This is a genomic window from Paenibacillus xylanexedens, assembly GCF_007680605.1.
Taxonomy (GTDB): Bacteria; Bacillota; Bacilli; order Paenibacillales; family Paenibacillaceae; genus Paenibacillus; species Paenibacillus xylanexedens_B.
This window is the reverse complement of the sequence record NZ_VEIO01000007.1, coordinates 115,343-173,013: the sequence shown is the minus strand read 5'-3', so window position 1 is coordinate 173,013 and position 57,671 is coordinate 115,343. Positions and strand designations below refer to the sequence as shown.

At 46.4% G+C, this 57,671-nt stretch carries 43 protein-coding genes (2 of these 43 running past the window's edge); 13 read left to right on the top strand and 30 right to left on the bottom strand.

Going from position 1 to position 57,671, the window contains the following annotated elements:
- Positions 1 to 1,704: the 5' portion of a TerD family protein gene (locus FS818_RS23345; RefSeq protein ID WP_260989954.1), read on the bottom strand. 450 nt of this gene lie to the left of the window's left edge; only the first 1,704 of its 2,154 coding nucleotides appear in the window; its start codon is at positions 1,702 to 1,704; its stop codon lies beyond the left edge, outside the window.
- Positions 1,705 to 2,129: 425 nt separating this feature from the next.
- Here FS818_RS23345 and FS818_RS23340 point away from each other — a divergent pair, with 425 nt between their 5' ends.
- On the top strand, positions 2,130 to 3,245 hold the full coding sequence (locus FS818_RS23340; protein ID WP_145414572.1) for a hypothetical protein: 1,116 nt from the start codon (positions 2,130 to 2,132) through the stop codon (positions 3,243 to 3,245).
- A 139-nt stretch (positions 3,246 to 3,384) separates the two neighbouring features.
- Here the strand turns inward: FS818_RS23340 and FS818_RS23335 are convergent, their stop codons facing one another.
- Positions 3,385 to 4,530 carry a response regulator gene (locus FS818_RS23335; RefSeq protein WP_145335159.1) on the bottom strand — a complete coding sequence of 382 codons (1,146 nt, stop codon included), beginning with the start codon at positions 4,528 to 4,530 and terminating at the stop codon, positions 3,385 to 3,387.
- Between the two features lie 153 nt (positions 4,531 to 4,683).
- Between FS818_RS23335 and FS818_RS23330 the strand changes: the two genes are divergently transcribed.
- Entirely contained in the window at positions 4,684 to 7,854 is a 3,171-nt protein-coding gene (locus tag FS818_RS23330; protein ID WP_313960483.1) for a hybrid sensor histidine kinase/response regulator, read from the top strand.
- Between the two features lie 128 nt (positions 7,855 to 7,982).
- Here the strand turns inward: FS818_RS23330 and FS818_RS23325 are convergent, their stop codons facing one another.
- The 13 genes from FS818_RS23325 to FS818_RS23265 all read right to left on the bottom strand — a co-directional run bounded on the left by FS818_RS23325 (position 7,983) and on the right by FS818_RS23265 (position 20,044).
- Positions 7,983 to 9,488 (bottom strand): malate:quinone oxidoreductase, encoded by a 1,506-nt coding sequence (locus tag FS818_RS23325; RefSeq protein ID WP_145335157.1) that lies wholly within the window; start codon positions 9,486 to 9,488, stop codon positions 7,983 to 7,985.
- A gap of 405 nt (positions 9,489 to 9,893) precedes the next feature.
- On the bottom strand, positions 9,894 to 10,676 hold the full coding sequence (locus tag FS818_RS23320) for an ABC transporter ATP-binding protein (RefSeq protein WP_145335155.1): 783 nt from the start codon (positions 10,674 to 10,676) through the stop codon (positions 9,894 to 9,896).
- Positions 10,673 to 11,473 carry an ABC transporter ATP-binding protein gene (locus FS818_RS23315; protein WP_145335153.1) on the bottom strand — a complete coding sequence of 267 codons (801 nt, stop codon included), beginning with the start codon at positions 11,471 to 11,473 and terminating at the stop codon, positions 10,673 to 10,675. The genes FS818_RS23320 and FS818_RS23315 overlap by 4 nt, the downstream gene beginning before the upstream one ends.
- On the bottom strand, positions 11,470 to 12,324 hold the full coding sequence (nikC, locus tag FS818_RS23310) for a nickel transporter permease (RefSeq protein WP_145335151.1): 855 nt from the start codon (positions 12,322 to 12,324) through the stop codon (positions 11,470 to 11,472). Before nikC ends, FS818_RS23315 begins: the two co-directional genes overlap by 4 nt.
- On the bottom strand, positions 12,321 to 13,268 hold the full coding sequence (gene nikB, locus FS818_RS23305) for a nickel ABC transporter permease (RefSeq protein WP_145335149.1): 948 nt from the start codon (positions 13,266 to 13,268) through the stop codon (positions 12,321 to 12,323). Before nikB ends, nikC begins: the two co-directional genes overlap by 4 nt.
- Entirely contained in the window at positions 13,268 to 14,839 is a 1,572-nt protein-coding gene (gene nikA / locus FS818_RS23300) for a nickel ABC transporter substrate-binding protein (protein WP_145335147.1), read from the bottom strand. Before nikA ends, nikB begins: the two co-directional genes overlap by 1 nt.
- Positions 14,840 to 15,017: 178 nt before the next feature.
- The gene (locus tag FS818_RS23295) at positions 15,018 to 15,539 is read right to left on the bottom strand and encodes an SUKH-4 family immunity protein (RefSeq protein ID WP_145335145.1); all 522 of its coding nucleotides are present in this window, start codon (positions 15,537 to 15,539) and stop codon (positions 15,018 to 15,020) included.
- 48 nt (positions 15,540 to 15,587) lie between these two features.
- Entirely contained in the window at positions 15,588 to 16,085 is a 498-nt protein-coding gene (locus FS818_RS23290) for a hypothetical protein (protein ID WP_145335143.1), read from the bottom strand.
- A gap of 69 nt (positions 16,086 to 16,154) precedes the next feature.
- Complete coding sequence (locus FS818_RS23285; protein WP_145335141.1) at positions 16,155 to 16,484, bottom strand: hypothetical protein; 330 nt, start codon at positions 16,482 to 16,484, stop codon at positions 16,155 to 16,157.
- 2 nt (positions 16,485 to 16,486) lie between these two features.
- On the bottom strand, positions 16,487 to 16,999 hold the full coding sequence (locus tag FS818_RS23280; protein WP_145335139.1) for a hypothetical protein: 513 nt from the start codon (positions 16,997 to 16,999) through the stop codon (positions 16,487 to 16,489).
- A 399-nt stretch (positions 17,000 to 17,398) separates the two neighbouring features.
- Positions 17,399 to 17,812, bottom strand: a complete 414-nt coding sequence (locus tag FS818_RS23275) for a hypothetical protein (RefSeq protein ID WP_145335137.1) — start codon at positions 17,810 to 17,812, stop codon at positions 17,399 to 17,401.
- 29 nt (positions 17,813 to 17,841) lie between these two features.
- Complete coding sequence (locus FS818_RS23270; RefSeq protein ID WP_145335135.1) at positions 17,842 to 19,047, bottom strand: WXG100 family type VII secretion target; 1,206 nt, start codon at positions 19,045 to 19,047, stop codon at positions 17,842 to 17,844.
- 193 nt (positions 19,048 to 19,240) lie between these two features.
- On the bottom strand, positions 19,241 to 20,044 hold the full coding sequence (locus FS818_RS23265; protein ID WP_145335133.1) for a DNA-binding protein: 804 nt from the start codon (positions 20,042 to 20,044) through the stop codon (positions 19,241 to 19,243).
- A 168-nt stretch (positions 20,045 to 20,212) separates the two neighbouring features.
- Between FS818_RS23265 and FS818_RS23260 the strand changes: the two genes are divergently transcribed.
- On the top strand, positions 20,213 to 20,566 hold the full coding sequence (locus tag FS818_RS23260; protein WP_145335131.1) for a helix-turn-helix domain-containing protein: 354 nt from the start codon (positions 20,213 to 20,215) through the stop codon (positions 20,564 to 20,566).
- A 73-nt stretch (positions 20,567 to 20,639) separates the two neighbouring features.
- Here the strand turns inward: FS818_RS23260 and FS818_RS23255 are convergent, their stop codons facing one another.
- From FS818_RS23255 to FS818_RS23230, 6 genes are all read right to left on the bottom strand, one after another.
- Entirely contained in the window at positions 20,640 to 22,340 is a 1,701-nt protein-coding gene (locus FS818_RS23255) for a histidine kinase N-terminal 7TM domain-containing diguanylate cyclase (RefSeq protein ID WP_145335129.1), read from the bottom strand.
- A gap of 428 nt (positions 22,341 to 22,768) precedes the next feature.
- Positions 22,769 to 22,948: a hypothetical protein gene (locus tag FS818_RS23250; RefSeq protein ID WP_145335127.1), complete on the bottom strand. Its 180-nt coding sequence runs from the start codon at positions 22,946 to 22,948 to the stop codon at positions 22,769 to 22,771.
- A gap of 48 nt (positions 22,949 to 22,996) precedes the next feature.
- Positions 22,997 to 23,767 carry an AAC(3) family N-acetyltransferase gene (locus tag FS818_RS23245; protein WP_145335125.1) on the bottom strand — a complete coding sequence of 257 codons (771 nt, stop codon included), beginning with the start codon at positions 23,765 to 23,767 and terminating at the stop codon, positions 22,997 to 22,999.
- A gap of 260 nt (positions 23,768 to 24,027) precedes the next feature.
- On the bottom strand, positions 24,028 to 25,452 hold the full coding sequence (araA, locus tag FS818_RS23240; RefSeq protein ID WP_145335123.1) for an L-arabinose isomerase: 1,425 nt from the start codon (positions 25,450 to 25,452) through the stop codon (positions 24,028 to 24,030).
- A 690-nt stretch (positions 25,453 to 26,142) separates the two neighbouring features.
- Positions 26,143 to 26,838, bottom strand: coding sequence for an L-ribulose-5-phosphate 4-epimerase (locus FS818_RS23235; RefSeq protein ID WP_090923505.1), 696 nt, complete (start codon positions 26,836 to 26,838; stop codon positions 26,143 to 26,145).
- Positions 26,839 to 26,840: 2 nt separating this feature from the next.
- Positions 26,841 to 28,460, bottom strand: a complete 1,620-nt coding sequence (locus tag FS818_RS23230) for a xylulokinase (protein WP_260989953.1) — start codon at positions 28,458 to 28,460, stop codon at positions 26,841 to 26,843.
- 515 nt (positions 28,461 to 28,975) lie between these two features.
- On the opposite strand from FS818_RS23230, the gene FS818_RS23225 reads away from it, so the two are divergent.
- The 3 genes from FS818_RS23225 to FS818_RS23215 all read left to right on the top strand — a co-directional run bounded on the left by FS818_RS23225 (position 28,976) and on the right by FS818_RS23215 (position 32,366).
- Positions 28,976 to 30,067 carry a GntR family transcriptional regulator gene (locus FS818_RS23225; RefSeq protein WP_145335119.1) on the top strand — a complete coding sequence of 364 codons (1,092 nt, stop codon included), beginning with the start codon at positions 28,976 to 28,978 and terminating at the stop codon, positions 30,065 to 30,067.
- 240 nt (positions 30,068 to 30,307) lie between these two features.
- Positions 30,308 to 31,162, top strand: coding sequence for a helix-turn-helix transcriptional regulator (locus FS818_RS23220; protein ID WP_145335117.1), 855 nt, complete (start codon positions 30,308 to 30,310; stop codon positions 31,160 to 31,162).
- A gap of 241 nt (positions 31,163 to 31,403) precedes the next feature.
- Positions 31,404 to 32,366, top strand: coding sequence for an aldo/keto reductase (locus FS818_RS23215; protein ID WP_145335263.1), 963 nt, complete (start codon positions 31,404 to 31,406; stop codon positions 32,364 to 32,366).
- A gap of 146 nt (positions 32,367 to 32,512) precedes the next feature.
- Here the strand turns inward: FS818_RS23215 and FS818_RS23210 are convergent, their stop codons facing one another.
- The gene (locus FS818_RS23210; RefSeq protein ID WP_145335115.1) at positions 32,513 to 33,727 is read right to left on the bottom strand and encodes a sensor histidine kinase; all 1,215 of its coding nucleotides are present in this window, start codon (positions 33,725 to 33,727) and stop codon (positions 32,513 to 32,515) included.
- Positions 33,728 to 33,902: 175 nt separating this feature from the next.
- Complete coding sequence (locus tag FS818_RS23205; RefSeq protein WP_145335113.1) at positions 33,903 to 34,448, bottom strand: 50S ribosomal protein L25; 546 nt, start codon at positions 34,446 to 34,448, stop codon at positions 33,903 to 33,905.
- 338 nt (positions 34,449 to 34,786) lie between these two features.
- Here FS818_RS23205 and FS818_RS23200 point away from each other — a divergent pair, with 338 nt between their 5' ends.
- Both FS818_RS23200 and FS818_RS23195 read left to right on the top strand, forming a co-directional pair.
- Positions 34,787 to 36,259 (top strand): hypothetical protein, encoded by a 1,473-nt coding sequence (locus FS818_RS23200; protein WP_145335111.1) that lies wholly within the window; start codon positions 34,787 to 34,789, stop codon positions 36,257 to 36,259.
- A 161-nt stretch (positions 36,260 to 36,420) separates the two neighbouring features.
- Positions 36,421 to 37,293: a hypothetical protein gene (locus FS818_RS23195; RefSeq protein ID WP_145335109.1), complete on the top strand. Its 873-nt coding sequence runs from the start codon at positions 36,421 to 36,423 to the stop codon at positions 37,291 to 37,293.
- A 172-nt stretch (positions 37,294 to 37,465) separates the two neighbouring features.
- Here FS818_RS23195 and FS818_RS23190 read toward each other — a convergent pair whose 3' ends face one another.
- From FS818_RS23190 to FS818_RS23175, 4 genes are all read right to left on the bottom strand, one after another.
- On the bottom strand, positions 37,466 to 39,331 hold the full coding sequence (locus FS818_RS23190; protein WP_145335107.1) for a hypothetical protein: 1,866 nt from the start codon (positions 39,329 to 39,331) through the stop codon (positions 37,466 to 37,468).
- A gap of 11 nt (positions 39,332 to 39,342) precedes the next feature.
- Positions 39,343 to 41,634: a glycosyltransferase family 2 protein gene (locus FS818_RS23185; protein WP_145335105.1), complete on the bottom strand. Its 2,292-nt coding sequence runs from the start codon at positions 41,632 to 41,634 to the stop codon at positions 39,343 to 39,345.
- Positions 41,634 to 42,728, bottom strand: coding sequence for a bifunctional glycosyltransferase family 2/GtrA family protein (locus tag FS818_RS23180; protein WP_186375574.1), 1,095 nt, complete (start codon positions 42,726 to 42,728; stop codon positions 41,634 to 41,636). Before FS818_RS23180 ends, FS818_RS23185 begins: the two co-directional genes overlap by 1 nt.
- Positions 42,729 to 43,100: 372 nt before the next feature.
- Positions 43,101 to 44,369 carry an L-lactate MFS transporter gene (locus tag FS818_RS23175; protein WP_145335101.1) on the bottom strand — a complete coding sequence of 423 codons (1,269 nt, stop codon included), beginning with the start codon at positions 44,367 to 44,369 and terminating at the stop codon, positions 43,101 to 43,103.
- 230 nt (positions 44,370 to 44,599) lie between these two features.
- Here FS818_RS23175 and FS818_RS23170 point away from each other — a divergent pair, with 230 nt between their 5' ends.
- Entirely contained in the window at positions 44,600 to 45,328 is a 729-nt protein-coding gene (locus FS818_RS23170; RefSeq protein WP_145335098.1) for a YheC/YheD family protein, read from the top strand.
- Positions 45,329 to 45,455: 127 nt separating this feature from the next.
- Positions 45,456 to 45,944, top strand: a complete 489-nt coding sequence (locus FS818_RS23165; protein ID WP_145335096.1) for a GNAT family N-acetyltransferase — start codon at positions 45,456 to 45,458, stop codon at positions 45,942 to 45,944.
- 109 nt (positions 45,945 to 46,053) lie between these two features.
- Here the strand turns inward: FS818_RS23165 and FS818_RS23160 are convergent, their stop codons facing one another.
- Positions 46,054 to 46,389: a hypothetical protein gene (locus tag FS818_RS23160; protein WP_090923530.1), complete on the bottom strand. Its 336-nt coding sequence runs from the start codon at positions 46,387 to 46,389 to the stop codon at positions 46,054 to 46,056.
- 143 nt (positions 46,390 to 46,532) lie between these two features.
- A complete protein-coding gene (locus FS818_RS23155) occupies positions 46,533 to 48,662 on the bottom strand; it encodes a 5'-nucleotidase C-terminal domain-containing protein (RefSeq protein ID WP_145335094.1) in 2,130 nt (709 codons plus the stop codon).
- A gap of 503 nt (positions 48,663 to 49,165) precedes the next feature.
- On the opposite strand from FS818_RS23155, the gene FS818_RS23150 reads away from it, so the two are divergent.
- Entirely contained in the window at positions 49,166 to 49,792 is a 627-nt protein-coding gene (locus FS818_RS23150) for a hypothetical protein (protein ID WP_145335092.1), read from the top strand.
- A 187-nt stretch (positions 49,793 to 49,979) separates the two neighbouring features.
- Here FS818_RS23150 and FS818_RS23145 read toward each other — a convergent pair whose 3' ends face one another.
- Entirely contained in the window at positions 49,980 to 56,285 is a 6,306-nt protein-coding gene (locus tag FS818_RS23145; protein ID WP_186375572.1) for an Ig-like domain-containing protein, read from the bottom strand.
- Positions 56,286 to 56,686: 401 nt separating this feature from the next.
- Here FS818_RS23145 and FS818_RS23140 point away from each other — a divergent pair, with 401 nt between their 5' ends.
- Both FS818_RS23140 and FS818_RS23135 read left to right on the top strand, forming a co-directional pair.
- Positions 56,687 to 57,235 carry a DUF6199 family natural product biosynthesis protein gene (locus tag FS818_RS23140; RefSeq protein WP_145335087.1) on the top strand — a complete coding sequence of 183 codons (549 nt, stop codon included), beginning with the start codon at positions 56,687 to 56,689 and terminating at the stop codon, positions 57,233 to 57,235.
- 389 nt (positions 57,236 to 57,624) lie between these two features.
- Positions 57,625 to 57,671: the start of a hypothetical protein gene (locus tag FS818_RS23135; RefSeq protein WP_145335085.1), read on the top strand. The gene runs 1,246 nt beyond the window's last position; 47 of the gene's 1,293 nt are visible here — the first part of the coding sequence; the start codon lies at positions 57,625 to 57,627; the stop codon falls past the right edge of the window.

The window sequence follows — 57,671 nt, the reverse complement described above, 5'->3', positions numbered from 1 at the left end:
ATACCTTCCGCCATAATTCACAATCGAAGGGATATGCAGATCAATAAACTCACTCGCCCCATAAGGTGCAGTCACAATATCCCCGCTGTGGACAGCCTTATATTTAACAGACTTCAGATTCGTATATGAGATATGTTCAACATAGTTCCAGTCCTTGTCATACATGATCGCAGACAGGTCAATATCCACACGCCCTGTAGGCGTGCCGTCGACCTCGCCCTCTTTCCACCAGCTGAAGAAACGAATCGTGTCGCCCTCCCCCATCGGAATACGGCTTCCTCTCACAATCGTACGTAAGGCTTTGCTCGCGGAACGCTGTGAAAAAGGCACCAGATAATGCTGCAGCCGCTCATCGACATACGTCTTCCCGAGCGAAGGGAACGCAGCGAATCGTGTGATCAGAGCTTGCTCGCATAATTGCACCACTTCCTGACAGACAGCTTTGTCAAGCTCCGGTAGCTCATTCGGGATGCCAACCGCCTTGGCCACATTGCCTTTCGGAAAAAAGACCCGCATTTTTGACGCTTCATTCCGCTGTGCGAAATGCTGTCTCACCTGCAATAACACCGGCGTGGACACCTGAGCAGCCACCTCTCCAAAAGCAAGCAGCACATATTCTTCATTGTCTGTGATGCGTAGCATATGATCCAGCTTCCGTGCAAATTCACCCGGACGCTGAGACAACAGGTCGATCAGGCTCCAGATATTGCGATACTGGAATGCCAGTTCAACGCTACCGTTAAAGGTTGAGAACGGCTTGTTATTTCGCAATACATCGAAGGCGGCCTGGCTACGCGGATACCGTAGCTTGTATTCGGATGGATGCAAAATTTCGCCCAGCCGAATCCAGCGATCCTTGTAGCGCAGCATATCCTCCGTGATGGAGCCGCATTGCTCCAGCAGGCTGAGGAGCAGGCGGCGCTCACGACGTTTGAATTTACGAAAAGGCGTGGCGGTTGCCAGACTGACGTCCCCCTCCGACCAGGATACTGCCAGTCGGAGCACATCGCTTGCCGTTTTAAAATAAGACCCGATACGTTCCATGCTTGCCAGTTCATATTTCAGCAACACCGCAACGACAAATCCCACATTCTCCTTAAATGGAATCTCCGCAGGCAGTATGGTCTCGACCTCACTCGGATCAGCGTATTTCAATGCTTGTTGGATATCTTTTTTGTCGGTATCCGAGATGGAACCTTTCGCTTCGATTAACTGACGGATCAGCTTCTGGAACGCTTGCTTGCTCCCCAGATCAATGATTTTCAGCTTCGTTTGCTCCACGAAAGGAGACCGCACACCAGCAGCCATAGCCGAAGGTTCGAAATCACCCAGCGTATGATGTGTCAGGTAATAAAAAACGGCGTTCAAGTACAGCTCCGCTTCGTCCGCTTCCATCACCTGCTCCGGGAATCCCGCATACATCGGTTTGTACTTCACATGGGCACCGACCATCACTTTAAGGTCTTTGACCAGCTGATCGACCAATGCTGCAAATTGTTCTTCGGACAGCGTCCGTAGTGCCTGCATCAGCTCAGTGGAGAAGGTAAACCCCAGTGATTCTATATTTTTGAGCGCAGTCGCGAGAACTTTCTTGGACAATGGATGTTGCCGCTGTTCGCTCGGTTGAATCATCAATTTGCGCGCTCTGCGCACATAGATACTATTCATTTTTATATTGCTGTAATCTACGGAATTATTATTCATGATCAAAGAGTCCAGGAGAGCCATATCCCTAATTAACATTTGGTGGTTAGCTTGAGAAGGAAGGAATATGATAGCCTGGACGCCTCCTCTCTGATTGGAAATCTTCAGGAGAGCGGCGACCCTAGAATCTCCAATGATGTGTAGAAGGAAGGATCGCCATAGCCTGAAGGCCAAGAGTTCGAAGTGCCGAAGTTCGTCACCCGAACCTTTGGTGAACTCATCATCTCAGATTTTGGCATCCATGAGCAGGGCGAAAGTATTACGACATGATTTATATGGAAGGAGTATTCAAATAGCTGTCGAATAGGGTTCAATACTTATTTTTGAAATGAGGTTATCTGAAAATGAAACTCCACACTTTATATAATGATTATATTCGTATGAAGTTCTCTCTCCCTTTGGAATCCGTAGATGGTGACATGATAATGGCATTTGGTCAATATGAGGATGACAGTGTAGCTTTATTCTTTAATGATCACCCGGAGGAAACCTTCTCAGGCTGGATCGTCCGATTACGCCCGAAAGACCCCTACTATGGATCAAAGCCGGACTGGAAGCCCGTATTAGCTGAAACGTTTGAGCAACTTAATGTATATGATGAGATGATTCTATACTACCTGTTGTTCACGATTAATAGCACACTGTCCATCAACACACACAACACCTACAGCGAGATGAATGATGTGATGAAAAAATATAGCTTCCTCCAGCTGTCCCATCTGCATGACACAACTTGTTTAAACGTTGCACAGAAGCAGTCGCTGCGCGATTTTTTCTTCTTTATCTATCTCTACGCTCATCCGGTGAATGATGAGACTTTATACGCTTGCTCATGGGATCAACAACGTTTGATTCATAGCAAAACGGGCATTCCACTCAAGGATTATTTCGCTACTTATTACGATCACTACACCACACATCGCGACGAATACGCGGATCAAATCATGATCTCAGCAGAAGAGATTCAAGCCTGCAAAGCATTAACTCTGGAACTGTTACAGGTTATCGAGGGCCGTTCCCCCAAGTTAATCATCCCTTCTGTAAAAGGTTTGGAGCCAGTCATTGAACTCATTAACGACGTGGATGGAATGCTCAAGCTGTACAAGGATGATCCTTATGCATTTTGCCAGATCATTAGAGATCTGCTCGCTGATGCCATGATGGATGTGTCGCTTGAAACCAATGCAGGTGCTGGTACTAAAGCGAATAGTGACACTGATACCGATACCGATGCCAATGCGGATACATTGGGAGTTGCCGCCGAGGGTGCTTCGGAGAACTCCAGTTCATATCGTGATTACTGTTTAACAGTGCTGCTTCAAAATTACGCTTCATATATTCTGTTTTTTGATTTTAACGAGATTCGGGTACTCATAGACGCTTTCAAGGATAACCCTAAGGAATGCAGTATTATCATCAGCAAAATGTTCACAGATACCATCTTTCTACAGAAGATCATACGCCAGCAAAATATTGATCTGAACGAGTATCCCGAGGTGACCCGATTCTTTGATGAAAAGGCTAGGGAATGGTTTCTGTAGTATCCATACAACGAGATACAATGGGTAACAAATGCTCTTGGCAGTCTTATTAGCATAAAAAAACAGCCTCATTCATGAGGCTGTCACAAGGTACCACACGTTTATTTTTCATACGCCATATATCCTAATAAGCAGATGCTCACATATTTCGAGTTTTCCATTCCTGATACCATGATTCCACTTCGGGACCAGGATCTACTCCTGCCTCTTGTTGTAATGCTGCTGCCAACTGATGATACTGAGCAACCACCGGGTCTTTATTGCCTAACCGATCATACAACTTCATCAAAGAAAGGCTGACCTCCTCCATCATCGGATCAAATTGCTGCATCTGGTGGTACAACATTAGAGCTTCATTGGGGTGTCCCGATTCAATGTAGTATTGCGCCAGCTTCAACGCATGATTCTGCCAGAGCGCATGCAATCGCTGACGTTCCAGCTCCGCCCATGCGTAATCATCCTCACCGAAATACTTGCCTTCATATTGATCCGAAACATATCGATACTCAGCAAGTGTAGAGGACGATAATGAAGGTAATCGGTTAAGACGGTTCTCCCACTCTTCCGCATCAATCCGGAGTTCACCCGTTTCCAATAGATAACCGAATTGTTGATAGCGTACCGAAATCCGGTCCTCACCCACGAATTCGTTCAGCATACCGCGTAAGCGATGAATACCGCTGTGCAGGTTCGTTATACCTCTCCTCTCATCGAGCTCCGGCCATAACAGCTCAAGCAGGGTGTCACGCTTGATCGGTTTATTGCGATGATGGAGCAAATACGCGAATAGTTCTCTGATTTTGGTCGTTCTAAACTTCAGGTGTTTGGGCGCTTCATTCGGATGCAACTGCACCTGAAGCATGCCTAAGCAGTGAATTACCATTCCTTGCTCTGCTGCGTCTTCGATCACGTCCATCTGTGCCGGTACAGCTCTGCGCTGATACATCTTCATCGTTTTATCCAAACGATTCCGTGTTACGGGTTTCATAATATAATCCAGCACTTCAAGCCCGTAAGCCGTCAGTGCATGTTCGTTATAGGCCGTTGTGAAAATAACTTCCGTTCTTGGAGATACCTCATGAATTCGCTCAGTTGCTTCGATTCCATTCATACCCGGCATCTCAATATCCATGAAAACGAGGTCAGGCAGATGTTGCTTGATTTGCTCTATCGCTTCTTCTGCTTTCAAAAAAGTACCGATGACCTCGCAATCGTCTCTCTCGACTAACAATTTATTTAACCTGCTCAGAGCGAGATTTTCATCATCTACCAAAATCACTCTCATATGCACAGCCCTCCGACTCACTTGATGATCCATTAATCAATAATTTTACCATAAACTTTGGATTGCGAACGCTATCAATTTGGTAATACGTCTAAAATTCCAAATAAAAAAAGGACTCTCATCGAACCCGACGGTGCAGGAGTTAGACGAAACGTGTCGAAATTAAAATCTGCCATGAAACCAATAACAAAGTTGAAAATACCTAGATATGTCGTGTTGTCTCTTGTCTTTTTAACCATTTTACTTAGCTTTCGCTGGATATGGTCCGCCTCTTTTGCTATACCGGATCATCCAGAACCCGTTCGAGGTGTGTTGGATCTTCGCGGTTGGGATCTTGCCAATGCTTCACCAATCTCTCTGGATGGAGAATGGAAGTTCACACCCCATGCATTGATCTCTGGCGGAGAGGATGCAAATACGGATTCAGAAACGGGTTCTGATATGGGGCCAGACACACCTTCCACCTGGGTCCAAGTGCCGGGCGACTGGCGTAATGCGTTACAATCACGCTCTACATCGTCGTTCGGATATGGAACGTACCAGCTTCGCATACTGTTAGACCCTTCGGTGAAGGATATATCCCTCTGGGCTCAGAAAATTCAAACCTCATCCATCATCGAGATCAACGGAACGATTGTTGCCAAGTTTGGTCAACCTGCTAGCAATGCCCAAAGCTACCAACCAGAAAGGACTGCATTTGTAACTTCCTATGCACTCGACAAGACAAGCGAACTTACTCTACTTGTGCAGACAGCCAATTTCGACGACCCATTCAGTGGAGGCATTACGCGTTCTCTATACTTGGGTTCTCCTGAAGCCATTGGAAGTGAACGGGGGCTATCGATTGATTTGCAGAAAATCACGTTTGCCATACTGCTTCTGCACAGCCTATATGCCTTTGTCATGTTTCTGTTTATCCGGAAGCAGCGAGCACTGCTCACGTTCTCATTGTTAATACTGGCAACAGCCTTAACGGTTGTCTCTGACCATGACAATCTGTTATTAAGCTGGCTGCCCTTAAATTTCACCTGGATGGTTAAAGCCAAAGCTATTTCATATGTTTCATTTGCGCTTTTCCTTCTTATGCTGGCCAGAAGTTTTGCGAATCCGAATCATGGGCGAAAGCTCTTTCTTGCATATGCCGGCGTTGTAGGAGGATATCTATTATTTTTGCTCATTGCTCCCGTAACGCTTGTGTACCAAGCACTTCATACTCAGATCCCTGATTTTCTGTATTTGTTCGCCATTGGTTGGTCTGTGTTCCTGTTCTTCAAAATGGCTGCAGCCAAACAAAGCGATGCGAGCTTTTTGCTCTTTGCTGCAATGAGCAGTTTTTCCAGTGTGCTGTGGGGAATCGTGAACTCACACAACGAAATCACCAATGTGTATTATCCGATCGATGTCATTGCAGCCATATTTGGCTTTGCAGCCTACTGGTTCAGGAAATATTTCCGCAATGCCACTGAAATTGAGAAACTGTATGAACAGCTCAAAGTGGAGGACCAGCAAAAAGATCAATTCCTGGTGAACACCGCGCATGAACTGCGCACTCCCCTGCATGGGATTATTAACATCGCCGAAAGCATTGCGGTGCGCGAACAGCGTAAATCCGGAGGACAGCATACAGAAGACATGAAGCTGTTAGTGAACATCGGAAGACAGATGTCGCAATTAATTGATGACCTTCTGGATGTCATTCGCCTGAGGGAAAAACGCATCATATTGCAGAAAAAACCGTTATCCCTCGCCTCCGTCATATCCGGCGTCATTGGTATGTTCCGATTTATGGCGGAGGGCAAGCGAGTCCAGATCATCGTGGATACTCCCGATGGATTACCGCTTGTTCAGGCGGATGAGAGACGGCTTGTTCAGATCCTGTACAATCTGCTGCATAATGCGCTCAAATTCACGGATGAGGGCACCATTACGATATCGGTCAGAGCAGATGAACATAGCGTCATTATGCAAGTATCGGATACGGGTACGGGAATCAGCGAGGAGTTACAAGAACGAATATTTGAAGCTTATGAGCAAGGTACTACTCAAGCACGTTTGAGTGGGGGAATTGGGCTGGGGTTAAGCATTAGTAAACAGCTCACAGAGCTTCACGGCGGTGCACTCACTGTGCAGTCCGTGCTTGGACAAGGATCTACTTTTCAAGTTTTGTTGCCGCGAGAAGATACACCTGCATTATACCAACAGACCGATCAGACGGAGCAGTCGAGATGGGGTGTCCATCATTTGAGTGAGGTTGCTGTGAGCCTAGATGAAGAGCAACATCCCGTGAATCCCGTCATACCAGGGAAAACCACTGCTCGCATTCTTGCTGTCGATGATGATCCGGTCAACTTACGTGTACTCATCTCGATGCTGTCGAATGAACCCTATGATATACAACCGGCCACTTCAGCGTTAGAAGCACTTGAACTTCTGAATACGCAGTCATGGGATTTATTAATTGCGGATGTGATGATGCCTCATATGTCCGGTTACGAACTGACAGAGAGCGTGCGTAAACGTTATTCCGTATCGGAGCTTCCTATTCTGTTGTTAACGGCCAGGAACGAACCTGCTGATATTTATGCCGGATTCATGGCCGGTGCTACTGATTATGTGACCAAGCCTGTTGACGCTGTAGAGCTGAGACATCGCATTGGTTCATTGATTGTGTTGAAACAATCGATTGATGAGAGATTGCGGATGGAAGCCGCTTATTTGCAGGCACAGATCCAGCCGCACTTCCTGTTTAACACACTCAATTCCATTATGATGCTGAGTGAGATCGATACGGATCGAATGCAGCGTCTGGGGGATGCTTTTATCGAATATTTGCAGACCAGCTTCCACTTTGTGAATTCGGAGAAAATGGTAGAGATCACTCATGAGATTGACCTTTCGAAAGCCTATCTCTACATTGAGAAGGAACGATTCGCGGAACGATTAAACGTAGTTTGGGACATTCCAGAAGATATCGACGTGATGCTCCCTCCGCTAACCATCCAACCGCTGATTGAAAATGCCGTTCGCCATGGTGTCCTCAGCCAAGTGGAAGGCGGGACGGTATGGATTCACATCGTCGCCCAAACCGCGGGCACACTGATCGAGATTGAAGATAACGGCTCAGGCATGCAGCCGGAACAGATCGAACAAGCACTCGCATGGCCTAAACCGAATCCGCTAAAGCCTGGAGGCATCGGGTTGACCAATACCCATCGGCGCTTGAATCAGCTCTATGGACAAGGATTGACGATCGTCAGCTCTCCTGGGCAAGGGACGAAGGTTTCCTTTTTTATTCCTGATCAAGCAGAGTTGGATTCGTTTTAAGTTAAGAAGGGAAAAACTAAAACACAAAAAGCTGGGCCTGGATTTAATCCGGACTCAGCTTTTTTTACTTTTTATATTGTTGCCCTTTTGCTTGCTTCACTTTTTGGCTTCATGAAGCACTTTATTCATTACACATGCAATGCTTGCTTCTCATCCGACAATCCCAGCGATTTCGCCGTAGACAGATTCACCTCGCGTAATAGATCGAGATTCTCTGCAAGCGAGATGCCGTAAGACGGGATCATCTCTTTGATCTTTGGTTCCCATTCCTTGATATGCTGCGGGAAACAACGCTCCAGAATCTCCAGCATAACTTGAACCGCCGTCGAAGCACCCGGCGATGCGCCTAGCAGTGCCGCAATGGAGCCATCTGCCGCAGTTACGACTTCCGTTCCGAACTGCAGCGTGCCTTTGCCGCCCTGAACCGTGTCCTTGATGACCTGCACACGTTGACCGGCCAGCACCATATCCCAATCCTCGCTCTTCGCACTCGGCACGAAATCACGCAATTCCTTCATGCGCTGTTCCTTGGTTAACATGAGCTGTTGAATAAGGTATTTGGTGAGTGAGAGCTCCTTCACACCCGCCGCAAGCATCGTTAAGAGGTTATGCAGTTTCACCGAAGCAATGAGGTCTGCATTCGATCCGGTTTTCAAGAACTTCGGCGAGAAACCGGCGAATGGCCCAAACAGCAGCGACTTCTGGTTGTCGATGTAACGTGTATCCAGATGTGGTACTGACATCGGCGGAGCACCTACGGAAGCTTTGCCATATACTTTGGCATGATGCTGTTCCACGACTTTTGGATTTTTGCACACCATGAAGATCCCGCTTACCGGGAATCCCCCGATATGTTTACCTTCCGGAATGCCGGACTTCTGGAGCAGATGCAGACTTCCGCCGCCCGCACCGATGAAGACGAATTTCGCCCGATGACGTTCAACGGCTCCGCTTGTCAGATTTTTCACAGTCAATTCCCATGACTTATCACTCTTGCGTTTAATGTTCTTCACGCTATGTTTATAGTGGACTTCCACCTTTTGTTCCTGCAGATGTTTCAGTAGCATACGCGTTAAAGCACCAAAGTTAACGTCCGTACCGGAGTCAATCTTGGTCGCCGCAACCGGCTCGTTGCTTGTACGTTCTTTCATCATCAGCGGCATCCACTTCGCCAGCTCCTCCCGGTTGTCCGAGAAATCCATGCCTGCGAACAGCGGATGATTTGACAAGGTGTCGTACCGTCTTTTCAGAAACTGCACATTACTCTCGCCATGCACGTAACTGAGGTGAGGAATCGGCATAATGAAGTCCCTCGGATTCCGAATCAGACGACTGTTCACCAGATAGGACCAAAATTGCTTGGAAACCTGGAATTGCTCGTTCACCTTAATGGCTTTACTAATATCTACGGTTTTGTCTGGTCGTTCAACAGTATAGTTAAGTTCGCACAGCGCAGCATGCCCGGTTCCGGCATTATTCCACTCATTCGAGCTTTCTTCTCCTGCCGTGGCAAGCTTCTCAAAAACCTTAATATTCCAGTCTGGTGCCAATTCTTTAAGCAAAGTTCCCAAAGTTGCACTCATAATTCCGGCACCGATCAAGATTACATCTGTACTCGTTTGTCCCTGGCTCATGTCTACCGTCCTTATATCCTATATTTGCCAAAAGGATGTAAGCGTTATCGATTTGGCATTGGCCGCAAGCCCACTCTTCGAGGGTTCACGCCTTGTCTGAATGAATATAACCTTGAACTAGTGTATCAATAATATTGAGCAATTTAAATATGCAATTTCAAGATATTTGCTATTCCCTCAGTATACGCTAGTTTGCCGCGGTTCGTTAGCCCGGTTATAGGCCTGAAAGATTTATTTGTTCATTACAAAGAAGGAACTCTTCATTGCGCGGTAAAGGACTCTGTTTTTAAAGCCTATGATGCTCTGTGAAAAAGAGTGCATAAAGAGCCGCATGCTTCATAACCTTCGCATAACGGCTCTTATTATAGAAAGAAGTCAGTCCACACGCTCATACACGCCACGTCCTCAGAATATCGAGATCAGTTCCTTCGTATACGGGTGGCGTTCCCCGGCGAACAACGCATCCGCGCCAAACCGGTCTACGATCTGCCCGGATTGCATGACGATAATCCGCTGGCTCATCCGGTGCACCGCCGCCAGATCATGTGAAATGAACAGATAGGACAGGCCAAGTGAAGTACGTAAATGAGTGAGTAGTTGCAAAATCGCTCCCTGTGAGATGACGTCCAGACTGGCAGTCGGCTCATCCAAGACAACGACATCCGGTTCTATGCCGATGGCCCGCGCAATCGTAACACGCTGTCGCTGCCCGCCGCTCAGCTCATGCGGATAGCGGCTCGCCAATTCACTCGGAAGCTCTACGGCCTCTAACAGCTGGCGGATGTAAGCTTCCTTCGATGTATAAGTGAAGTGCGCGAGGCTGGCATCCCGGCCTAGCTGCTCATAGGGGTCGATCAAAGATGCGCCAATGGTAAGCTTCGGATTCAATGCAGCCGAAGGATTCTGGAAAACAATCTGAATTTTGCGACGGTGTGGTCGCAAACGGCGTCCATCCAGCCGGGCGATATCCTGCCCGCCAAGCTGGATCGAGCCACGATCCGCATCCTCGATGCGAAGTAGACAGCGGGCCAGCGTGCTTTTGCCACAGCCGCTCTCTCCGACAAGACCCAGGCATTCGCCGCGATTCAGGGTGAAGGAGATACCGTTGATGGCTGGGTGTTCCGCACCAGCATAGGTACGGGTGAGCTGTTCCACACGTAACACGACTTGGCTGGCTTGGCTTCTCACTCCGCGCCCACCTCCTTCAAACCAGACTTCAATTCATTACTCAATACAGGCGCTGCTTCAATCAATTGGCGTGTATATTCATGCTGGGGATGATCCAGAATCCGGTGTTTGCCGCCCGATTCTACGATCTGCCCTTCTTTCATGACAGACAAGCGATTTGCATATCGGCGCACATGCCGCCAATCATGCGTAATGAACAGGATTGCACAGCCCGTCTCGGCTTGCTTGCGTGTGAGCAGTTCCAATACGCGATGCGTGGACATGCTATCCAGCGCTGTCGTTGCTTCATCGGCAATGAGCAACCGTGGTGAGAGCATAAGTGAAGTAGCAATGGAGGCACGCTGTAGCTGACCCCCGCTCAGCTGAAACGGATAGCGGCGAAGAAGCTCCGGGCTGAGTCCAACAGACTCCAGTGCTTCTGCGGCACGCTTTTTACGGATCGTTGCAGACTTCTCTCCATGCACCTTCTGGTATTCATCAAAGTGTCCGCCAATGCTGCGAAAAGGGGTAAATGCTCCCTGATAGTCCTGAAAAATATACGAGATATCGCGTCCACGCAGCGCACGCATCTCCTTCGGCTTCCGTTCGAGCAGGTTATTGCCTTCGAACAGAACACGCCCAGATGCACGCAGGTTGGTCGGCAACAGCTGTCCGATCGCCTGCGAGAGCAGGCTTTTGCCACTGCCGCTCTGTCCCACGAGCGCCATGAATTCCCCTTCGCGGACGGCAAGGGATACACTGTCCACAATCGTCCGCTCCCGGCTGAAGATGCTCAACTCCTGGGTGGAGAGAATCATGACTGCACCTCCTTTTTCACATCGAACCGGTCTCTCAGGTAGTCTCCCAGCATATTCGCCAGTAGCACAACGGAGACAATAGCGAGTCCCGGAAAGACCATTAGTTCAGGTCTGGATTGGAAATAAGGACGCGAGTCATTCAGCATCGCTCCCCATTCAGGTGTCGGCGGCTGTGCGCCTAGTCCAATGTAGGATAAGGATGAGATCAGCAGGATGATTTTGCCGAGATCCAGACTAGCCAGTACCAGCACATGACCTGCAATATGCGGTAGCAGATGTTTGGTCATGATTCGTGCATCGGACAGACCGTTGGTTCGGGCTACACGGATGTAATCCTTTTGCGACTCGGATAGGACGGTGCTTCGAACCAGACGCGCGTAACTCACCCATTTCACGATAACAATCGCCAGCACCAGATTGCCGATGCCTGCACCAAGCAGACCGCTCAGTACAATCGCCACGATGGTGTCCGGAAAAGCCAGAAACGCATCCGCGATACGCGTGAATAACTTGTCGATCCAGCCGCGTTTGTAGCCTGCGATCAAGCCAAACGGAATGCCGATAAGCAATGCTGCGCCGAGCGCCAGCAGGCTGTAACCAAGCGTCTGGCCGCCGCCGAGAAGCAAGCGTGTCAGCACATCACGGCCCAAGTGGTCGGTGCCCAGCGGATGAAGCGCGCTCATCCCTTGCAGCCTGCTGCGCAGGTCGGTGAGGGTATGATCATGTTTCAGATATAGAAAGGCATACAGGGAGGCCGCGATAACGAGCAGTGCAAACAGCATGCCGATGATGGCCTGCCAGCTGTGCTTTTTTGTTTTGGTTGACGGCATGCGCAGGGGCATCGTTTTCATCGGTGGGCCTCCCTTTCCTTCAATTTCATCTCGGGATTCAAATAGCGATAAGACAGATCTACCGCCGTATTCACCAGGAACACGACAACCGCCATGATCAGGATGTATCCCTGAATCAATGGATAATCGCGCTGGCGAATGGCATCCACAACCAGCTTGCCGATCCCCGGATAAGCAAATAACACTTCAATTACCACAACACCGCCAATCAGACTGCCCAGACTAACTCCAAATACGGTGATCACCGGAGGCAGACTGTGTCTGAAGGCATGCAGGAAGAAGATACGACCCTCGGAAAGCCCTCTGGCCCGGGCAGATCGCACAAACTCCTGACTCAGAGAGTCCAGCAAGCTGGAACGCAAAAGACGCACATAAACGCTGGAGATGGCAAGTCCCAGCGTCAGTGATGGCAGCATAAGTGAGGTGAATCCGTCTCGTCCCATTGTGGGCAGACTGCCGAATCGCACACCGAACAGATCAATCAGGATGAGTCCTAGCCAGAAGCTGGGCACAGCCGCACCCACAATGGACAGGATGCGGCTGCCCTGATCGATCCAGCTACCCCGATAAATTGCTGAAAGAGAGCCGAGCGGTATAGCAACAATCAGCATAACTAGCAGTGCTCCAATTGTTAGCTCAGCTGTAGCTGGCAGTGCGCGCATCAGTGTCTGCATTACCGGCTGGCCTGTCGAGTAGGACACACCAAAGTCCATCCGTACAAAATCAAGCAGCCAGCGGCCAAATTGCACGGGAAGCGAGTCATTAAAACCCATCTCCTCGCGCAATGCCTCAACTTGTTCCTTGCTCACCGATAATTCCTCAACATTCAGGATGGTTAACACCGGATCGCCGGGAGCAAGCCGGATGAACAGGAAACTCACGAACATAATGAAGAGCAGAAATACAAATACCTCCAGAAACTTGCGAAGCAAAATGCGAAACATTACATCACATCCAGCTTGTTTGTAATCATGTAATATTCACTGCGCGTGGTGACCCAGTTCTTCACCTTCTTGCCGTTGTAGGCCACAATCGTTGCTGGATGCAGTACAAAGGAGTTCAGCACGTTATCATGTACATAATTGGCTGCTTTCTCTGCCAGCTCCGCGCGTTTCTGCGGTTCAACCGTAAGGTTCAGTTCGTCAATGATCTTGGTCAGTGCCGGATCTTCCGATCCGCTGAAGTTCAGCGCACCCTTCGGATGGTATGTCGCATTCAGATAATAACCCGCATCACCGCGTGGAGCGGTCAGATTACTGTATGTAGCGATGTCCCAATCCCGGTTGGAAGCCATGTACTCTTCCGGTGTATCAATCTGACGGATCTGTACATCGATCCCGATCTTTTTCGCATCGGATTGGAATACCTGTGCGATCAGCGGCAGATCGGCGCGTGACGAATAAGTAAGCAGCGTCAGCTTGAGTGGTTTGCCGTCTTTGCTCATTACGCCGTTCTGCTGCGTGTAACCAGCTTCGCCAAGATATTTTACAGCCACATCTGAACCGGCCTCCGTTGTTGCATGTGTATATTTAGGTGCAAAAGGCAACGATGGCAGGAATGGTCCAATGGCAGGCTCCCCATAGCCAAGCAGGATTGTATCAACAATGCCTTTGCGGTCAATCAGCGCGTCGAGCGCACGGCGGACATTCACATCCTTGATGCTCTCCCGTTGCATATTCATCGTCAACTGGTGCACGCGGAACGTAGATGTGGATTCAACTTTTAACCCGTCGATGGCTTTGAGGGATTCCAGACTCTCTACTTCCGGGCGGTAGACAATGTCTACTTGACCGGACTTTAATGCGAGTGAACGTGCGTTAGCATCTTCATTAAACGAAAATGTTACGGAATCCAGCGGCGAAGCCCCGTCCCAATATGCATCATAACGGCTCAGCTCCAGCTTGCTGCCTGCCGTGAAGGAAGTCAGCTTGAACGGGCCTGTGCCGACAGGTTTGTTCACAATGTCCGGCTCACTAACGTCAATAATCGCCGTGTTCGGATTTACCAGCTCGGATGCAAACTCCGGGAACGGCTCGGTCGTGGTGATCTCCAGTTTGTTCCCCTCGGCTTTGATCGTATCCACCTTCAATGTATTTTGGATGGCCACGTTCTCCTTCAACGCCCGCTCCAGAGATGCTTTAACCGCTTCCCCCGTCATCGGTTTGCCGTTCTGGAAAGTCACATTATCGCGCAACTTAATCGTCCAGTGCTGACCGTCTTTACTCTCCCAGCTCTCGGCAAGCCACGGTGCAACCGTCAGATTGTCCTCATCCAGACGTAACAGCGTTTCCGTAATGCCCGCACGCAGCGGCACATAACTGGAATCCACATGCGGATCAAGTGAACTGGTGGAGAAGTTATATAGGAAGTGAACGTTCTTATTCCCTTGCGTATTGGTATCGCCTTGCGCCGCCGGGCTAGATGTGGATGCTCCGCAAGCGGTAAGTAAGACTGCCGCACTTAGGGCCAAGGAGATTAGTGCCAGCAAAGGCTTCTTTTTCGTAAACAAGGTCATGCCCCTCTCTCATTCTTATTCATATGTTTTTTAATCGTAATAATTATCATCTAAACAATGAGTATTATCTTATCGTAATGATTACGTTTTGACAAGATATTTTTCGTTGGTTGGACACAAAAAAATCCGTCTCTCAAACGAGGGCGGATTGGGTATGTTTTTTGTTTCATATAATGTGCTACAAGCCTGTTTCGTAGTCTTCAAGTAGATGTGACCAGTAGCCTTCAACGTTCTGCATCGCTACAGGGTCAATCTGTTCAAAGTACCTGCGCAATTCGCTGGCATAATGAGCTTGGGTATATGTACCTTCGCTTCTCATTTTAGTAGACAGCTCACTACGAATTAGATGGAATAAGAAGAAGGTTTCTATATTTTTATTTAACGCATATACTGCGGACTTAGCTAGAGAAGAGTTCATATAAAGTATGTCACTCTCTGGCTTGAGATAGAGGCCGCAAGCATCTCGCATACCATAACTCGCAAAGTGGCCAATCTGAATGTATTGCTCGCCTGTGACATCCTTGTCGTGGAACTGATCCAGTCTATAAAAGAAAAAATCATCATATTGCTCGGGTACACCAATCTGGGTTAGAAACTGAGCATTCTCTTCGCTTATACCTCTGAGTATTAACTCGGCATAATCATATTCCAGTACATCTGTGTCATAGTATTCTTTTATCTTTAGAATGTCGATGTTCATCATTCTTATCTCTCCCTGTAGCCGAGTCCAGAACATATCGTCAGATGTTTATTGCTGCCCCCATGCTCTCAGTCCCTCGTCACTTAAATCTATCGGAGCCTGCTTAGACATATATTCTGCATTTGCCAAAGGGAAGACATATCTACCTGTTCTAATCTCACCATGCCGCATGCTAATCCTTCCGCCTCGTTCAATCAGAAGTATCAGGGGTTCATACAGATCATGAAACTTTATAGCCTCTTCATTACCGGACTCGACTAAACTCAGCCATTCTAGATACGCTACACAAGTTCCTTTCATAAAACTGTTCGTTAACTCGCCTAACCGAGGACATTGATCCATTACATCTAAAGTGGAATGATGTCCAAGTGCGCGAGCAGCATTGAAGAATGGGTAGGATGTCTCTAAATGATATGTAGTAATCAGTAATGCTGCTCTGCGGATATAGTCCTGCACCAATGCCATGTTTGAGGGATCATCTACTCGTGAAGAAACACTCCAGTCTATACGTTTTATTCTCTCTATCCCTTTCACAAGCCGATTCATAAATGCACCCGCCTCTTCTTCCTTACAACTATCCGATCCCATGTATTGCCCCAGCAAATCTCCATGCTCTTAGAATATGTACAAAATAACTTCCTCACTGTCAAAAGCATTAGGTAAAATCCGCTGTAAATGCTCCACTCTGTCTTTCATATACTCCAGATCGGGTCCGACCAATCGCTGGATAGCCCACTCTCTCAAACGTCCCAATTCATGCAAGGCATCCTCAAGCTGATGAAAGGCAATCTCGGAGCCATCCTGTATAATCAAGATGTCCAGTTCATGAATAGCTCTCTTCCAGTGCTCATCATAAAAGTCCTGAGATGAGATATTCTCACTAAGCGTTAGTTCCGATTCACGGTCATATAGTTCTCCGCTATATCTATACAGCCCCACTGTCATCACTATCCCTCCATTCCGTTACAATCTATAAGATCCAAGGAATTATCGCTAATATCTTGAACGGGGATCACCCGAGTTCTCCAATACATTAGTGGATATGCTACATCACCTACTTCCAGTTCACCCTTTCGTACAGTAAAAGCCCCGCCTCGTTCGAAGAATTTCAACACTGGCTCGTGCAAATCAGCATTTTGAATCGCATCATCTACTCCTTGATCGATTAATTCGCATACTTCCAGATAGCTATAACAAATGGCCTTCATATAGACATTACGAAGTGTATCCAACTGGGGACAAGCACGGTACACATCAGCATCTATCTCTCTTCCAATCATCTTGGCAAAACTAAATAGGGGATAACCATCTGGGAATAGGCTGAGCTTGTCTAGGAATGAAATCACACGTCTTAAATACTCACTGATTAGTATGTGATGTGAGTTTTGGGGAGAAAAGCTATTCATTTGAAACGAAATCGCAGACAAACGCTCAATCCCTTTAGCTAATGCAGGCCCCAAATCGTTCCCCCTCTCCTCTTAGAATGTCTTAGGAAGGCTCTATACGAATAAAATCAGGCACTGTTCTTTTATATTTAGCCCCATCTTCAAAGTAGATCATGCTTACATGTTCAGATGCCCTGACTCTAGAAATGAAATATGGATTCCATGTATACATGAATCACACCATATATCCAGGAAGCCAATCCTGACACGTAAATCTCCAACATATTGAAAATGGATCGCAGCATGTCCGCAGTTCGGGCATTCTTTCTTCAAATCCTCATCGTCAACATCGAACAATCTCAACCAATCATAAAACGATAATTCAGACATGAGTCCATCTCTCTTTGTGATCCTTCTCAAAGTAATCCCGCCATGTCCTTTTCAATAAAAATGCTAGATCTATGAATTTTCTAGTCAAACGGTTATATTTCGAAGAAAATCTTCTATAATTTTTTTTGTAGCATTACCTGCGCCTGAAAGCGCAGAATTTGCACGCTCTATTACTAGCGGATGATTTATAATTCTTTTTTTATGCTCAGGTGAAGTATAACTTCTTAACGTATCTATACATATTTCAATTAACTCTGTGTCATCGACAGATATCAAAGAAAGTAAAACTTCGAGTTCCCTAGTATCTTGAGTACTGTCCAGACAGTAAGCTAATTTTTTCTGCCAATCAATGGGTTTCCCCAATACTTCTCTGGATAAGAGATTCCAATCTTCAGATCGGAAATCCTCCAATATTTCTGTTGCAATAACACAACCGTCATCATACCAAGAGTCAACTGACGTCTCAGCTGATAGTAAGTGATCTAATTGTCTAAACATATATTTAGTTACCTTTCGTTATATAAAATTTAAAAACCTGCTGGGTATGGAGCATTCGATTCACCTGTAGGATAACCACTGCTGAGGTTATTACCATCTTTGATAACATCTATTTCTACACCATCAATTTTTCCCCGATGCCAAGTAGCACGATCTCTAAGTCTCGATGATATTGCCGGTGTGTCTCCAACAGATTTTATGCTTTCAATAATTTTACCTTCACTCCACCAGTCTGGAAACAGGGTACTGTGCTTCAGTTTTGATATATTTCCATCTTCGAATTGTTTAGTAAAAAGTACATACTTCGTACCATCTGCATTATTCCTTATTACTTCGACAGCATAATTATTATTGTTGTTGTTTATATTAGGTGAGTGTCCACCTATTAATATATTTCTAGGTACTTTTCGTTGTCCTTCTAAAATCTTTGTCTCCATGTCAGGACTAATCACAGTTCTAGGAGTCGATGCTGCTTCTTTGTTATTATCCCCCAATTTTTGATCTATTCTTTCCCTTATCCTAGATGCCAAACCGGATGATGAAGTTCTAAAAGGGCCCGAACGTCCAGGCATACTTCCGCGAACCATCTGAAAAGCCATTAAAATCTGACTGAATTTCAGAGAAGTTACCATCATCTGTGCATATCGATCATTCACTGGTTCGCCTGTGAAGGGATGAATTCGATTTTCAAAGGCTTCAATCTGCAAGGAAATAATATCCTCCCCTGATTCCTCAGTCCCTACAGCTTGCATCTGATTAAAATCCAAATGCCCCTGATCCTTTTGATACGCCTGCAAGGCCGCCTGATCAGTAACTCCATCCTCATTCACAGGCATCTGCACCAGTCTCCCAAACACATTCACTTGTGCCATCCGGTAGCCTTTATCCTCCGAACCCGCATCACTCCCCGAGCTCTGCATCATCGCTACCGCACCCACAGCACCAATAACACCACCCAGACTGCCCTTCTCAGCATCTGCCTGCTCAAACCGCGTAGCAATCTCCGTTAACTCTTTTGAAGTATACAACATGCTCTCCAGTGCTTTCTGTAACACGATACGTGATCTTGCAAAATCACCATAAAATCGCTCCTGCGTCACACCCAGCCATACAGCCTGAAGAAACATAATCTGCCTTGAGAGGTTATCCTGGATATGCTCCAATTGTTGTCTCGCCTGATCCACCTGATTTGATACGTGATGTAATTGTTCAGGGGTCACTTTGATTGTACTCATACGCTTTCTCCGCTCATTTGAAATATGATTATCCTATGTTAGCAGAAGTGAAATATGTAAAACCATCCGGCTAACATCCTGAATTTACCTATAACCCGACATCTGACACACCACTCATCGGTGCTATAGTCCTATATGCATATACCCACATCCAAGTACATCCTACCATTTTCAGTAAACCCAATAACGCTCCCTACTTTATCCCCTCCAAAAACACCCGATACTGCTCAACCTGCTCCTCCGTCGCCATTTTTCGCAACGACTCCAATACCGCTGTACACTTGATAATATGTCGCTCCATCCCCAGCCCGTCCGCTACACGCATCGCCTTCAAAATAAATTCCACCGCCTCCTGCGGCCTTCCCATCCACTGTTCATATAAAGCCCTTTGGTAACAATAATGGTACATATCATCGTTGTTTAATGAATCCAGCGCCACTCCCAACCCATCGACCTTCTCCTCAATCATCTGTATGATAAAATCAATCCGCCACCCCTGCCGCACCGCGGCCTCTGTGATCACCTTCAACCCTGACAAACGTTCCTCCGGATACTCCAGCAACAAGTTCACATAGCCTTCCAGCAGTTCAACCTGTCCCATTTCAATCTCAAGTGCATAACGATGGATTTCGGCTTTCCGTTTGAACTCCTGCACAACTTGCAGCTCTGCTTCATCCAGTCCCTCTATGTCCCCCAATGTTGCATACTGACGGATACAAGCTCGCGCCTGATCGATCTGCCCCAGCTTCTGATAAGCCATACCTCGCTTCATATGACTCCATCCCATGTAATAAACCAATGGACGTTCCGTACGCAAATGAAGTTTAGACCCACCTTCCTCCTGACGTTCCATCCGTTCTTCATATATACACTGCGCACACTGGTACAACACGTCCGCTGTCTCCAGCACCTTGTTCCAATTTTCAAATGCAACAGCCATATCCAGCATATCAACAATAATGTCCGGTTTGAGTGATTTCAGAATAGATGATCGCAAAAAAAGGAAGCCTCCTTTAATTAGCTCATTTGAAATTATTGTATAGATAAACAAAAAGAAGATCAATATAAATTGTACTAATAAGTACTGTTATAGCTGAATTTATTTCATATTCGTTAGTCTGTCATGACTTTATATCCTCTTCTAACCTTAAGTGGAGGTGATCAAATGAGTTTACCAGAAGCGGTTGGTAATCGAATTCGTGAATTAAGAAAGGCCAAAGGTTGGACTCAGGAGCAACTGGCTGAAGCCGCGGGTCTTCATTACAGTTATATTGGTGGAGTTGAACGAGGAGATCGCAACATTTCCTTGGAGACGCTTGAGAAGATCATGAATGGCTTTCAGGTTCCTGCCGAGCAACTTTTTAAATTCAAAGAAGACTCTTCGTACAGAAGAGCCTTGGATGAGCATATGACTTTAGTTAGCGGTCAAAATGCGGAACAAATCGAATCTTTAACCAGAATTAACAAGGAAATTTTGATATCCATTGAAAATGCAAAAAAGCTTTCAGATAAACTTTAATTTGAACATATATATCATACATATTCTTTCCAAGAGCGGAGACTTTGTCTCCACTCTTTTTTCACATTACTTCTCACACCACGCCCCGCGCCAACACCCCATACTCCACCCGGTTCCGGCCTTTTTGCTTTGCCTGATACAGCGCCTTGTCCACTGCATCAAATAGCTGAATTAAATAGCGCTCGCCATCCTCCGGCACGTCGTCGTCCTCATACGCAAAATCATCAATCGATAGAATCCCGACGCTGATCGTAATGGATATATCGCCCAGCTCATGGTTCACCACCATACGGTTGGACTCCACCGCCTGCCTTACACGCTCCGCAATATCAATCGCCAGATCATGCTCCGTATGCGGCAGGTAGATCATGAATTCCTCTCCGCCGTAGCGGGTCAAAATATCCGTACTGCGCACAGATTGACGAAGTGCCTCTGCCGTGCGCACCAGTACTTCGTCCCCAACCACATGACCATAGTGGTCATTAATGGCTTTGAAGTGGTCGATATCGAGTAACATGAGGGAAAACGGCATTTTATATTGCAGGTTCGTGAGCACTTCATGATTCAGATGTTGCGTCAGGTAACGGCGGTTATAACACTGCGTCAGACTGTCCGTCAGCACCAGCTCTTCCAGCTTGCGGTTGGCATCGGATAACTCCTGCCGAATCAGATCCAGTGCCTCATTGCGCTCTTGCAGCGTCTTATACTGCTGATTCATCGCCTTGGCATAGAAGCGCTCCTGCGAGACATCCTGGAACGTCAGCAGATGCCCTAGCGGTGCAAGCGCCGAGTCCACGATCGGAGACGATTGCAGAATGTAGTGACAGAGCTGATGATCCTTCTCCACGATCACTTCGATCTGGCACAGCTCCATTTTTTTCAAACGATACTTGTTCAGAAACGTCCGGGCATCCCCCTCCACAGACACCCCTGCGAGAAATGCATCCATGTCCCAGGCATCCCCCACATGTTGTTCTATGAAAAAACGAGAGGCTTTGTTCACCTCCACAATCACTTCGTTCTCATCCAGCACCAGAATGCCATACGGGATCGTATTAATGACGTCCTCATGGGCGATGGAGACCAGGTTGAACACGTTGTACCTTTTGATGACATACACGAAGAACAGGTCCGACAAGAAGATGCCCAGCGAAGTCAGTCCCGGAATTATTGGCAGCCAGCGGCTCAGCAGTACATTAAGGATCGCATCCAGCGTTGCAAATACAGCCAGAACGAAAATACCCCAAAGGGTAATTTTGACCTGCTTTTGAATCATCGCGGGAGTCTTGGACGAAAATACAGCACGGAACATAATGACGAGGGAAGAAACGAAATAGCTCACCAAAATGAACATCACAACCCAGAACCACGGGCCGTAGGCACGCTCGATATATCCGCCCTCCAGAGGGGTGACAAAATCATGCCATGGATTCGCAACGACCCCAATCGCTCCAATCACAGCGGGTACGAACAGCAACAACAGCCGCCTTTGACTCAGTCGTTCCGCATAACCGGTAATAAACAGCGTCAGCAGCAGCCACCCGCTCCCCAGCAGAGAGACTGCCACAAAGGACAGCAAAACATAAAACAACTGCAAGCCCGGATCATCCGTAAGCGTACTCGCAAATTGACAGAACGGCCACATCATCATCAAACCGTGAAACAAAAAATATACCTTATGTAAATTCGTAATTCTAACGGTAGCAAACACATACACGCCAACACCAAACAATAGCACGAATAACGAAAGATCATACCACACTAATGGGTTCACGAATCTTCTCCTTCTTGGATGCGACAATGATTCCATGATAATCAAGGAAACTCTCATACGTTAATATACTTTTGAATAATAGTAGGGATCTACTTTGCACTTTAGTAGTTCTGTGATTCTTTGATTTCTCATATTTCTAAAAAATACGTATATGCCATGAGTGATTCATATGTGCACTTCTTTATAGCTTCTATTTTGTTCTGGTTAAATTACCCATATCGTACCACACCCCTGATACGCTGAGTAGCCCATTCACTGGAAGTCCGACCAACCTCTGATTGAAATCATGATCTATTTTGCACTTTTGTGAAAGTTTTTGAAGGTTATACGCAAAAAAACGCCCAGCTTTCAAACTGAGCGTCATCCAGCCCGTAACGGGATACGCAACATGCTTTTTTGAAAAGAAAGCTTCACTACTTGTAACTCTCCTACGTCCATGCTATTTCTATTTTTCTTTTCAATCTGTCCATAACTTGCTCATGATCCATCAAAGGTTCTTTAGTAGCAATCTGCTTCTCTGCAACGATTAAACGAAGTTGAAGCTCGTATCTCGCCTCAGTTAGTCCGTTGTTTCCATCCAATTCATTAGAGGACCGTTTACTTCCCACAAAAATCAGACTCCCTTTTCGTTCCTGATATCGACGCTTCAATTCCACTTACTTCAAATCTGCCAACGGCTCATTGTCCGAGAACAGATCCGGGTTTTCCTTCAACATCTCCGTTAGCACCTCGGTTGTTCTGGCTGCATCACAGACACTTGCGACAGCATCCCCGAAACTTCCTTTGTGCATCGCTCCTGCTTGAACCAGCACCTCATCCACCTTCCAGAAGTGCTCTGACCAAGATAATCCGCAATGTCTGCGTGAAGGTACGGAAATTTTTGTTCCATCTGGCAATACGGTATACAGCATCTCATGTTCATCGGTCATTCTGCCCGGAATGTCCACCCACTCCTCGATTCCATGAATAAACGTGTTTCGTTTCAAATCCACCCCCACCAGCAGAATTGTCGCTTTGCGATCAAGTAGCTTGCCCCATGCAGAACCTCGTGCACATGGCGTATCAAAGAGATGATCGTCCTGTGTAAACACCTGTGCGTCCTTACCTAATGCCGCTACAGAGTGTGTAGGATGCCAGGAACGGACAACGTTGGGACGTTTACGGAACAGCTCAGGCAGAATGCCCACACAACAGGAAGACGTTTCCACGTGGAACAATGGATTGCTTTTGTTAATGGTAGACCACGTATGCGTAGGCAAAACGAGCAACCCATCCTTCATATAATCACTCAGCGCATCCAGTACGGTATCTGCTCCGCCTTCCACCTCCCCCATACTCTTCATCGAAGAATGCATCAGCAACGTGCCGTGACGATCTATGCCTAATTCCTCTAGCTGTGCGATAAGACTTTCGTATGTATGTGTCATCTTGGTAACCTCCTTGGGATCGAATGATGTATCGAAAAATAAAACAAAGAGCCGAGATATACTCTCGGCCTCTGTAATTCCACTTTTATACGGCAAGCAGATGCTCGCTTTAACGTTGAACATGCTTTTAAGCTTGATCTCTGATACTCTGATCATACTTCAGACATGAACAGAGTACAACTGAGATTCATTGGTTGCAGTTAGAATTACGTTAATAATCAATGAACTATAAAATGATGATTCCATGTTAGTGAGTATGACTATTTAATCACAACGTACTCCAAGTTCACCAGCTTTGCATACGTGATGATCTGATCTGTCGTCAGGTTCAGAGATACCACCGTGTGGTGTCCGCCGCCATTCTCAATCCAAGCTTTAACGCCGTCTTGGAAGTTCGGTTTTACCGTCCACAACACACGAGCGACTGGCAGATTTGGCGCCGGAACGGTTGGTTCGAAGGCAGATACTTCGTTGATCAGCAATTTATAGTGTGTACCGAAGTCTGCCATGGATACCACGACACCTTCGCCAGCTTTGCCGTCAAAGACGAGACGAGCCGGGTCTTCACGATCGCCAATTCCCAGTGGAGATACGATGATTCTTGGTTTAGTGCTCGCCAGTGTCGGATCAACTTCAAGCATGTGAGATTGAAGAATCGCTTCTTGACCGGCTGCCATTTCATACGTGTAATCTTCCATGAAGCCCGTGTTTTCGTTGTGAGCCATAATTTTGAGCAAACGATCCAGCGCCGCTGTTTTCCAATCCCCTTCACCCGCAAATCCGTAGCCTTGAGCCATCAGGCGTTGTACGGCCAGACCCGGAAGCTGCTTCATGCCGTGCAGGTCTTCGAAGTTCGTTGTGAAGGCTGTGTAACCGCCGTTATCCAGGAACTTTTTGATCGCAATTTCATAGCTTGCTTGCACACGTACACTAGCTTCCCATGCTTCTTTGCTGTTGGTGCCATAATCGAATTCATACAAATCCGCATATTGCGTGATCAACTCATCGATCTCTTGCTCGGTTACAGCGTTTACGTACTCGACGAGGTCACCAATGCCATAGTAGTCTACTGTCCAGCCAAACTGGATTTGAGCTTCGACTTTATCCCCTTCTGTTACCCCTACGTTACGCATGTTATCGCCGAAACGGGCAACTTTGATGTTAAAGCTTTCGTTGTATGCCACCGCTACGTCCATCCAGTCTGCAACCTGCTGCTGCACTTCCGGACGCTCCCAGTAACCCACAACAATTTTATTTTGTTTTCTCAGACGGGCATTAATGAAGCCATATTCACGGTCACCGTGTGCCGCTTGGTTCAGGTTCATGAAGTCCATGTCGATGGTTGCCCATGGAATGCTCTCGTTATATTGCGTTGCGAGGTGAAGCAATGGCTTTTGCAGCAATTTCGTACCGCGAATCCACATTTTTGCTGGAGAGAAAGTATGCATCCAAGTGATGACACCCGCTACTTCGTCGCGGTAGTTCACTTCTTTCATGATGCTGGTGATTTTGTCTGCGGTTACAGCCAGATCTTGCAATACGAGTGGATAAGGGAGTACGCCGCTAGCGTTCAGGGCATCCGTAATTTTCTGTGCGTTCGCTTTAACTTCACCGAGTGCTTCTTCACCGTACAAATGTTGTGAACCGACAACGAACCAAAATTCTTTTGCTGCTGTTGCTGACATGGAATCATCCTCATTTCATTAGATTATAGTTGGATAAATTAGGTTACACCAGGACACTGCGCAGACAGAATAATCTTTCGATCACTGTTATCCCAGATTTCTTTGAATCCCTTATATGAAGGGGAAATCCGGTGATAAAGGTGAACGCTCCGCTTCTACAGCTTTCTTCTGTCTGCTCCGTTAGTGGTGTAAAAAGGTTATACAACTTCGGGTTGGGCAGGGTAGTTACACCGGGTCACTCCGATTGCAGTACCATCTTCCGATCGCTGGTTATCCTCGGATTTCTCTTCCTCCCCTTCTTAAGGGGGAAATCCGATGATAAACGCGAGCGCTTCGCTTCTTCAGATTGGTTCTGCACTCTCCGTTAAATGGTGTAAAAAGTTTTTTTCAACTGCGGGTCGGGCAGGGTAGTTACACCAGGACACTCCGATTGCAATACCATCTTCCGATCACTGGTTATCCTCGGATTTCTTTCCATTCCCCTCTTAAGGGGGAAATCCGATGATAAACGCGAGCGCTTCGCTTCTTCAGATTGGTTCTGCACTCTCCGTTAATGGTGTAAAAAAGTTCTATACAACTTCGGGTCGGGCAGGGTAGTTACAACAGACCACATCGATGACATTGCCATCTTCAATCGCTGGTTACACCGGGTCACTGCGATTGCAGCTTCCCAACCTCTACAGTTCCAGATTACTTCTGGCCGTAATATGCATCCTTGCCGTGTTTACGCAGGTAATGTTTATCCAAAATGCCTTGTGGTAGCTCTTTGGCAAAGTTGTTCAGCTGGCGGGCATACAGGTTCATTTTGCACACTTCCTCCAGCACAACGCTGTTCACTACAGCCGACTTGGCGTCTTTACCCCATGTAAACGGTGCGTGACCATGCAGAAGCACTGCCGGAATCGCCATTACATCCAGGCCGCGCTGCTCGAACGTTTCTATGATTACACGGCCCGTCTCTGCTTCGTATCCGCGATCAATCTCATCCTGGTTCAGGAAACGCGCACATGGCACGGCTCCGTAGAACGTATCGGCGTGAGTCGTTCCCATGACAGGTACGTCCAGGCCTGCTTGCGCCCAGATGGTTGCCCAGGTGGAGTGTGTGTGCACGATGCCGCCAATTTCCTTGTAGTGTTTATATAGGACAGCATGGGTTGCGGTGTCCGAGGAAGGTCTCATCTCCCCTTCCACCACGTTACCGTCGAGATCGACGACAACCATGTCGCTGGCTTTCATTTTTTCATAATCGACTCCGCTTGGTTTAATGACGAACAGACCGCTTTCCCGATCAATCGCGCTCACATTACCCCAAGTGAACTTCACCAGTCCGTGCTTCGGCAGCTCCAGATTGGCCTCAAATACCTCTTGTTTCAGTTGCTCCAACATGATTAGTTTCCTCCGTTCTCTACCAGATGCTCTACAGCGGCATGTTCAATGGCAAGTCCGCTCCGGTAGCGTTCGATAAATGCTTCAAATCCCTTCACATCGGCGGCTTCCGGTGCCACTTCGACCCCTTCGACATTCTTGAACACCTTCTGCTCCAGGAAAACATCCAGCGTTTCTTGCTCACCCTGATTAATCAGGTACGAAGCCAGCAAAGCCATACCCCACGCGCCGCCTTCACCAGCGGTAGACATTACCGATACCGGAACGTTCATGGCCGCTGCTACGATCCGCTGTCCCACCACAGGTGTTTTAAACAGACCGCCATGCGCCAAAATGCTGTCAATGGCCACCTGCTCCTTCTCCGTCAGGATATCCATACCAATCTTGAGCGCGCCGAAGGCACTGAACAGATGCGTACGCATGAAATTCGCCAGGTTAAACTTGCTTTCTGGAGAGCGAACGAACAACGGACGTCCATGCTCCAGTCCTGTAATATTTTCACCGGAGTAGTACCCGTAGCTAAGCAATCCGCCCCCATCCGGGTCGGCTTCAAGCGCCTTGTTAAACAACACGCTGAACAGCTTGCCGGAATCGGCCTCGATGCCCATCGCCTGAGCGAACTCGCGGAACAATCCGATCCATGCATTCAAATCACTGGAGCAGTTATTGGCATGTACCATACCGACCGGACTGCCATCCGGCGTGGTCACCATATCAATCTCGGGGTATACGCTGGACAATTCCTTCTCCAGAACGATCATCGCAAAGACTGACGTGCCCACGGAGATGTTCCCCGTCCGTTTGCGTACACTGTTCGTGGCAACCATACCTGTTCCTGCATCGCCCTCTGGAGCACAGAGCGGAATCCCCGCTACCAGTTCTCCTGACGGATCAAGCAGTTTTGCTCCAGCTTCCGTCAATGCACCTGCATGTTCACCTGCGAGGTACACTTTAGGTAGCACATCCTCAACCTTCCACGGATAACCTTTGTCAGCAATATGCTCATTGAACTGGTTGATCATTGCCGGGTGGTAATTATGCGTTGTCTCGTCAATCGGGAACATACCCGATGCATCGCCGATCCCAATCGCCTTATTGCCAGTCAGCAACCAGTGGATATAACCCGCCAGCGTAGTCAGGTAATCAATCTGAGGTACATGCTGCTCTCCGTTCAAAATCGCCTGATACAGATGGGCAATGCTCCAGCGTTCAGGGATGTTGAACTGCAACAGCTCGGTCAGCTCGCGTGCAGCTGCACCTGTCGTTGAGTTACGCCACGTACGGAACGGTACAAGCATTTCCCCTGCCTGATCCAGCGCGATATATCCGTGCATCATTGCCGAGAAGCCGATTGAACCTACAGTCGTCAGCGGCACACCATACTTCTGCTGCACATCCTGCTTCAACTCGCGGTACGCTGTCTGCAAACCCGAGATGATATCCTCCTGATTGTACGTCCAATAACCGTCTTTCAGCAGGTTCTCCCATTCATAACTGCCGGAGGCAATCGTCTCAAAATGCTCATCAATCAATACCGCTTTAATGCGCGTTGATCCAAGCTCAATCCCAAGTGAGGTTGCGCCCTTAGCAATAGCTTCTTTCACATCCACATGACTCGTCACTTCCGCATATCCCCTCTCTGCTCGCCATCTACGTCCGTGGAACGGCATCTATTCCAACTGCACCCTCGTCAGGCGCAATCCACCACCTACGTTCGTGGCTATAATCTATTTCAGCATTCCAAGAATGCGCTTTCCTGTTCTGACAGCCTTAGTATATTTTTTGTACGTACATTTGTCAATGAAATATCGAAGTTATACTCACAAAGAAAAACTTTTTCAAAACATTCAGTAATATCAACGTATTTTCAATCGTTTTACTTTTAAAATGTAAGGTTCAATCTGACAAAATCGAAGTCAGTCGTACGTAACATCCAACAAAATGTACGGTTTTTCTTGCAACCAAAGCAAATCATGCTAGAATATGTACGTACAACTTAAGCGCTGATTTAATAACTTATACATTGAAATACTATGGATTGAATAATATAGAAGGTTATTTTGTAATCAAATTGCAATGCACCAACAACCTGTAATTCAGTTTTTATATAGACGTTACAACGAAAGAAGTGGACGAATTGAAACCTAAATACCAAGTGATTATTGATGATATAAAGAGCCATATCCTGTCCGGGACTTACAGCATCGGCGTGCAGATTCCTACTGAATTGGCCTTGCAGGAGAGTTATAACGTGAGCCGTCAGACCGTTCGTAAGGCCATCTTGGAGTTGTCTAACGAAGGTTTTTTACGCAGCGAAAAGGGTTCGGGCACCTATGTCAGCAATCAGTACCGATCCCGAGCGGGCGGCAACACTTCCAAGAAGACGATTGGGGTCATTACCACCTATATCTCGGACTATATTTTCCCTTCTATTATTCGCGGTATCGAGCGTCGTCTGAACGAGGACAACTATTCGCTACTGCTCGCCAGTACGAATAATGATGTAGCACAAGAGAAAAAGGCACTTGAGATGATGCTATCTTACGGCGTGGATGGTCTGATTGTTGAACCGACGAAAAGCAATCTGTACAACCCGAATATAGCATACTATCTGTCCTTTAAAGAGCAGGATGTGCCGTTTGCGATGATCAATGCCTTTTATGAGGAGTTAGAGGTCCCCTTTTTCTGTCTGGATGATGTACAGTCCAGTTATCTTGCCACGAAGGAGTTAATCTCCAAAGGCCACACCCAGATCGGGATTATTGCCAAGATGGATGATTTGCAAGGAAAATACCGGATGAAGGGATATATCAAGGCACTAGGGGAAGCAAAACTGAGGTTCCATCCCGAGCATGTGCTCTCGTTTGATACCGCATCGAAAGCGGATCTATCCGCAAACGTGACAGCATATCTGCAAGAAAATCGGGAAGCACTCACCGCGATTGTTTGTTACAACGATGAAGTTGGACTGGAAGTGGTGCACGCTTGCCGCCAGCTCGGAATTTCGATCCCGGATGAGCTGTCCATTATTGGTCAGGACAATTCATATATCGCCAAAAATGCCAACATAAGACTCACCACGCTCACGCATCCCCAAGAGCAGATGGGTCGTGATGCTGCCGATTGGGTTATCCGCAAGTTGCAGGGAAAGAAAGACCTTCCCGATCAAACCTACTATCAGCCTGAGCTGGTGGAAGGCGAGACGGTGAAGGAGATGGAGATTGAATAAACATCCTCATGCTCGCATTCCTATTTTTCTCACATTCTAGCCCATATGCTTACTCTATTCCGTAAGCACAGAAAACGCTGTGAGCCAGTAACTATGGACACAGTAGTGATATAATAATAGCTGGGGCACGGAGTAACATATACTGTTCGGATAGCGTAGAATTCCGTACGATTTACGTTTATTTACGTTATCATCAGCAATACAATTTTGGATAAAAAGAGCTCAGGAGGTGGTCTCGTCATGGTTGAACTGAACGGCCTATCACAACCAGCACATCTGTCACCTGTGGACTTGAACAGCATGCGTGCCAAAACGTTGGGAGATTATCTGAAATCAAGGCGCGCACGGCTTCAACCGGAGCAAGCAGGACTCGCCAAGACTCATGGTCAACGCCGGACACCTGGGTTACGCCGAGAAGAGGTTGCCATACTGGCAGGGGTTAGCGCAACCTATTATACGTTTTTGGAACAGGGTCGAGAGGTAGCCGTCTCCCGAGAAGTGATCGAGAGTATCGGTCGGGCACTCCAGTTGTCTCCCGACGAGCACACTCATCTGCTCGGCCTATGGAATGGTAATGAACCTGAGATGGCACCGCCAATTACCTCGGAGATTACTCAGCCTTGGCGGGATATTGTGAATCAGATGGCGTTTCCTGCGTTTATCACAAATGATCGTGCCGAGCTGCTTGCCTGGAACACAGCTGTCGACAAATACGTATTGGACTACACTTCACGTGCTCCAGAACAACGGAACATGATGTCTAGCTTATTTACAGATCCGGAAATACGGACTCGACTTATCAATTGGGAGGAGATGGCGGCACATTCCGTTGCCATATTCCGTACATCTTATGATAAATATACACATGATCCGTGGTTTCCCAAGTTTGTAGACGATCTTTCCAAAGAAAGTTCTGAATTTGCATCGTTATGGGAGTTGCACCACGTAGAGGCAAAGAGGGTTACACGCGTTTACTACCGACTGCCTGACCAAGAACAAGCTATCGCATATGACATTAATTCGTTATCCTTCACGCTGGATCATCCGGATCTGCATCTGTGCATCTATTCTCCAGTCAAGGAACAGGAATCTTAAACAGCGTTTGCCCTCTTCGATCACAAATCGATTGATCTACACTTCATTTACCACCGTAGTCCTATACAAGACAACCGGAATCATGCCATCCTGGTACTGCCGTTACTAGCATAAGCATGCTGTGGTTAGGGAAGTAACTCCGAATTAGAATGGAATCATGCCTTAAGCATAACGATGAAGGTACTATATTCTCTAATTTGCGGAAAAGAGGGATGATCGGATGAAGTTTAATAATAATGGAGTGGTGAAAAGAAAGTTAGGTTCACTTGGACTTGAGGTATCCGCACTGGGACTTGGTACCATGATGATGCCTGACAATGAGGATTCGATACGCACGATCCATGGTGCACTCGATCAAGGCGTTACCTTGTTCGACACAGCTGATATATATGGGGAACATTTCATGCAACAAGGACGGTTCGGAGGTAACGAGCAGCTGGTTGGCCGAGCTCTGAAAGGCCGTCGTGATCAAGCTATTCTGGCGACCAAATTCGGCATCGTATCTCCAACCATGAAAGTACTCGGACACCCGGCGTATGTCAAAAAATCAATCGATTCCAGCCTGCTTCAACTGGGCACAGATTACATCGACTTGTACTATCAGCATCGTGTCGATCCGGACGTCCCCATTGAAGAGACCGTCGGCGCTATGGCTCAACTTGTGCAGGAAGGTAAAGTCCGCTTCCTCGGTCTTTCGGAAGCCACGGCGGATCAGATCCGGCGGGCACATGCCATTCACCCCATCACGGCGGTAGAAACAGAATACTCGCTATGGAGCCGCGAAGTAGAGGATGAAGTTTTGCCTGTGCTGGATGAACTGGGTATCGGTTTTGTGCCCTATAGCCCCTTGGGACGCGGATTCCTGACTGGACAAATTCGGACGTTTGATGATCTGCCTGCGGATGATTACCGCCGCTTCTTCCCTCGTTTCCAAGGAGATAATTTCAATAAAAATCTGGAGGTCGTTCGGCTGATTGAGCAGCTTGCCGCACGAAAAGGCTGTACTACGCCTCAACTGGCTCTGGCCTGGCTGCTGGCGCAGGGGGAGCAAATTGTACCTATTCCTGGTACGAAACGTCTGGATCGGTTGCAGGAGAACCTTGGTGCGTTGCAGGTCACGATCACACCGGAAGAACTGGCCGAGATCGAACAAATCTCGCCAAAAGGGTTTGCAGCCGGCGAGCGCTATCCTTCGTTTTCCTGAGGTCAGAGTTGACTAAGAGTAAGAACAGGAACAGAAAAAGGCTGCCATTCGGCAGCCTTTCTTGACTCACTTTTTAAATCTATTTATGCTCGGACTCTTCTTTTATTTATTCCTCTTAACAAAAAATCTAACACTCTCCTTGCCCTTTAGCTGCGGTCTGTTGCCGGAAACGTCAGGATCACCGTCGTACCTACTCCCTTCTCACTCTCATACTTAATCGTTCCGTTAACCTTCTCCACGATGTTGAAGCAGATCATCAGCCCGAGTCCCGTACCATTCGTTTTCAGCGAGTAAAACGGGGTCCCCAAAGCTTTAACTTCCTCCTCCGTCATCCCGCACCCCTGATCCACAATCTTGATCTCCACCTTCTGCTTCACAAGTCTTGCTGTTACATGAACCATGGCTCCCGTATCCGAGGCTTCCAGAGCGTTCTTGATCAGATTAATGATCACCTGCTTAAACTCAACGGCATTCATGAAGATCGTGCAGCCCTCTTCAATCTCGATATCGATATGTTTATTGGACAACATGGCGTAGGAGCCCAGTAGGCTAGCTACCCCCTCAAGCACCTCTTGCACATTTACTTTCTCATCAACCAATATTTCTCGGTTCGGTTTGGCGATGGACAAAAATTGGGAGGTCACCTGTTCCACCGTATTCAGCTCATCGATCATCAGCGCAAACTTGGATCGATCTGCAGCATCGAAGGCCGGATTTTGTTGATACAATTGCAGGAATCCCCGTACCACCGTTACCGGATTACGGATTTCGTGCGCAACCGCTGCCGTTAGATGTGCAACCATTTTGAGACGTTCGGATTGTTGTACCTGTTCCAAATATAGCTCCTGTTTGCGTATCCGATCAAAAGTTAAAAAGAAAATGAGAAACAGGAGCAGTTGACTCGCCATAATATTAATCAGATTACCAGCCAAATCTATATGTATATACTTGTACACATTATCTTGCATGTGAATATAAGTCGTCACAACCACCAGCATAACTGTATTCAGGCTGAGCGAGATATAAAACAGTTTGAAATCATAGAACAGAATTGCGAGTGCCGGAAGCAAACAGATCATAATGTAAGTTGTCCACGTCTGAGGATAGATCAAAGCTAGCGTGTAGAAATAGACAAACCCAAGTAAAATAATGCTCAATCGAAATGCAAACGTTTCATATCTAGGGTAAATGAGAAGACATACAGGTATCGTCACAACACATAACAAATGAATGACATATCCGATGGTAATACCCTGAAGCTCTGCGGTAGATACGGCTAATCCGGCTGCCATTAGAAGGATCATTAAAAACATAGATATGTAATAGGTCTTCCGATTCATTGGACTATGCAATTCCTTCATATATTCACCACCTTGTTCGTAAACTTCATATATATAGTATTGTATCTTATTTCCTGTATCACCTTCCATCGATGAGGAATATTTTATTTTTGACTCCTGACTCCAACCAAAACAAACCGCATGGACATTTAGCCCATGCAGCTTTTCAAACACTTTTAAAACACCAAGAACAGCATTAAGGTTTAATCACAGAGAGAAGTGACTCGTTGCCCTCGGAAATGACCGTTACTTCCGGTGCGAACTCGGCATCCTCAACATGTAGGGTTTGACCAATTTTCATTGCACTGATATCAAACTCGACCACGGTTGGCAAATGACGAGGTAGAGCCTCCACTTCGATAGCAGCTAACTGAATCTGTACAACACCACCGTACTTCGCATCCTCCGGGGTTCCGTTGAACTTGACCGGGATTTTGGTACGTAGCACCTCATCGTTCTGTACCTGCTGAAAATCGACGTGAATCAAATCTCGTGTAACCGGATCACGCTGCAGATCTTCCAGCAATACGGTAAGTGAAGGCTTGTCTTCGAATTGCAGCTCGATGAATCCGGACGCACCTTGGTTCAACCATTTTTGAAATGGTACCGACGGGATATGAATCATCTCATTTTCTGTATTTTTGCCAAAAACAATACCTGGCAGGCGGCCAGATTGGCGCAAATTCTGAAGTCTGGACGGCTTTAATTTGATACGGGTCTCCGCTTGTATATAAGTAGTCATGCTATGTTCGCTCCTCTGTATTCTATGATTTTCTGTACACGTTCACTTTCCATCATCCAACATTCCCCTACGGGGACTAAAGAGAGAAACATAGCATCACCACCTCCACACGGCTTCATTTTAAAAACCATTAAATGTAAACTCCCATAATATACAGCAAGGCACTCTACTTGGAAAAGTAGAATGCCCTTGGGATGCTTCCAGCCTATCATAGAAACCCATGTTTGTCGATGAACCTACTACCTGTACTACCATGATATTCATCACTTAACAAATGCATATATTTGGTATATTATAGAATTGTAGCAAAAAATTATAAGAAGAGAGGGGTTTACACTTTGAAAAAGACACTCTCCACGCTTATCGTCATGAATCTAGTTCTGACCTTTGCTTTTAGTTTCAGCGCTTCGGCTAACAATGATTCTGAGGGAAAAGAATTCCCTGAGGCACGCATTACGGAACAGGTCATACAGCCAGACACTGAGATTATCACTGAGCTGACCGAGGCTCCCACCGAGTTGGATTCCACTCCATTGAAGGAACACCGGCTCAAGGAAACGGTCAACCTGAATGAAACTTCTGCCACTTCCAAAACACATAAGCAACAACGTTTGCTGGCTACTCCGCAATCGGAGGATACAGATAACGCAACAGCCGCAGCTGAGACCACTACATACACTGGCTACATCCAGGAGCAAGGCACCTCCAGCTACTTGTATCCGATCTATGTACAACCCGGGCATATTCTGCAAGTACAGATGGATAATCCCGCATCTGCACAGCTTGATTACGATCTATATCTCTATGAATTCGATATGTCCACCGGGGAAGTGAATCCGAACCCTATTGATTACTCCATATACGGGACGTATTTGAATAATTACGGTAACGGGTCCAGAACGTTGTCTGAAAATGTAGGCACGAAAAATATCACTTCCGGAGCCAAGGCCTACTTAATTGAAGCCTACGGCAAGGTTGGTGCTAGCATCAACGAGCCGTTTACCCTGACGGTCTCCACAAGCTCGACTTATGATGCCTTCGAGACAGACGAGAACGCGCTTCGGGCCTACCCACTTACAGTCGCTGTTGGCGGCTCTACACTCGCTACTCGTTCATTAAATTCGGAGATTGATCAGGATTGGTACAAAATCACCGTTCCTGAGAGCAGAAACTATGATGCGATGCGCATCACGCTGGATCAAGCTTCAACGGCAAATGGTTACAAAGCTGAATTGTACGGAGCTTTAAGTAACAATCGAATGGCCTTGATGCCAACTACGAACGGTAATGTATCGTTAGGTACGGGCACTCATTATTTGAAGGTCTATACAACCAACACGTATTCTGACACCAACTATTCACTGCATTTGCAGCCTGTATTACGTGCAGACAAAATTGTCATTACGGGCTACAACTCCAACGGCGGCCCCAATGATTACCCTTCTTATGCCTATGGACGCTACTACCGAATCACGGGATCAAGCTTCACGGTGACAGGGGTTGCGGCTACTTCCGATAACTATGCCGTTGCTAATGCGGAAGTCGAGGTTATCTGGGCGAATGATGCCTGGTCTGAAAGCAGCAACAACCGTTATCGCAGTGCCAAAGTCATGACCAACAGCAGTGGGCAGTTCACTGCAACGTTGTCCCTGCCTCCTTCCGCCGGCAGCCTCAGTCAGTACTTGCCAGGAGCCATAAGCTTCACACATTATTATGATCTTTGTGCTGTGCTGGCCAGAGTGACGAGTCGTCCAAGTGTGAATACGACCGATATTGTGTATCACTTCGCCTACAGTATTTATGGCGGTTGATTGAATCAAGGAGAGCGACGAGCGGTGAAAGATAGCCGTTCGTTGCTCTTTTTTGTCCATTTATATTAAAAATATGGAATATTATTTCGATAACATAAAGAGACATGTCTGAGATGGAAAAATTAGAGCATTTATTTTTTAACGAATAGGGGTGTTTACGAATGAAGGTTCAAAGCACAACGCCGTTTGACCTCAATGCCTACACTCATTCACAACAACGCACAGGACAAGCGAATCCATCAAATCAACCAACGATGATTACAGGGAAGTTCGATTTGTCTCATGACACAGATACCGTAGAGATCAGTAATGCTTCCCGGCAGCTTGCCTCCTCGGATGTCGTGAACCATTCAGCCGTTTACTTTGGCACCGTTCAGATCAACGAGTCACTGGAACGTCTGCTTAAGGGCCAATCTTCCGAGGTTAAAGAAACGGTGTATGGCATCATTCAATCTAATCTGATTACGGAAGTAACAGATGAGGGCCATCGATCCGCTTTACTCGAACTTGGTCTAACTCAAGCACAATACATAGCGGACAACTACATGAAGGGCGATCAGGCCACCGAGTTCATGAATACGATCCGCCAGATTGGAGCGATCTCCACAACCAGAACGATTAACCCCGAAACGAAACAAATTCAGTATAATACACCACCACAACGGCCGGTTGGTGCACCGGAGGATTACGTGGATCTTAATTACATGATGCGCAAATTCCAGCCTCAGACCTATGATATGTTGCAAGACGCCATCGTAAACAACAAGGACTGGAGCAGCATTCTACAGAACTTTGCGAAACAGGCATCCACGAATCAAGCATGGATCAAAGAATACCGTGAGGATGCGACTCGCCCTGCGGGTAACCTGCCCGCCAAGAACCGATTTGAACAGGCTGACACGACTGACCTGAACTCATTTGTCCATGCGGTGAAAGAGATGATTACCCGGACCGATTCACCAAACAACAAGCTGCTGATTGATAATATCGAAGCCTTTATGCGAAAACTTAAACCCGAGGGTAAGGCTACCTAAGCAGAAGTTAGGTCTTTATCTAGGATATCAAAAAGCTCCACTCACCGGTTTCATGGGAGTGGAGCTTTTTTTAGTCTGTCCTGGTTACTACCATAGCGTGATCATAAGACGGGGACGCTTCCTTTTTTTGATAAAGGAAACGTGCCTTGGATCACTGGGTAGTAGGCTTCATTTAAACGGAGGTTAATGTCAGCGTAATCTGATCACCGGATCGGGTGATCTTATAGATCCCTTTTTGCATATCAATGCCGTAGTGCTTTTTCAGTAACATTTTCGCGTTGAGATCCGTCTCAATCACCACAAGGTAGTCGTAGTTACTTAGCAAGTTGTCCATATTATCCTCGTAGAACAGCACGATACCGTCCACATTGGGAGCGTATAAGAAGTATCTACCTACGTATTGCATATAATAACTTGTCACCTGCTGATCTCGGTCAGAACCATAAAACAAATACTTGCTTCGATCCTCTTTGCCGCCGGTATACCACCGATCCCCTGTCACCGTATGAACTTCGTAGGGAAGGGTTTTGTCGTACGTTCTCGTGATTGAGATCATACCGTTATATTCGGACAAGAGGGTTGTTGCCGCGAGTGCCATACACGCGATGATTCCCTGTTGATAATGCCTCTTCGTCTGTACCGTCTTGAATGATTGATAATCAGGAACCTCACCGATGCGGTAATGGAACGTACGCTCAATATCAACAGCTGCACAGAGCACCAGTCCACCAGCGAACAACACCACGATACTTGATGCGTAACGCTCGAACCCAGCCAGTCGGACAGCCTCATCCACAGGCATGGAGAACAGATACAGTGCCAGAATTCCGGCATAGTACAGTACCACGACCACATTCAGTGCAATCAGCACTTTCCACAGATTCCACTTCTTCTTGAGCACCACGTGAGCCACAATCGAAGCAGCGATCGCAGCAACTTCAAAAATAACAATACCCAGCACAGGTCTGGATGTAATATCCACGCTGGATTTCAAGAAGAGCACAAGAATGTCCCACTTTTGCTCTGCTGTTTTACCCGACTTCAGGGCCGCGGCTGCTCCCTCGAACTTGTTATTCACACCGCGGAATACCGTTGCCATACGCCAGCTCCAACTGAAATACGGCAGTAACGCCCCTGCAATCGTACCGAGCACAGCGAGTCCAATCTTCCAGTTCGCACGTTGCTTATTCGTAAGCCAGATATATACGAGAAAAATCAGCCCCACGGCAGCAAAAATGATGCCTGTACTTTTGATTACCGTCAGCAGACCCGCCAGAGGCAGAATAATGATGCAAGCTCGCTTCAGATCATGACGATACTGGTATATCGCCGCCACAATCGCGAGTGCAAAAATTGGAAGCAGGAAATCTACGAGCAGGTTGGTGATACGGATCGTCAGGTTGAAAAAGGACAAGGTCGATAAACCTAACCCGAGAAAAGCATATAACAGGAACCGTTTTTTCTCTGACACGATGCCAAACATCGCATAGAAACAGGAAAAGATTAGCAGCCCTTGCGCCAGCAGCATAATCGGTTGAGTGTGTCCCATGAAGCGGCAGATGTAGTATATAAACGACGACGTGCCGAGCGGGTAATTTTTAAACTCAATCAGGTCCGAATTCGGCGTTGGAAACGCATTGGTGCTCAGCATTTCTTTTACCACAATCGCCCAATGCGAGAAATTATCGTAGTGAGTCAGCTCCGTGTGGAACAGAATGAGCAGAAATACGAAAACCCCGCTTAGAAAACTTAATTGAAATAACGAAAATGAAAAAGACCATGAGCCCCGTTTACTCTGGTACAAAGCATGTATCACTCTACCTCTAAACAGCAGTAAGCCTGTAACTAGCACAACAATGCTGCCCGTGAAGAGCTGTCCTGCTAATCCGGCAAAATAGACGATACAGGCGATAGCCGAGAACACAAATATCGGAATGAACTCCCACCGGATGGACATCACCTTACGGACAAACTGCATATAACCGATCATCGATACTATGAGTAAAATGCCCATCACAAGTTGAAGCAAAAACAGCATGTCTATCTCTCCTAACCCTCTTTGGTGAACCGCTCAGCTTGTGGAAGAATCAAATCACTCAGTAACTGATCAATCAAACCACGCCCCAAGATCTCATCGATATTCTCTACGGAGAGAAGCACTTCACGTTTGTTTGCCGTTGTTTTTCCCGTATGTTTTAAGACCACTTCAATGTTGCTTTCCGTGTAAAAGGTAACTTCCGACCCTTCTGCTATCTTACCTTGCAGATTCGTGGCAGAGAAGAAACGATAATTAAAGCTGAGCAGTGTGCAGCTCGCATGATTCGTAAACGTAACGGGAAGATGAAGGGAAAGCCTTGGCATCTTCCGCTGATCTGATTTGGGTCGCACAATCCGTTTTTTCACATTACGCAACATATCGTCATATGCAGTGTCCCATAGATTCATTTGCTCCGGCAGTGAATGCTTCCGGTCATAGATGAGCTGCATGTATTGCCGATTATCCGTCTCACTGAGCGGTTTAACCGTTGCGGAATAGCGCCATCCTTCGCCATCTGCCTTGACATACACGATAACCGCATCCAGATTAGCTTCGTATCGACTCGATTGCACGACCAGAGAGATCGTCTTCTTCTCCGGTAGATAAATCGGGTACGGCACATAAAACGCGATGCCATTTTCCGAAAGATCCACTGTCTTGGCCTCGTAACGTAGCGTGCTGTCCAGATAACGGATGATTACATCCTCTTGCGCCCGTATCCGTTCATTCTCCCGGTATGCTCGCCGCCCGATCATGAAGAAGAGTGCATAGAACAAGGCAATCATGTTGTGAACGAGCCAGAAGATGATAATACTGCTGAAAAATAAAGCAATGCCGTACTTGCCGTTCACGTACCGAATAATCGCAGCGATGGACAGGATCACCAGAAAAATATGCGGCAGTGCATATTTCATCGAGGCAATCCACTCGCGTCCGGTTGAACGATTTTTATTCGTCACCTTGAACTTGCGCTCACGGATACCTACAGTCTCCAGAATAACCGGCCAGATCAGATACGGCATGAAGATGGTATCAATGACCTGACTCCAGCGCTGGTTCCGTATATTACTGGACAGATAACGCATCGACAGACTGTAGAAGAAATACGATGGCAACCAGAAGATCAGAATCTGCCAGAAGGTCGTATTTACGATCTGGAAATCAAATAAAGCGAACAGAATGGGAGACAAGATAAAGATCAGCCGATTGAAAAAAGACCACCAGTATAAAAAACTGCTCACATAGGTCACTCTCGTCCAGAAAGGCAACTTTCTGGAGATCGGTGCACGCGTATTTTGCAAGCTCTGAATGATGCCCCTCGCCCATCGTATCCGCTGTTTGATCATGCTCGGAATCGTGGTCGTCGTCTGTCCTGCAGCTTGAACCTCCTGCGTCGCATACGTGATATACCCTTCTTGCTGCAAACGGATGCTTGTCTCAAAATCCTCCGTAATGGTGTTCAGTGGGAATCCACCGATATCCACCATCCCTTGCCGGGCAATCACTGTATTACTGCCCGTATACGCAACCGCATTGGACGCATTGCGCAGAATGTTAACCTCGCGCGAGAAAAAGTCCTGTTCATTCGGAATACCTTGCTCCGCATACAGATTGAACTGGAATAGATCCGGATTGTAAAAGCTTTGCGGGGTCTGTACCAGCCCCAGCTTAAAGTTTGGATCGATCTCCTCCTCACGGCGAAGGCGCCATTCCCCATTTTCTTCGATAAATGTGGAGAGCATGAAATAGGGTACGGTTTTCATCAGAAACGTATGTTGCGGGATCATATCTGCATCAAAGGTTGCAATGAGTGGAGACGATGTCTTGCTCAGTGCATTGTTCAGGTTGCCGGACTTCGCATCCTTATTACCAGGAAACCCTAGATAACCGATGCCGAACTGCTTCGCCAGTTCCTCTACCGCAGGCCGTGCGCCATCATCACACAGGTAGATATGTACCTTCGACTTGTCCGGGTAATCCATAAACGTACAGGCATTCACCGTTTTATATAAAAGGTCAACGGGTTCGTTATGTGTAGCTATAAATACATCGACGTGCGGGTAATATTCATCCGGGATCACCGGAAAATCGAGCTGCGCCCGTTTTTTTTGCATCTTTTGAAAAAACAACTCAAAGGTCGTGCCGACCGTAACCGCCTCCGCCAAAATGAGCAGTATGCCAAAGATGACGTTCAGCACCCCTTCTCCCCATGGCAGCGTAAAGAACATACGCCAGATCAGATAGATGGTCATGAGAATCATGGTGATGATAAAAAATACATTTTGCCTTTTCTCGTTTTGCACTACAGCTGCTTCCTCCTTGCTGCAAATACCCACCTCCGCTGTAGTTGAAAGCTTAGCAGGAACAGGATGGCATCACAGACGAATTTCGCTGCCTTCTCATCCACGAGGAATAGGGTATGGAATAAATAAACGCCTGTACTCGACAACAATATAACCAGGCCACACAACGTTAAGTAACGCCACAGACTACCCTTGCTGTCTTCCTTGCGGAACACAAAATATCGATTCAGGACATAATTCACGACAATCGAGATGACTCGGGCAATCACGGTTGCGAGCAAAATTCTTAAGTAATGCTGATCCCCCATCATGGGGCGCAGGAAATCGATCAAAAACCAGGCAATGCCCAAATCAACGACAGAGCTGGCAACCGACGAAGATATAAAACGAAAGAAATTCGAGAACAGCACCCCCATTACCCGGGCACTATCCTGAATGGCTTTGAAATGGGTACCCGCATTACCATTTTCATAGATGACCTGAATGGGTACCGTATGAATAGCGATACCCGACTGAATACAGGAGATCAGCATCTGCAGTTCATATTCAAACCGCTTGCCGCGTACATCCAGCATAAATGACAATAGCCCTGTGCCGAAGGCACGAAGTCCCGTCTGGGTATCCGACAGTTTTTTTCCATATAACAGCGCAAAAATAAACGACGTCATCCGATTGCCAAACAACGATTTAGGCGGAATATCGCCCTCACTGAAATTTCGCACGCCGAGCAGTAAGTCATTCGGACGACGCTTGGCTTCCTGAGCAATCCGATACACATCTTCTGCAGCGTGCTGCCCATCTGAATCCGCAGTAACCACGTAGTGAGCCTGTCCATAATGCTGTGCTATGTACCGAAATCCGGTCTTCAGCGCCTCGCCTTTCCCTTGGTTGTGTGCGTGTCGCAACAAAGTGCATCCATTATCTTCTAATTCTTCGAAAATGTGCTGGTATTTCTCGCCAGAACCATCATCTACAATGACCAATTTCGTAAAACCGTAGTCTCGCAACTGACGTACATAGGATAAAAGTCTATCATCTGGTTCCAGCGAAGGAATGAGGATGATCGTTTCGTCCTTTTCTTGTGCTATAATCATCCGAAATGAGCCCCAATTCGACATATTTTCATGAAAATTTGGCGTATATTAGCGTTAATATCTTCCTTGAATATAGGAGAGTATACCATCGAAAAGGTGGGGCGTAAACGAGAATTTTTGTAATCTAATGGTAAAAAAGTTTTACATTTTCATGTACATATGTTAGTCGTAACAGACTATATCACTCTGATATATTAATCATTCAGCTACCTTAAAAATAATAAAGAACCCCCGTCTATTAAACGGGCGGTTCGGTTTTTGTCATATGGTCTACACAACAGCAAATTAATAAGGTTTTATTACATATCCAGTCCAGCAGAATCCCCGTATTCATCGCCGTAAGAATCATAAATACCAAGGAGTTGCCTTTGCTCAAACGGTCACTTTGTGGTTGTTATTCACATTTTTACTCTGAAATCTGACAGCCCACTTGTATACAAAGGTCAGAATAAATCCGGCCAGGCCACAGACTGCTGCAATCACAAAGGCTCTCTGATAACTGCCATCCGCGCTATACACACTTCTCATGATTGACGGTCCAAAATAGCCAGCCAGCGCAAATCCGATAAACATAATCCCGTAATTCACACTGTTGTTTTTGGCTCCAAACTGATCCGCCGTGAAGCCGGGGAATACCCCCATCAAAGAACCAAAGCTTAAACCAATCATGGAAATGCCCATATAAAATGTACCTACACTGTTCTCTCCTGAAAAATAAAGCATGATCAGGCCGGCCACGGACAGAAGCGAGGTAATGGCAAGGGTATTGATTCGGCCAATTTTATCTGATATATAGCCAGCCAGAATCCGGCCACCTGTATTAAACAGTGCCAAGATCGATACAACTGTTGTTGCAGCCGCAGCCGACAAACCAACCATTTTCTGAGCGATAGGTGAGGCTTGAGAGGTACACATCAGTCCGGCAAAAGCTCCGCTGATCAACAGCAGGATCATCACGTAGAAGATCGGGCTTGCAAGCATACCTTTCCAGTTTTTATTTTCTTTTGGCGCGCCGCTGATATGGGCAGCATTAGGTGTCCATCCTGAAGGTGCGAAATCGGCTGGACATTTTTCAATAAAGAACGAAGCCACACAAATAATAAGAAGAAAAGCGACCCCTATCATCATGAATGCTGAGGTTACACCAGAGTTGCTGATCAAAATATTGGCTACCGGAGGAATGATCACAGAGCTTAACCCGTAAGCAGCTGTTGTTACGCCACCAACCAATCCGCGTTTGTCAGGGAAAAACTTGATGGAGTTACTGATCGTACACCCGTAAACCATTCCCGTTCCCAGACCAAGCACAATCCCGTAAGCAAATACCAGAAAACCTACAGACGTTGCAAAGCTGGATAAAATCATACCGCCCCCAAACAAGATTCCTCCAACCAGAATGACCTTCTTGGGCCCGAACCTGTCATTAATCCATCCGCCCGATATCATCGTAATGGGTCCAACTGAGTTGCAGATGGTAAACGCAATAGCCAAATCCCCGGGTGTCAATGTACGCCCTGTGAGACCACTGAGATAAGCGGCCATCGGGGCAGCAAATACACTCCATGCATAGATGGAGCCAATACATAAATTAATAAAGCAGCTCGCAATCAGAATAATCCATCTCTTCTTTGTCAGTTCCACTGAGATCTTTTCCCCTCATGTTGTATTGTGAAATAATTCACTAACTTATGCGATATAGTGTAGCACAGCTTTTTATATCTATCTATGACAACACGTATAGCTTTATAAAGTTTTTTTGTAGCTGGTGAAAAGGACAGCGATTCTCATTTTTAGACGAATGGCGGCTTATGCCAGAGACAGGTTTGAATTAAAATAATAAAGAGAGTCGTAGACCCTGATCAAAGGCTGTGATGTTAATGGTATTTCAACGGGACAAATGGCTGCAGTATCGCGCCTTTCGCAATGTACCTTTACTCGCCAGGCGACTACCCGAAACACAGTTGCTGGAAAATGAAGCATTGCACCATATGCTGTTACAACATTCAAGTGTCGTGCTGAAACCCTGCGACGGACGTTATGGCAGAGATATTGTGTTCATCCGGCGTCTGAAGACAGGCACTTACCAAATTCAAAACGAGAATAATATCATTACCATGCAAAACAAGAGTGATTTACAGGATTGGTTTGATCAACTAAACAAGGATCGTGAGTATATCATCCAGCAACGTCTATATTTAGCTCGCATTCAGCAAAGGCCGTTCGATCTTCGCATCATGGTTCAGCGTCAAAAAGCAAACTCGTCCCCTTGGAAAGTAACCGGTTCCTACGCCAAAATCGCCTCACGCGGATATCTGGTGACTAATGTGACCAACCGTACCATTCCTGTGCTCAAAGCGTTGCAATTAGCACGTGTTGGTGGACGGAAACTGCTCCTTCAAGTCGAGCGTACAGCTCTGCTGGCTGCCCGGAGTCTGGAAGTTCAATACCCTGATCTGAGACAAATCGGTTTTGATATTGGCATCGATAAAAACGGCCGCGTCTGGATCATTGAAGGCAATTACCGCCCTGACCTGCGTCCTTTCAGGCGCTTGAAAGACTCTGCGATGTATCGCCGAATCTTGTGGTACCAGAAGCATTAATACGAGGATTTACACGAGCCAAGAAGCGACTCCCCGTTGATCTGGGCAGTCGCTTTAACTTTTCGATAGGGACTGAGATGCTTTATAATATGAATAGTAAAATTGCGATTCAAATAGGAGAATACATATGAGAATTATGGAAAGCCACCAAATCCCGGATACAAAACGGAATGATTTTTTTGCTGAGCATTGGGGGAGTCCTCAGATGGTCATCTCAACAGGGGTCTATCACAGTGATAAGCTGAACGGGTACGCAGTAATGAATGAAGATGGAGAAATCAGAGGCTATATTACGTACGTTATGCATGAAGATCATTGCGAAGTGATCTCTCTGGATAGCCTGGACGAAAATCAGGGAATTGGGTCAGCCCTTTTGGCGAAAGTAGAGGACACTGCTCGGCAAGCCAAACGGAAACATATTCAGCTGATCACCACAAATGACAACCTTCACGCACTCCTTTTTTATCAGAAAAAGGGATACCAGATTATTCAAATCTACCCGGATGCAGTAGCAAAAGCAAGAGCTTTGAAACCAAGCATTCCTCTCGTTTCTGAACAAGGCATCCCCATTCGAGACGAATTGCTTCTGCAAAAGATACTGGTTTTTACAAGCTGATCCGTTAGTGATGCATGCAATCAAACGCTAAAAGAAGCGACTCTCCATAGTTTCATCGGAGAGTCGCTTCTTAACATCCTTTTCTTTGTTCAATGGGATGCCGATATCGTTAACATTTCCGGCGGCGTCTAGCCGAACTTACTACACGCGTGACCCGGAACTGGTTCGGGCCCACCTGGATAATCGCGAACTGGCTATAGGATGTTCCAGATGACGTGTACGGTTCTGCCTCAATATTTCCACTTGGTGTGATCACAGTAGCAGTAATTCGAGTCACCAGACAAACACCACGTCCCGAAGACTGCCAAGTCCCTTCACGTTGAACACTGTAACGGTCATTGCTACAGAAGATAGACGCATACTCGACCGTCCCATACGCATTAAACGAAGTAGAGTTATAGATCTGAACCGGATCATACCCACCTGTTGGTCTACGATTTCCCATTCTCAAAACCTCCTTATTGTTGATAGTTTATTAGATGCAATAGAGCGGTTTTGGTGAGGGATAGACGTGGACAAGGCTGAAAAAGTGTATTTGCCTTATAAAAAAACCACCCGCTGGATTAGCGAGTGGTTTGCAGGTGATGATCAGGAAGCTTTCGCCGCCGTTGCTTTTTGAATTAATGCTTTGGCATCATTCATCGAAAGGCCTTGCTTAGGTTCCAGCATTTTTTTGTCTGTTGTACTGAAAATGCCTTTATCAATCAGTTTCGCTAGTGGCTTCACCGCGTAAGCAGCCACCGATTTTCCATCCTCGAAGCCAGCAATGATCGTTGCCGCTTTCGCTTCGGATGCCGGGCTGTTCACCAATTTTGCCAAAATCGTTGCTGCCTCTTCCCGAGTGATATCACGCTCAGGATAGAAGTTGCCGCCGTAGCCTTGAATAAATCCTGCTTTCGTAGCTTCTGCAATGGCATCGGCATATGCAGCATTCGCAGCAACATCCTTGAAAGCAGGTGCTGTAGATACGGCGTTAAGCTTCAGCATATCCACGAGTGCAGTGACAAATTCAGCACGGGAAATAGGTTCATTGCTCACTGGTGCCGGTGTTTCTGTTGGTTCTGTAGTTGCAGCCAGATTGGTAATACGTCCTTCGACCTTGGCTTGAATCTCGCCGCCCTTAAATGTATCTATGATGTATTTGTAGAACACATCGAGATCGATTGGACCAGCCAAGGATGATTTGGCATCCAGCAGGACTTTGTAGTTGTCCCCACCCGCGGCCATGAAATTGTTCACAACAGCAGTATATGATTTTTCAGGATCAATCGGTGTACCGTCTTCCAGCGTTAGAGCCGTTACACGTTCAGCAACCGGCTTGCTGAAGTCGGCTGTGTATTTCAAACCAGCGAGCTGTAATGTTTTGGTGTTTGGTGTACCATCTGCATTCATACCCCATTGCTGTTGCAACAATGTTTTCACTTGCTCACCCGTTAACTCCAGCTTCACAAGTGTATTGCCGAAAGGCTGGATTTTAGCCAGGTCTGCAAAGGTTACATCACCTTTTGGCAGGTCTGCACGGATACCACCCGGATTCGTAAAGGCAAAGTCAGCCTTGCCTGCTTTATCCCCAAAGTCCGCTTGACGCATCGCATCAGCAATCAAGTTACCCATCGGAGTTTCTTTATTGTAAGCATCTGCACGCAAGATAGAACCATCTGTTGTACCTACTGGTTTCGTCAGCTCAGGATGCTTGTCCAAAGACTTTTTGATAATCGCAAGAGTTTCAGGGTCTTCTTTTACACCCTCTTGGAAAGTAGTTGTCACGGTAGCCGATTTTTCAGTTACATCTCCCGTAACAGGGTCGATCATCAGCTTGATATCTTCAAACGCCGTACCATAAGAGTACGCTTGCACGATCAGCTTGCCATTCACGACACCATTCGCCAAAGCGTGATTGTCACCCGCAACGATGACATCAACAGGAGAATCTGCAGGCAATGCTTTTGCCAGATCAGCCGCTTCTCCAGTAGTTACCCCTTCTTTGGTCGATGCTGGGTCATGTGCCAGAACGATGATCGTTTCAACGCCTTGGCCTTGCAATTCTTTCGCATATTTATTAACAGCTTCAACTTCTTCTTCAGCGCTCAGGAAACGTACGCCTGCTGTACCTGCTGGAGATACTTTGTTTGGCGTTGATTTCGTCACGAGTCCGATGAATCCGATTTTGACGCCACCTACTTCTTTGATCACATACGGTTTAATCAGGGGTTTACCTGTGGAGTTTTCGATCACGTTTGCGTTCACATAATCAAACTTCGCACCAGCATGGGTTACTTTACCTTCTTTTGGATCAAGACCACCAAAAATTTGTGCCTTCAACGCAGCGATCCCTTGGTCGAATTCATGGTTGCCCAGGGAACCCACATCGAATCCCATCATATTCATCCATTCCATGGTAGGCTCGTCACGATCCATAGATGAGACTGGAGCCGATGCACCAACCGAGTCGCCGTTATGGAACAGCAAGGAATGCTCATATTTGGTCTTAGCTTCTTTGAGATAGGTTGCTAGAATTGGAGCAGAACCTGCCTTCTTATCACCAACCATAGATGTTGTATCCAGTTGGCCGTGGAAATCGTTGATTCCTATCAAATGTACTTCTACATCTTTACCCGCGGCAGAAACGGAACCGGCTGCGCCGAACAGCTGAGTGAGTAATAATGTAGCAGCAGCCACACGAATGGTGCTTTTCCCCAAAACTTTTTTCCAAGACATGAGTAAACCAAACCCCTCTCCAATTTCAAATCCTGAAGTATTTTACCATAGTTCAATTCAAAAAAGTGACTATTTCTATTAAATCTATGTAAAAAAAATTACAAAAGAATACAGAACTCTTTATATTGAAAATGTTGTATTTTATATTTTTCTCTTGCTATAGTGGAATAAAATGTTATATATTCTCTTTGTAATCACTTTCCAACTCTGTTAAATGAATGAACTATCCTCTTTCACTACAACTATGCCTTCCTGCAACTTCTACCAAACATATTGAAGATCACAACGATAAACCATCTATTCTAGCATTTGATTTCCATTAAAGGAGGTGACCCTGAGAGCACTGTACATATGGATGTCCCATGAATTACCACTGGGGGATGTGTTGATTGCTCTTTCACCACTTCTGACCGAACGCTATGCTGCATTACGCAATACCCGTAAGCGTTTGTTGTACTACGCAGTTTGCATCAACCATTCTAAGAAATATAGGAGAGTGTCCAATGAAAAAGCTATTTTTCCCTAAATCGTTCCGCATTTTTATCGCGTGTTTGCTGATCCTGGCCTTTGCTGTACCTGCGACAGCTTCCGCAGGCTACCTTGGCGATAAATTGTTGGTCGGTCAGAGTATGCAAAAGGGAGACTACCTCACCTCGCAGGATGGCAGGTTTTCGGCAATCTGGCAAACTGACGGCAATTTTGTAATCTATCAGAACGGTTCTTCGATCTGGAGCACGAGTACGAATAAAAGCGGGGCCATTTCATTTAAATTCGAGCAACAATACGGAAAGCCTATCATCTATCAGTACGGAACGAAATGGCAAACCGTATATCAATATGCATATCGCTGGGGAACTAATCCGGCCACAGGTAAATATGAATATTATTGGGGACCAGGCTGGGATACGATTTTGGTAACCGATACGACTAAACAGGTAGCTGCTTGGTCTGCAAATACTGCGGCATGGATTCCAGCCCATCACGGAAGCACACTGTCGGCGGATACACCAGGAGATACTTTCGTCATGCAAAATGATGGAAACCTGGTTCTATACAATACAACCTTGACCAACGCATATTATCCGAATAGCTGGATTCCTGTCTGGGCCTCCAATACAGGGGGACGTTAAGAGGAATCAGCAGTAGCGGATACTTTTGGTGAATAAAACTCACCATGAACATGAATATGTGAAAAGCCGAAGCAGGCGTGTATCCCTGCTTCGGCTTTTTTCGTTCCTCTTTTTGACGCTTTTTAAAGCAACGGCATTGTTTTTGAGCATCTGCTCCATCTACTCTATTATGGTAGTAAAGCGAAGTTTACCACAGATCTTCCGGAATGTATTTTAACATCGTTTCGGAGCCATCTGGATTGATCTTGTACGTATGCGTTCTTGTTGCTTCCTCAAGATCTCCGAATGACCATCTGCCCAAACGGTTGTCCGGATAAGAAGCTTCAACCCCGGTTAATGGGCCTCTGTACAACATCCCATTGATCATTTTGACAGCTTCCTCTCTGGTAAGCTGACTGTTAGGTTGGAAGGAGCCATCTTTGTAGCCTGATAAGAACCCGAAACGGTAGGTTTCATCGATGGACTGCTCCGCCCAGCTCCCTTCAATATCGGTAAACGAGCTGATTCTCAATACATTGTTCATCTTCAGCTCTCTTGCAACTCCGAGATAACGGGCAATGGCTGTTGCCAGTTCTGCCCGTGTGATCGGTTGATCTGGCTTGAACGTGTTATCTGCATAACCTTTAAATATCTCTTTGTTTACAACTGCTTCGATATAATCGGCTCCCCAGTAACTTGTAGCAACATCGCTGAACAGCTGAACGTGGTGAACCTCATCTTGCAATTGCAGTGTACGGGCAAAGATGGCAGCAATCTCTGCACGGGTAATGAGTCGTCCGGGTTTAACGTTACCATCTGGATATCCCATAATGTAACGGGCATGCTTATGTTCATAACGGTTAGAATACAACATCACCTTGATCAAGGATGCATCATCTTGTGTATTCGTAAGCGTAAGCTTGTGATCCGTGCCTATACTAGCCGTTATGATCCCAAAATCCTCGCCTTCGTTCATATCGTTAACCTTGAGTTTGAACGTCAGCTTGCCTTGCGTTCCTCCCGTCAGTTTACCAACATTCCACTTGAGTTCTTGGCCTGTCAAAGCACCGCCGTTCGCATCAACCAAACTTAGCCCTGAAGGGATCTTAACTTTGATGTACACACCATCGGCATCGACCGAGGTTTTATTGGCATAGATCACGGTGAAGGTAAGTGTATCTCCTTCGCCACCCTTCATTTTGTCAACCAGAATCGCTGTAGCGAGATCGATAGACCCCGAAGGCGTCGTAGTTGTTGGGACAGTTGCTGGTGGAGTTGAAGTTGTCGGTGAGTTTGATGCACCCGTACTCGTTCCTGTTCCTGCTCCTGCTCCCCCTCCATTCGATGTTGTCAGAGGTGTCATGCTAAAGTTATACAGCACAATATCCGTACCCACATGAATCAGCGGTTGGCTTGGATCAACAGCTCTGCTATCAAAATCCTTATATCCAGCTCTCTTCGCAGTTAAATAATAGTCCGTATGCGGAAATACCATAAAGGCATATTGCCCTGTCGCATCACTTGTCTGCGGGTTGGCATTATCCGCTGGTGGGAAGCTATTCACCGGCGGCAAGTTAACAACCGTTCCGTTACTGTAATGAAGTGTAACAACGGCACCGGTTATCGGCTGACCTGTCACGGAATCCGTAATCGTACCGTACGGGTCAATGAGTACTTCACTGATGCTGATCTGTCCGTCTGCATTAATTTCGGCATTCATGTGCCCTACTACGATAGGTTGTGTCCCGCCTCCTGGAAGCGGAATGTTATAGATGACTTTTGCCGTATAGCTGCCCTTGAGCACACTATCGATATTAAATATACCGTTGCGGTCAACTTGACCTGTATGATCGCCATTGCCATCATTGATCAATACGTTGTACCCACCGCCCACAGTCCCATCGAGCGTTGCGGATTCCCCTTGCGTTTTTCCAACCAGGACAATACCTGATACGGTTTTATTTCCGTCAAAGGAATGGCCATCCACACTTCCGTTTACGGGGACGTTCTGATTAAACGTGACCGCTTTCTGCTGACCGTTGATCTCAACCAGCTTTGTAATCGATACATCGTACGTCACATTCCCCTGCGGTATAGCAATGGTGTATGCCCCGTCAACTCCTGTAATGGCAACGGCGTGAAAATCAGCAATGCCATCTCCGTCAAAGTCTTTACTTACTACAATCGAGGAGCCTGCTAGCGGGCGTCCTGCTTGGTCTGTGACAACACCTGTAATAACCCCGGGGGTAATCGTGATATAGATTGTGTCACTAACCTGGATACCCTTTTGGCTATCATCTACGGTTGCCGTCAGCGGTATGGATACCGATCCCGCACCCCCAAGAACCGCTGCAGTAAAGGTTGTCTTAGCAACGCCTTGTGCATCCGTCAGAACCGTTATCGTATTGGTATTTCCGGTAAAATGACCGTACGTTGTATTCGGTACTTCAAACACAACTTCAACGCCTGCCTGGGGACGCCCCTCTTTATCGGTGATCACCGTCTTAAATTCGGATGTAGCCGTACCATTACCAAGTATGGATGAGGGGTTGGCTGTTAATGTTATCTCGTAATCCACAAGTTCAAAATCTTCGGTGATACGTCCGTTTCCATTCACATTTGCTGTAGATACAGAGACTTCTCTATGCGCCGGGCTATATCCATCGCGCACAATTTCCAAAATATAATTATTGATGATGACATCTTCGAAATTGTACTTCCCAGTTGCATCGGTCGTAGCACGCCCCTTCTCTTTACCTGCAAGGTCGCGCAAAATTACAGTAGCACCAGATACCGGATTTTGGGTCTGTTTATCTCTGATTGTTCCATCAATGCTAGGGTTGATAAACGTGATTGTAACCGTAGCTTCGTTGGAATTACCTACTCCATCAAAAGCCTGATAAGTAAACGTCACACTGCCCGATATTTCCCCGGCAGGTACAAACGTAAATGAACCATCGGTGTTAACATTCAGTGCGCCCTTGCTTGGATCACTCAGGGAGCTGATGTTCACGGCAGTAAGCGTACCGTTCCCTACAACGGTATCATTCGATAGAATACCGGTTGCCGCAGGAACGTTCAGCGTACGGCCCTTCACTACCTGATAGCTGTCATTCTCAGCTGTAGACAGCTTACTGAATTTTGCATAATAGTCTCCCGCTGAGGAAACCGTCAATGGATAAACTTTATCCGTACTTACAGGTGTACCTGTACCTTCCTCGTTGTCGTACCATCCTACGAAGGCATAACCAGAAGCTGGAATTGCCGTAATCGTTGCGGATTCGCCAAGTCCATAGACACCGTCACCGTCTGTTACGCCACCAACACCACCAATAACATGAGTCGTGATCGGCACTTTGATGGTGATGGTAACCGTAGCTGAATTTGAGTAGACTGTCCCGTCATAGGCCTCGTAAGTAAATGTCACATTACCCGACGCATTTGCGTCCGCAACAAACGTAAACGATCCGTCCGGATTCACATGTAGCGTACCTTTGCTCGTATCACTGAGCGAACTGACATGGTCCACTGTGAGTGGATGAAGCTCATCATCGGTATCGTTATAGAGCAAGCCCGTCTCAGCCGGAACGTCCAGTGTGTCTCCGCTCCTAACGTTGTAGCTGTCGTTTTTCGCGGTTGGCTTATGTGCAGGTGGTGTAATGTTAATCGTCACCGTCGCTTCATTTGATAGGGCAGAGCCATTACTAACTTTATAGGTAAATGTCACACTGCCCGATGCTTCTGCCTCCGCCACAAAGGTAAATGATCCATTTGCATTTACATGCAACGTACCCTTGCTTTCATCACTGATTGAACTGATGCTTACAGCGGTCAGTGTACGCCCCTCGCCATCCGTGTCGTTAAGCAATAGGCCCTCTTCCACTGGAACACTGAGTGTTTCTCCTTTCACAACGCTATAAGTATCGTCATGAGCTACGGGTAGAGATGTGAACTTTGCATAGTAATCCTGATTCGTCTGAACATTGAACTGATAAGTTGCATCCGTACTTACAGGAGTCCCTGTTCCTGATTGGTTGTCATACCATCCTACGAATGTATAACCCTGATTCGGAGTCGCTGTAATTGTCGCAGCATCACCAATGTTATAGGTGGCATCGCCTACAGATGTACCCCCGACAGCTCCAATAACATGCGTGTTGATGACAGCAGTGGTCACGTTGGTTACATCCGTAGATACCGTATTGGATACAAGGTTAATTCCCGAAATGACAGCAGTGTCACTATCCAACGTCTGTGGTGTACCCGGTGCAGTTTTCGTAAAAGTAAGCACCTTGCTGTCATTGGCCGGAACATCAATCCCGGTTTGGGTTTGGCCATCGCTAACGACGCTGAGCCCTGTAATAGCTGTATTTGTATAGTTATAAATGGTCACTTTATAATCGATAGACCCGTTAATCGGAACGGTTGCCGGACCTGTCTTCATCATTCCCATTTGCAAATCAAGCTTCCCGTTGTTTCCAAGTCTCATGATGGCCTTGCCATTATTCAGTGATTCCTCGGATACATACGTTGCGCCAATTCCACCCGTTTTGGAAATGGTCTGTTTACTTGTTAAAGCCTGATAATAGGGACTGTCTGCAGGTGGGTGGAAGTACGCTGCCGTCTTGGCTCCATCACTCGCATTGCCCGCATTGATGTAACGGGATGTGTCACCCACCTGATCAGGGGCTACCTGAAAAGTCGGTTTTACTTTATAACTGATTTTAAAAGAACCGCCTGTTGGCGCGCTATAATCTCCAGGCTGCGGACTTGTCCGGTTCTTGAAGCGGTAAATATGCGATTGCATATCATCTGCGTCAATATACCATGTAAGACTGCTAACGCCTGCGACGGTTTTAATGACCGCCTTACTTCCATAGCCCGCGAATGCATACGCTGTACCACCGTTTATATTCGTATTTGTGTCTACTGTCGCAACAGCATCCCCGATTTTTAACGTGGACAGATCCACAGCAAAATCATTGCTGATATCGTCTGCAACAACGATAGCACTGGCGATATCCGCCGTTTCCGCACCATTCCCCAGATCCGTGGTTTCCGGTATGTTGAGAAGCGGAAGTATCGTTGTGGTAGCTTCGACATCATTGGTTAATCCAGAAAAAGCTGACTTCACAATGTCATACGTTGGGGCAAATGTGTAATAACTACTGTATACAAATGAATTGGCATAGTTAAATCCATTAGGCCCCTGAGATGCATATGCACTCAGTTTGTCATATGTGTTCTTGGCGGTACCGTAGTTATAATTACTATCTTCCTTATTCTCGTTGACTCGTTTCGGGTCAAGTCCTGCCCACGCATACACAGGTTCGTTACCGTTATACGGTCCATTGATCGCCGTTGTGGAACCTAGCCCCACAGTATACACTTTGGCCTGGGTGGCTTCTCCCCCATTGTATTCGGTGTATTTACGATCCATGAGATCCTTCATATACGCACCGGTAAGAATGGTTAACGCAGCAATTTCCGGATCACCTGTATTTGCCAAACTAGTACCGGCTGTAGCTGGTACATACTTGTTAACATTCGTTCCGCTTTGATTATAATTTGGGATTGTTGTAGCCTCAGCTAATGCATTGGCAAAATTGGTCTCAAATGAACTGCCTTTCGGCGAAAGAGACCATGCTTTCTTGGCATGAATTGCCGCTCCATCAGATAGAAGGAATAAATAAGGCTGTCGCTTTGGGCCTGCTCCCTTCGTTCCCACCTTACTCATCGTCTTCGAGACACCGTACATGATGCCGTCCTGAGTGGGAGTGCCGGGCCCTAGTCCAACTGCAGGTTGTGTTCCAACGGAACTACCATCTTTGATTAGATTACTGTTCAAAGTAACCGTTTGAGTATTGCCACCTACGTATTTCAGATAGTCTTCTGTACCATGACCCGAACTAAATTCGTAATGTCCCATCTCCATAAATGTACCGAGATGGTTAGCATCAGCTGATCCGCCGAACCAATATACCGCAACACGGTTGTTGGAATTGGCGTTCATGACTGTACGGATGGCGTCATTTGCAGCCTTAGCCATAGCTTCAACACGATAATAAACGCCTGCATCTCCAGCTGTGAGCGCTATTTCTTTACCGCTGCGGGTACCCATTGAAGAACTCATATCCAAAATAAAAGTTACATCTGCGGCTGAACCGTTCGCGTTACTATTGCCCCCGACACCTGGATTGGTCGAGTTGGATGTCATATATTCTTGTGCCAGTGCAGATAACTGAATATTGAATGTACCATCGTTCTCTGCCGTAACACTCTTGTCTGTCCAGATCCGTCCATCTGAGGCAGCTGTACCGAAACCAGCAGGTGCTGTATCTGTGACCGGATCGGCCGTTAACTTCACACGATAGTGCTTGTAGTTTGCCTCTGCTGTGGTTGGAGCGTTATCTGCATAGGCTACTGAACCTAGTAATGCAGATAGGCCACTCCCCCCCAGGATTAAACATACCGTAAGCACAATAGAAATGATTTTTTTGATGCCTTTGGTCATATCCTTTTTGCCTCCATATAAAATTGAAATGTAACTGGTTCTTTTGGCTGTAGATAATCCTGAATCCCCTTTCATATATGCTACCCAGTTAACTTGCTATAGGGGATTCTTGTGTCCGATCAATAAACGTGTATTAACAAAGCAATCTACTGAATCTATTATTGTCTATGACCTACTTTCTATATCAAAATGATTAGCGAAAATTAGTATAACCTTTGTCTCTAAACAAATACTGAACAAGCATTTATTGAGGTTATTCCGTTGTTGCTTCACTCGTTTTAAATGTTTACCGCTTCAAAGGAATGGTTATGGTTTCAGTAACGTTGGGGATTCGATTTTAACAAACATTAATGAGATGCACGTTCAATTCAGATGATGAACACAATTAAGGATGTGATGATTTGACAGGAGTTGTAGGCGTACTAATGTTAATCATAGGTCTAGTTATGGCCATATCACCTTACTCCTTTTGGTATTTCAGGTTAGGATGGAAACTTAAAGATGCAAAGCCTAGCGATTTAGCATTACGTGCTGAGCGGTTCTTAGGGGTAATTTTCGTCATTGTTGGTTCCATACTCATTGTCTCAAGCTGCTCATCTAGTCATGGGACAGACCACGACTGGGCAGACCATTTCAAAGAAAAACTCTCTGCTGGGCAATTACAAGAAATCAACATCGGCCTATTTAATCCAGTAACATTAACGGATGAAGAGACAAAAACAGTTATTGGCATGATGCAGCATGCAGAGCTGAGGCCTATGGATTTTGAGGAAAGTTCTGGAGCGAATAACATAGGGGAAATGATTTTTAAAGATGGTACCCGCTTGGAATTAATCATTTTTGGATCATCTGGTGGTATTGAATTGCAATCCGTTTCTACCGATGCACATTATGAAATCGTAAGTGATGAAATAGAAAATTGGTTTCGTTCAAATTATACAAATCAATAACAAGAGCCCCATCCTGCTGGGGCTCTTTCTTCTTGTATAAAAGATTAGATTGGCTGTCAAAGTATACATACATCACTTCAGATAACTCGTTTTAGATCCTTATTTTATAAAACCCAACTTTTGTATCATATAAATTTTTTTTTTATATCTGGAGTCCGTGTTTATCTGGTTCTAATCTAACTCCTGCGTTAATTCTAGTCCACCTTGCCCGATTCTCCAGTATAGTTTTCAGTTTAATGTACTAAATTTGTTGTTATACGAACTACTTCTGGTGTAGGTAAAAATAACTACTATTTATTTCGAAAAAAGGTACTACATTTACAAATCATATTCATTTTGGTATCTTTAAACCTCGACAAATTAAAATCCAATATTTAGGAGGTTTTATCTTGAAGAAGTTAATGTCTTTGTTCCTTGCGACTACATTACTCACTTT

Coding starts and splice junctions, on each gene's coding strand:
- FS818_RS23210 (WP_145335115.1), bottom strand. CDS start 33,727: ATGAAGGAATTGCATAGTCCAATGAATCGGAAGACCTATTACATATCT.
- FS818_RS23315 (WP_145335153.1), bottom strand. CDS start 11,473: ATGATTCTCTCCACCCAGGAGTTGAGCATCTTCAGCCGGGAGCGGACG.
- FS818_RS23335 (WP_145335159.1), bottom strand. CDS start 4,530: ATGAGAGTGATTTTGGTAGATGATGAAAATCTCGCTCTGAGCAGGTTA.
- araA (WP_145335123.1), bottom strand. CDS start 25,452: ATGTCAGCAACAGCAGCAAAAGAATTTTGGTTCGTTGTCGGTTCACAA.
- FS818_RS23160 (WP_090923530.1), bottom strand. CDS start 46,389: ATGGGAAATCGTAGACCAACAGGTGGGTATGATCCGGTTCAGATCTAT.
- nikC (WP_145335151.1), bottom strand. CDS start 12,324: ATGAAAACGATGCCCCTGCGCATGCCGTCAACCAAAACAAAAAAGCAC.
- FS818_RS23235 (WP_090923505.1), bottom strand. CDS start 26,838: ATGTTGGAGCAACTGAAACAAGAGGTATTTGAGGCCAATCTGGAGCTG.
- FS818_RS23285 (WP_145335141.1), bottom strand. CDS start 16,484: ATGACAGTGGGGCTGTATAGATATAGCGGAGAACTATATGACCGTGAA.
- FS818_RS23155 (WP_145335094.1), bottom strand. CDS start 48,662: ATGTCTTGGAAAAAAGTTTTGGGGAAAAGCACCATTCGTGTGGCTGCT.
- nikA (WP_145335147.1), bottom strand. CDS start 14,839: ATGACCTTGTTTACGAAAAAGAAGCCTTTGCTGGCACTAATCTCCTTG.
- FS818_RS23220 (WP_145335117.1), top strand. CDS start 30,308: ATGGTTGAACTGAACGGCCTATCACAACCAGCACATCTGTCACCTGTG.
- FS818_RS23290 (WP_145335143.1), bottom strand. CDS start 16,085: ATGAATCGGCTTGTGAAAGGGATAGAGAGAATAAAACGTATAGACTGG.
- FS818_RS23180 (WP_186375574.1), bottom strand. CDS start 42,728: ATGATTATAGCACAAGAAAAGGACGAAACGATCATCCTCATTCCTTCG.
- FS818_RS23245 (WP_145335125.1), bottom strand. CDS start 23,767: ATGACACATACATACGAAAGTCTTATCGCACAGCTAGAGGAATTAGGC.
- FS818_RS23270 (WP_145335135.1), bottom strand. CDS start 19,047: ATGAGTACAATCAAAGTGACCCCTGAACAATTACATCACGTATCAAAT.
- FS818_RS23165 (WP_145335096.1), top strand. CDS start 45,456: ATGAGAATTATGGAAAGCCACCAAATCCCGGATACAAAACGGAATGAT.
- FS818_RS23150 (WP_145335092.1), top strand. CDS start 49,166: ATGAAAAAGCTATTTTTCCCTAAATCGTTCCGCATTTTTATCGCGTGT.
- nikB (WP_145335149.1), bottom strand. CDS start 13,268: ATGTTTCGCATTTTGCTTCGCAAGTTTCTGGAGGTATTTGTATTTCTG.
- FS818_RS23325 (WP_145335157.1), bottom strand. CDS start 9,488: ATGAGCCAGGGACAAACGAGTACAGATGTAATCTTGATCGGTGCCGGA.
- FS818_RS23275 (WP_145335137.1), bottom strand. CDS start 17,812: ATGTTTAGACAATTAGATCACTTACTATCAGCTGAGACGTCAGTTGAC.
- FS818_RS23205 (WP_145335113.1), bottom strand. CDS start 34,448: ATGACTACTTATATACAAGCGGAGACCCGTATCAAATTAAAGCCGTCC.
- FS818_RS23260 (WP_145335131.1), top strand. CDS start 20,213: ATGAGTTTACCAGAAGCGGTTGGTAATCGAATTCGTGAATTAAGAAAG.
- FS818_RS23170 (WP_145335098.1), top strand. CDS start 44,600: ATGTTAATGGTATTTCAACGGGACAAATGGCTGCAGTATCGCGCCTTT.
- FS818_RS23340 (WP_145414572.1), top strand. CDS start 2,130: ATGGCATTTGGTCAATATGAGGATGACAGTGTAGCTTTATTCTTTAAT.
- FS818_RS23295 (WP_145335145.1), bottom strand. CDS start 15,539: ATGAACATCGACATTCTAAAGATAAAAGAATACTATGACACAGATGTA.
- FS818_RS23190 (WP_145335107.1), bottom strand. CDS start 39,331: ATGCTGTTTTTGCTTCAACTTGTGATGGGCATTTTACTCATAGTATCG.
- FS818_RS23145 (WP_186375572.1), bottom strand. CDS start 56,285: ATGACCAAAGGCATCAAAAAAATCATTTCTATTGTGCTTACGGTATGT.
- FS818_RS23195 (WP_145335109.1), top strand. CDS start 36,421: ATGAAGGTTCAAAGCACAACGCCGTTTGACCTCAATGCCTACACTCAT.